This is a genomic window from Sphingobacterium sp. UBA2480 (assembly GCF_002341965.1).
Classification (GTDB): Bacteria; Bacteroidota; Bacteroidia; order Sphingobacteriales; family Sphingobacteriaceae; genus Sphingobacterium; species Sphingobacterium multivorum.
Genome location: NZ_DDPA01000008.1, coordinates 288,358 through 346,028, shown reverse-complemented (window position 1 = coordinate 346,028; position 57,671 = coordinate 288,358). Strand labels below are relative to the sequence as shown.

The 57,671-nt window shown below is 38.2% G+C and carries 58 protein-coding genes (1 of these 58 running past the window's edge); 34 read left to right on the top strand and 24 right to left on the bottom strand.

Annotation, left to right across the window (positions count from 1 at the left end):
• Positions 1 to 684 carry the 3' portion of an Ig-like domain-containing protein gene (locus B3600_RS20260; protein ID WP_286754210.1) on the top strand. It extends 996 nt beyond the left edge of the window, so only the last 684 of its 1,680 coding nucleotides appear in the window; the start codon falls outside the window, past its left edge; the stop codon is at positions 682 to 684.
• A 48-nt stretch (positions 685 to 732) separates the two neighbouring features.
• Here B3600_RS20260 and B3600_RS20255 read toward each other — a convergent pair whose 3' ends face one another.
• On the bottom strand, positions 733 to 1,239 hold the full coding sequence (locus tag B3600_RS20255) for a gamma carbonic anhydrase family protein (protein ID WP_070562667.1): 507 nt from the start codon (positions 1,237 to 1,239) through the stop codon (positions 733 to 735).
• 5 nt (positions 1,240 to 1,244) lie between these two features.
• A complete protein-coding gene (nadB, locus tag B3600_RS20250; protein ID WP_286754209.1) occupies positions 1,245 to 2,837 on the bottom strand; it encodes an L-aspartate oxidase in 1,593 nt (530 codons plus the stop codon).
• Positions 2,838 to 5,982: 3,145 nt separating this feature from the next.
• Here nadB and nadA point away from each other — a divergent pair.
• Together nadA and thiL are read left to right on the top strand one after the other, a co-directional pair.
• Complete coding sequence (gene nadA / locus B3600_RS20245) at positions 5,983 to 6,978, top strand: quinolinate synthase NadA (protein ID WP_286754208.1); 996 nt, start codon at positions 5,983 to 5,985, stop codon at positions 6,976 to 6,978.
• A gap of 226 nt (positions 6,979 to 7,204) precedes the next feature.
• A complete protein-coding gene (gene thiL, locus B3600_RS20240; RefSeq protein WP_070562660.1) occupies positions 7,205 to 8,257 on the top strand; it encodes a thiamine-phosphate kinase in 1,053 nt (350 codons plus the stop codon).
• A 33-nt stretch (positions 8,258 to 8,290) separates the two neighbouring features.
• Here thiL and B3600_RS20235 read toward each other — a convergent pair whose 3' ends face one another.
• A complete protein-coding gene (locus tag B3600_RS20235; protein WP_286754207.1) occupies positions 8,291 to 9,079 on the bottom strand; it encodes a segregation and condensation protein A in 789 nt (262 codons plus the stop codon).
• 159 nt (positions 9,080 to 9,238) lie between these two features.
• Here B3600_RS20235 and dxs point away from each other — a divergent pair, with 159 nt between their 5' ends.
• Both dxs and dnaA read left to right on the top strand, forming a co-directional pair.
• Complete coding sequence (dxs, locus tag B3600_RS20230; RefSeq protein WP_286709791.1) at positions 9,239 to 11,167, top strand: 1-deoxy-D-xylulose-5-phosphate synthase; 1,929 nt, start codon at positions 9,239 to 9,241, stop codon at positions 11,165 to 11,167.
• 543 nt (positions 11,168 to 11,710) lie between these two features.
• Positions 11,711 to 13,135, top strand: a complete 1,425-nt coding sequence (dnaA, locus tag B3600_RS20225) for a chromosomal replication initiator protein DnaA (protein WP_046672557.1) — start codon at positions 11,711 to 11,713, stop codon at positions 13,133 to 13,135.
• Between the two features lie 150 nt (positions 13,136 to 13,285).
• On the opposite strand, the gene B3600_RS20220 is transcribed toward dnaA, so the two are convergent.
• The 7 genes from B3600_RS20220 to B3600_RS20190 all read right to left on the bottom strand — a co-directional run bounded on the left by B3600_RS20220 (position 13,286) and on the right by B3600_RS20190 (position 19,099).
• Positions 13,286 to 13,687 (bottom strand): hypothetical protein, encoded by a 402-nt coding sequence (locus B3600_RS20220; protein WP_070562646.1) that lies wholly within the window; start codon positions 13,685 to 13,687, stop codon positions 13,286 to 13,288.
• A 54-nt stretch (positions 13,688 to 13,741) separates the two neighbouring features.
• On the bottom strand, positions 13,742 to 14,125 hold the full coding sequence (locus B3600_RS20215; RefSeq protein WP_286754206.1) for a hypothetical protein: 384 nt from the start codon (positions 14,123 to 14,125) through the stop codon (positions 13,742 to 13,744).
• A gap of 347 nt (positions 14,126 to 14,472) precedes the next feature.
• Complete coding sequence (locus B3600_RS20210) at positions 14,473 to 14,841, bottom strand: hypothetical protein (protein ID WP_286754205.1); 369 nt, start codon at positions 14,839 to 14,841, stop codon at positions 14,473 to 14,475.
• A gap of 161 nt (positions 14,842 to 15,002) precedes the next feature.
• On the bottom strand, positions 15,003 to 16,052 hold the full coding sequence (gene lpxK / locus B3600_RS20205) for a tetraacyldisaccharide 4'-kinase (protein WP_286754204.1): 1,050 nt from the start codon (positions 16,050 to 16,052) through the stop codon (positions 15,003 to 15,005).
• The gene (locus tag B3600_RS20200; protein ID WP_286709788.1) at positions 16,049 to 16,519 is read right to left on the bottom strand and encodes a gliding motility lipoprotein GldH; all 471 of its coding nucleotides are present in this window, start codon (positions 16,517 to 16,519) and stop codon (positions 16,049 to 16,051) included. The genes lpxK and B3600_RS20200 overlap by 4 nt, the downstream gene beginning before the upstream one ends.
• A gap of 53 nt (positions 16,520 to 16,572) precedes the next feature.
• The gene (locus tag B3600_RS20195; RefSeq protein WP_286754203.1) at positions 16,573 to 17,946 is read right to left on the bottom strand and encodes a PSP1 domain-containing protein; all 1,374 of its coding nucleotides are present in this window, start codon (positions 17,944 to 17,946) and stop codon (positions 16,573 to 16,575) included.
• Between the two features lie 10 nt (positions 17,947 to 17,956).
• Positions 17,957 to 19,099 (bottom strand): ATP-binding protein, encoded by a 1,143-nt coding sequence (locus B3600_RS20190; protein WP_070562628.1) that lies wholly within the window; start codon positions 19,097 to 19,099, stop codon positions 17,957 to 17,959.
• A 209-nt stretch (positions 19,100 to 19,308) separates the two neighbouring features.
• Here B3600_RS20190 and dnaN point away from each other — a divergent pair, with 209 nt between their 5' ends.
• The 9 genes from dnaN to B3600_RS20145 all read left to right on the top strand — a co-directional run bounded on the left by dnaN (position 19,309) and on the right by B3600_RS20145 (position 26,589).
• The gene (gene dnaN, locus B3600_RS20185; RefSeq protein ID WP_046672565.1) at positions 19,309 to 20,430 is read left to right on the top strand and encodes a DNA polymerase III subunit beta; all 1,122 of its coding nucleotides are present in this window, start codon (positions 19,309 to 19,311) and stop codon (positions 20,428 to 20,430) included.
• 13 nt (positions 20,431 to 20,443) lie between these two features.
• The gene (locus B3600_RS20180; protein ID WP_083295820.1) at positions 20,444 to 21,106 is read left to right on the top strand and encodes a DedA family protein; all 663 of its coding nucleotides are present in this window, start codon (positions 20,444 to 20,446) and stop codon (positions 21,104 to 21,106) included.
• Positions 21,107 to 21,133: 27 nt separating this feature from the next.
• Positions 21,134 to 21,781: a DedA family protein gene (locus B3600_RS20175; protein WP_070562625.1), complete on the top strand. Its 648-nt coding sequence runs from the start codon at positions 21,134 to 21,136 to the stop codon at positions 21,779 to 21,781.
• A 167-nt stretch (positions 21,782 to 21,948) separates the two neighbouring features.
• Complete coding sequence (locus tag B3600_RS20170) at positions 21,949 to 22,521, top strand: CAP domain-containing protein (protein WP_286754202.1); 573 nt, start codon at positions 21,949 to 21,951, stop codon at positions 22,519 to 22,521.
• Positions 22,522 to 22,604: 83 nt separating this feature from the next.
• Positions 22,605 to 23,480 carry a YicC/YloC family endoribonuclease gene (locus tag B3600_RS20165; protein WP_112375171.1) on the top strand — a complete coding sequence of 292 codons (876 nt, stop codon included), beginning with the start codon at positions 22,605 to 22,607 and terminating at the stop codon, positions 23,478 to 23,480.
• 2 nt (positions 23,481 to 23,482) lie between these two features.
• Positions 23,483 to 24,052, top strand: a complete 570-nt coding sequence (gene gmk / locus B3600_RS20160) for a guanylate kinase (RefSeq protein ID WP_070562620.1) — start codon at positions 23,483 to 23,485, stop codon at positions 24,050 to 24,052.
• Positions 24,053 to 24,056: 4 nt separating this feature from the next.
• Positions 24,057 to 24,632, top strand: a complete 576-nt coding sequence (gene nadD / locus B3600_RS20155) for a nicotinate (nicotinamide) nucleotide adenylyltransferase (protein WP_070562618.1) — start codon at positions 24,057 to 24,059, stop codon at positions 24,630 to 24,632.
• Between the two features lie 301 nt (positions 24,633 to 24,933).
• The gene (locus B3600_RS20150; RefSeq protein ID WP_286754201.1) at positions 24,934 to 25,689 is read left to right on the top strand and encodes a hypothetical protein; all 756 of its coding nucleotides are present in this window, start codon (positions 24,934 to 24,936) and stop codon (positions 25,687 to 25,689) included.
• Between the two features lie 60 nt (positions 25,690 to 25,749).
• Positions 25,750 to 26,589, top strand: coding sequence for an SUMF1/EgtB/PvdO family nonheme iron enzyme (locus B3600_RS20145; protein WP_286754200.1), 840 nt, complete (start codon positions 25,750 to 25,752; stop codon positions 26,587 to 26,589).
• Positions 26,590 to 26,615: 26 nt separating this feature from the next.
• On the opposite strand, the gene B3600_RS20140 is transcribed toward B3600_RS20145, so the two are convergent.
• From B3600_RS20140 to kduI, 3 genes are read right to left on the bottom strand one after another with little or no spacing between them, the layout of a single operon-like run.
• Positions 26,616 to 27,380 (bottom strand): SDR family oxidoreductase, encoded by a 765-nt coding sequence (locus B3600_RS20140; RefSeq protein WP_172462444.1) that lies wholly within the window; start codon positions 27,378 to 27,380, stop codon positions 26,616 to 26,618.
• Positions 27,381 to 27,385: 5 nt separating this feature from the next.
• Positions 27,386 to 28,507, bottom strand: a complete 1,122-nt coding sequence (locus tag B3600_RS20135; protein WP_286754199.1) for a DUF4861 family protein — start codon at positions 28,505 to 28,507, stop codon at positions 27,386 to 27,388.
• A 1-nt stretch (position 28,508) separates the two neighbouring features.
• A complete protein-coding gene (kduI, locus tag B3600_RS20130; protein ID WP_070562607.1) occupies positions 28,509 to 29,354 on the bottom strand; it encodes a 5-dehydro-4-deoxy-D-glucuronate isomerase in 846 nt (281 codons plus the stop codon).
• 574 nt (positions 29,355 to 29,928) lie between these two features.
• Between kduI and surE the strand changes: the two genes are divergently transcribed.
• From surE to B3600_RS20090, 8 genes are all read left to right on the top strand, one after another.
• Complete coding sequence (gene surE / locus B3600_RS20125) at positions 29,929 to 30,729, top strand: 5'/3'-nucleotidase SurE (RefSeq protein ID WP_286754198.1); 801 nt, start codon at positions 29,929 to 29,931, stop codon at positions 30,727 to 30,729.
• On the top strand, positions 30,719 to 30,979 hold the full coding sequence (locus B3600_RS20120) for a hypothetical protein (RefSeq protein WP_286754197.1): 261 nt from the start codon (positions 30,719 to 30,721) through the stop codon (positions 30,977 to 30,979). The genes surE and B3600_RS20120 overlap by 11 nt, the downstream gene beginning before the upstream one ends.
• Before the next feature lie 48 nt (positions 30,980 to 31,027).
• Entirely contained in the window at positions 31,028 to 31,897 is an 870-nt protein-coding gene (locus tag B3600_RS20115; RefSeq protein ID WP_070562601.1) for a menaquinone biosynthesis family protein, read from the top strand.
• A 257-nt stretch (positions 31,898 to 32,154) separates the two neighbouring features.
• The gene (gene secA, locus B3600_RS20110) at positions 32,155 to 35,442 is read left to right on the top strand and encodes a preprotein translocase subunit SecA (protein WP_112375175.1); all 3,288 of its coding nucleotides are present in this window, start codon (positions 32,155 to 32,157) and stop codon (positions 35,440 to 35,442) included.
• Between the two features lie 20 nt (positions 35,443 to 35,462).
• Positions 35,463 to 35,921: an SPOR domain-containing protein gene (locus B3600_RS20105; RefSeq protein ID WP_088159759.1), complete on the top strand. Its 459-nt coding sequence runs from the start codon at positions 35,463 to 35,465 to the stop codon at positions 35,919 to 35,921.
• A gap of 13 nt (positions 35,922 to 35,934) precedes the next feature.
• The gene (locus tag B3600_RS20100) at positions 35,935 to 37,125 is read left to right on the top strand and encodes a M20 metallopeptidase family protein (RefSeq protein WP_112375450.1); all 1,191 of its coding nucleotides are present in this window, start codon (positions 35,935 to 35,937) and stop codon (positions 37,123 to 37,125) included.
• 7 nt (positions 37,126 to 37,132) lie between these two features.
• Positions 37,133 to 37,711, top strand: a complete 579-nt coding sequence (locus B3600_RS20095) for a hypothetical protein (protein WP_070562597.1) — start codon at positions 37,133 to 37,135, stop codon at positions 37,709 to 37,711.
• Entirely contained in the window at positions 37,708 to 38,196 is a 489-nt protein-coding gene (locus B3600_RS20090) for a GNAT family N-acetyltransferase (protein WP_286754196.1), read from the top strand. The genes B3600_RS20095 and B3600_RS20090 overlap by 4 nt, the downstream gene beginning before the upstream one ends.
• A 9-nt stretch (positions 38,197 to 38,205) precedes the next feature.
• Here the strand turns inward: B3600_RS20090 and B3600_RS20085 are convergent, their stop codons facing one another.
• Positions 38,206 to 39,510: a M20/M25/M40 family metallo-hydrolase gene (locus tag B3600_RS20085; protein ID WP_286754195.1), complete on the bottom strand. Its 1,305-nt coding sequence runs from the start codon at positions 39,508 to 39,510 to the stop codon at positions 38,206 to 38,208.
• A 247-nt stretch (positions 39,511 to 39,757) separates the two neighbouring features.
• Between B3600_RS20085 and B3600_RS20080 the strand changes: the two genes are divergently transcribed.
• From B3600_RS20080 to B3600_RS20070, 3 genes are read left to right on the top strand one after another with little or no spacing between them, the layout of a single operon-like run.
• Positions 39,758 to 40,072: a rhodanese-like domain-containing protein gene (locus B3600_RS20080; RefSeq protein WP_070562591.1), complete on the top strand. Its 315-nt coding sequence runs from the start codon at positions 39,758 to 39,760 to the stop codon at positions 40,070 to 40,072.
• 1 nt (position 40,073) lies between these two features.
• On the top strand, positions 40,074 to 40,373 hold the full coding sequence (locus B3600_RS20075) for a hypothetical protein (RefSeq protein ID WP_046672585.1): 300 nt from the start codon (positions 40,074 to 40,076) through the stop codon (positions 40,371 to 40,373).
• A 1-nt stretch (position 40,374) separates the two neighbouring features.
• Entirely contained in the window at positions 40,375 to 40,605 is a 231-nt protein-coding gene (locus B3600_RS20070; RefSeq protein ID WP_046672586.1) for a DUF6358 family protein, read from the top strand.
• Between the two features lie 33 nt (positions 40,606 to 40,638).
• Here B3600_RS20070 and gcvT read toward each other — a convergent pair whose 3' ends face one another.
• From gcvT to B3600_RS20040, 6 genes are all read right to left on the bottom strand, one after another.
• Complete coding sequence (gcvT, locus tag B3600_RS20065) at positions 40,639 to 41,721, bottom strand: glycine cleavage system aminomethyltransferase GcvT (protein WP_070562585.1); 1,083 nt, start codon at positions 41,719 to 41,721, stop codon at positions 40,639 to 40,641.
• A gap of 80 nt (positions 41,722 to 41,801) precedes the next feature.
• A complete protein-coding gene (locus tag B3600_RS20060; protein ID WP_286754194.1) occupies positions 41,802 to 42,620 on the bottom strand; it encodes a DUF6929 family protein in 819 nt (272 codons plus the stop codon).
• Positions 42,614 to 43,306 (bottom strand): pseudouridine synthase, encoded by a 693-nt coding sequence (locus B3600_RS20055; RefSeq protein WP_070562582.1) that lies wholly within the window; start codon positions 43,304 to 43,306, stop codon positions 42,614 to 42,616. Before B3600_RS20055 ends, B3600_RS20060 begins: the two co-directional genes overlap by 7 nt.
• Position 43,307: 1 nt before the next feature.
• On the bottom strand, positions 43,308 to 43,676 hold the full coding sequence (locus B3600_RS20050; protein WP_070562579.1) for a DUF4359 domain-containing protein: 369 nt from the start codon (positions 43,674 to 43,676) through the stop codon (positions 43,308 to 43,310).
• Positions 43,677 to 43,816: 140 nt separating this feature from the next.
• Positions 43,817 to 44,314, bottom strand: a complete 498-nt coding sequence (locus tag B3600_RS20045) for a DUF4112 domain-containing protein (protein ID WP_070562577.1) — start codon at positions 44,312 to 44,314, stop codon at positions 43,817 to 43,819.
• A gap of 2 nt (positions 44,315 to 44,316) precedes the next feature.
• The gene (locus B3600_RS20040) at positions 44,317 to 45,033 is read right to left on the bottom strand and encodes an SIMPL domain-containing protein (RefSeq protein WP_046672592.1); all 717 of its coding nucleotides are present in this window, start codon (positions 45,031 to 45,033) and stop codon (positions 44,317 to 44,319) included.
• 162 nt (positions 45,034 to 45,195) lie between these two features.
• On the opposite strand from B3600_RS20040, the gene B3600_RS20035 reads away from it, so the two are divergent.
• Positions 45,196 to 45,387: a cold-shock protein gene (locus B3600_RS20035; RefSeq protein WP_046672593.1), complete on the top strand. Its 192-nt coding sequence runs from the start codon at positions 45,196 to 45,198 to the stop codon at positions 45,385 to 45,387.
• Positions 45,388 to 45,561: 174 nt separating this feature from the next.
• Positions 45,562 to 45,756, top strand: a complete 195-nt coding sequence (locus B3600_RS20030) for a hypothetical protein (RefSeq protein WP_046672594.1) — start codon at positions 45,562 to 45,564, stop codon at positions 45,754 to 45,756.
• A gap of 151 nt (positions 45,757 to 45,907) precedes the next feature.
• Here B3600_RS20030 and B3600_RS20025 read toward each other — a convergent pair whose 3' ends face one another.
• From B3600_RS20025 to B3600_RS20015, 3 genes are all read right to left on the bottom strand, one after another.
• The gene (locus B3600_RS20025) at positions 45,908 to 46,396 is read right to left on the bottom strand and encodes a DUF805 domain-containing protein (RefSeq protein ID WP_115046082.1); all 489 of its coding nucleotides are present in this window, start codon (positions 46,394 to 46,396) and stop codon (positions 45,908 to 45,910) included.
• Between the two features lie 232 nt (positions 46,397 to 46,628).
• Entirely contained in the window at positions 46,629 to 47,351 is a 723-nt protein-coding gene (recO, locus tag B3600_RS20020; protein WP_112375182.1) for a DNA repair protein RecO, read from the bottom strand.
• Complete coding sequence (locus B3600_RS20015; protein ID WP_112375183.1) at positions 47,335 to 47,586, bottom strand: signal peptidase; 252 nt, start codon at positions 47,584 to 47,586, stop codon at positions 47,335 to 47,337. Before B3600_RS20015 ends, recO begins: the two co-directional genes overlap by 17 nt.
• 217 nt (positions 47,587 to 47,803) lie before the next feature.
• On the opposite strand from B3600_RS20015, the gene rpmB reads away from it, so the two are divergent.
• The 7 genes from rpmB to B3600_RS19980 all read left to right on the top strand — a co-directional run bounded on the left by rpmB (position 47,804) and on the right by B3600_RS19980 (position 56,386).
• Positions 47,804 to 48,037 (top strand): 50S ribosomal protein L28, encoded by a 234-nt coding sequence (rpmB, locus tag B3600_RS20010; RefSeq protein WP_046672597.1) that lies wholly within the window; start codon positions 47,804 to 47,806, stop codon positions 48,035 to 48,037.
• A gap of 76 nt (positions 48,038 to 48,113) precedes the next feature.
• The gene (rpmG, locus tag B3600_RS20005) at positions 48,114 to 48,296 is read left to right on the top strand and encodes a 50S ribosomal protein L33 (RefSeq protein ID WP_002998409.1); all 183 of its coding nucleotides are present in this window, start codon (positions 48,114 to 48,116) and stop codon (positions 48,294 to 48,296) included.
• A 51-nt stretch (positions 48,297 to 48,347) separates the two neighbouring features.
• Positions 48,348 to 48,509, top strand: coding sequence for a DUF4295 domain-containing protein (locus B3600_RS20000; protein ID WP_070562566.1), 162 nt, complete (start codon positions 48,348 to 48,350; stop codon positions 48,507 to 48,509).
• Positions 48,510 to 48,648: 139 nt separating this feature from the next.
• On the top strand, positions 48,649 to 49,611 hold the full coding sequence (gene ftsY, locus B3600_RS19995; protein ID WP_046672598.1) for a signal recognition particle-docking protein FtsY: 963 nt from the start codon (positions 48,649 to 48,651) through the stop codon (positions 49,609 to 49,611).
• A gap of 18 nt (positions 49,612 to 49,629) precedes the next feature.
• On the top strand, positions 49,630 to 50,967 hold the full coding sequence (rimO, locus tag B3600_RS19990; RefSeq protein ID WP_070562563.1) for a 30S ribosomal protein S12 methylthiotransferase RimO: 1,338 nt from the start codon (positions 49,630 to 49,632) through the stop codon (positions 50,965 to 50,967).
• Positions 50,968 to 51,325: 358 nt separating this feature from the next.
• Entirely contained in the window at positions 51,326 to 52,915 is a 1,590-nt protein-coding gene (gene bshC / locus B3600_RS19985; protein WP_286754193.1) for a bacillithiol biosynthesis cysteine-adding enzyme BshC, read from the top strand.
• A gap of 291 nt (positions 52,916 to 53,206) precedes the next feature.
• Positions 53,207 to 56,386 (top strand): TonB-dependent receptor, encoded by a 3,180-nt coding sequence (locus B3600_RS19980; RefSeq protein WP_112375185.1) that lies wholly within the window; start codon positions 53,207 to 53,209, stop codon positions 56,384 to 56,386.
• 141 nt (positions 56,387 to 56,527) lie between these two features.
• Here the strand turns inward: B3600_RS19980 and ctlX are convergent, their stop codons facing one another.
• Complete coding sequence (gene ctlX / locus B3600_RS19975; protein ID WP_112375186.1) at positions 56,528 to 57,478, bottom strand: citrulline utilization hydrolase CtlX; 951 nt, start codon at positions 57,476 to 57,478, stop codon at positions 56,528 to 56,530.
• Between the last annotated feature and the right edge of the window lie 193 nt (positions 57,479 to 57,671).

Genomic DNA, 57,671 nt, shown 5'->3' with positions numbered 1-57,671 from the left:
GAAAGACCATTGGATACCATTCTCATTAGAAAAGGGAATGTAAAAATAGAGCAGACAATTGAGCCTATTTTTACGCCAAATAATGGACGGGTCGATCGAATTACACACCTTCAGGTATCTGCTTTCACACCGATCAAAAATATCGATAAAACCAAGTTAAAATTCAAAGAAGACTCATTGGTCCGGACCAATTACCAACTAGCTGTAGATACAGCAAATACCAATATCTACCATATTCGCTATAATTGGAGAAAAGAGAAAAAGTACCAAATTGAGTTTACAGAAGGCGCTATAACAGGCTATTTTGGCGAACAAAACAAAGAGAAAAAGCTCGATTTGACCTATGACGATAGTGAAAACTATGGGGATCTGACATTTGATTTTACAGATCTAGATAGCAATACAACCTATTTGGTTGAGTTAATCAATGAGAAAAAAGATAAGGTCTATCGCGTCGACAAAATAAACATGAACAATCCGGCTGTTGTATACAAACAGTATCCTGGAGGAAAGTATAGTATACGTGTGATACGCGACGACAATGATAATGGAATCTGGGACACTGGAGATGTCGAAAAGAAAACTTTTCCTGAACCTGTTGTATATCTGAATAAAGTATTTACGATACGTGCTAATTGGGAACAGAAAGATAGTTTTTCATTGAGTGGCCTCAAAAAAAATTAATTGAGGCCATTCTAAAATAACTTATTTAATATTGCTAATTCGATTAAGCTAAAACCAGGAACTGTACAGAACATAATTATGTGGTAGCTTCTGCAATAGATCTTTCTGCTCTTCAGTAAGTGCTTTTATCTTTTTGGCAGGTACTCCAGCATATAGAAATCCCGATTCACAACGAGTATTTTCCAAAACTACTGCACCAGCTGCTACAATAACATTCGATTCAACAATCGCATTATCCATAACGATAGCTCCCATACCAATGAGTACATGATCTTCCAAAATACATCCATGTACCATAGCCTGATGCCCTATACTTACATAATTTCCGATCGTAGTACCGCATTTCTTATAGGTACAATGTATAACCGCTCCATCTTGAATATTAGTATAATTACCGATACGAATATAATTGACATCTCCGCGTATGACAGCATTAAACCATACCGAACAGTGATGTCCAATCTCCACATCGCCTACAATCGTTGAATTGGGTGCTAAGAAGCATTCTTCGGCTATCACCGGAGATTTATCCAAAACAGATAAAATAAGTGCCATATTCCTTAAAAAATTGTATCCTGTAATACTTCCGAATGTTTCGGATAGTCCGTTGTATAATGCAATCCCCTACTTTCTTTCCGTAACATAGCTGATTTTGTCACGATATAAGCTACTTGAATAACATTACGTAATTCACACAGTTTAACAGAAAGCCTTGTATTTCGATAAAATTCTTCGGTCTCCTCATACAAGAGATGTAGCCGTTTAAGAGCTCTTTCAAGCCTAAAATCGGAACGGACAATGCCAACATAGTCACTCATAATCTTTTGGCACTCGCGTAAATTATGACTTACTAAAATATCCTCATTTGAAAGAGAGGTTTTAGAGTCATCCCATTCGGGGACATCAACAATATGGTTAATCAATCCTATCGACTTTGTGGCGTCCAGGAAAATACGATGTGCATAAACAAGTGCTTCAAGAAGTGAATTAGAAGCTAATCGGTTTGCCCCATGCAGGCCAGTAGAAGAACACTCTCCGCAAGCATATAAGTTAACGAGGCTACTGCGTCCAAAATCATCCACATAAATTCCTCCACAGAGGTAATGCGCAGCCGGTGTAACTGGTATAAAATCCTTCGCCATATCCAGTCCGATCGAAAGACACTTTTCATAAATATTTGGAAAATGCTTGATAATATCTTCCTTATTCCGATGCGTGATATCAAGGTACACATAATCTATACCAGATTTCTTCATCTCGGCATCAATAGCTCTAGCAACGATGTCTCTTGGTGCCAAAGAAGCACGTTCATCGTACTCCTCCATGAAAGATTCACCATTGATCCTTCTTAAAATACCCCCAAATCCACGTACGGCTTCAGATACCAAAAATGCAGGAGAGTCCTTTGGATTGTATAAAGAAGTAGGGTGAAATTGCATAAACTCCATATTACGTACCTTACCTTTTGCCCGATACACCATAGCAATACCATCTCCAGTCGCAATAGTTGGATTTGTTGTACTTGAATAAACATGCCCTGCTCCTCCAGAAGCCATCACAGTAACCTTACTCAAAATCTTATCTACTAAATGTGATGAGGTATTAAAAGCATAAATTCCATAACAGGTAATGTCTTCCCTGTTCTTATCCACGTATTCCCCCAAATGATGCTGTGTAATCAAATCAATGGCAAAGTAATGCGTTACGATTTCAATGTTGGGATCACTATGTGCTTGCGCCAATAATGCACGCTCAATTTCATAGCCAGTTATATCTTTATAATGTAAAATACGATGAGCGGAATGTCCCCCCTCTTTTGCCAGATCATATAACCCCGATTCCTCCTTGTCAAATGATGTTCCGTATGAAATAAGTTCTGCAATCCGTTCCGGTGCTTCTCTCACTACGTTTTCCACAATTTCAACATCGCATAAACCATCCCCAGCAATCTGAGTATCAATGATATGCTTCTCAAAGCTATCTGACTTATCCACAACGGCAGCCACTCCCCCTTGCGCATATTTTGTATTAGACTCATCCTCATTGGACTTAGTGACTATCAATACTTTACCGAATTTCGATGCTTTTAAAGCAAAGCTTAATCCAGCAATACCTGATCCAATGATCAAAAAATCTACCTTTCTATCTGCCATATAAATTAAAATTCACAAACTATCCCCAAAAGTGACGATTCAAATTAACGAAAAATGTGGAAAACGTGTAAATAAAAGGTTAAATAAAAATGAAAAGTATTTAACAATTCACAAATCCCCTATTTGCAAGCCTTATTTCTAAAATTTTTCCGCACAAAAATCTAGAGATTTCCACATTTTCTAAACAAAAACTATTCAACAAAAATATATGGAAAATAAAAAATAAGATAATTTAGAATTTTAAAAATCAGGTCTTTAATGAATAAATTCTGTTGAAAAATTGTTGAAAACTCTATAAAAACCTAAAATCAAAATCGAAATAACCTAATTTATACCACTTTTCCACACCATAATAAACAATAAGAGATTTTCTATTTTAAATAATTAGTATTTATTGAAAAAAAAGATTGTGGAATACGTTCGAAAATCTTTGTTTAGTTTTGTCAAGTTCGATTAGAAGCGGTTAGATTTCGATATTCGGGAATTATAAAGTCCCCTATTGAAATATTTAATTCTAATTGAGTTTATTTTATTTTTTAAATTTCCTATTGACTTTTAAAGCGCTTTAGGATTGACTATTTATTTTATTTTTTTTTGTGTATGGATTTAATCTAGTTTCAGCGCGTTATTTATAATTTTTTTAAAAAAAATATAGGTTTAAGTCGTTTTATACTTGGATATTTTCCCGTGTGGGATCTTATTTCAATTTTATCGCTTTGTAACCGATAGAAATCGGATCAGAAAAGTTTTAATTCAAATTTGGATGCTATGAGATTTTAATATTTCTGTCTTTAGAGCAGATAAATTCTTTTATTGAATTCTAATAGTTGCTAATCTTTGCTTTTAAAATTGATATGAAAAAGGCAATTTAATTGATTTTGATATTTGGATTTTAAACTGTTTGAGGTTTGCTTATTTGCGTATTTTTTTCAAAAATATGTGAATTTTGCTTTCTCAACGAGGTAAAATTGGCGTCAAAAATTTCTGTACTTTATCAGCAAAGTTTTCAAAAATGGAAATTGAGAGGTATTTGGTTATTGGAATTTTTTATTCCTGGATCTGCCTGTTTATATTCAGATTTGGCTACGATATTTGTTTGGTTTTCGCGGGATTGAATTTTAAACAGAATCTCAAGGCGATTGTTTAAAAATATACCTGTTTAGAATTGGATATTTTTTAAAAATTTGTTTTCAGGGCTTTTTAATACATTCTATGGCCTTAAATAGTAAATTTTTTAAGATCTAAGTGAAATTCGAAGATTGACTTGTTAATAATTTTGGAATGCAGATAATTTCTTCAAATAATTTATTGCAGAACAAACAATCTTACTATATTTGCAGCCCAACATCGGCTAAATGGAGGAAATATCTAAATTTAGATCAGTGACATTAGAATATTTTGGATTATTGCTATCTGGCAATTTTTTAGATCATTCTCAGGGTTTATTTTTCTAAAATAAAGCTCTTATAGATTGAATATATTTTGTTGATTCGTTATTTGTATGGGATATTTAATTCTAAGCGAGTTTGTCGTTTTTAAAGCGCTTTATCAGTTGCATATTTAGTATTTTTTTTAATATTATCTATGTATTTGAATGTCAAGTACTATAATCCGCAAATTTTATAATTTCCTAAATTTTGAATAATTTATTTTTATTTTATATGAATTAATATCTTTTAAGTTATACATTTTGAGTTTATTGTAATTTATGCGATAGTTATTGCCAGATGATTATTCTAGCGGTATATACGCTCCGATTGTGTTATATTGAGTTTAGAATAGAGCTATTTAAAGGATTTCTATCCAGATACAAGGTATTATTAACTTTATTTTGTGTTATTTCGACTGAATTTGTGATTGCTATAAAATTTCCTGTAATTAGATAGCAAAAAAAGTTATATTAAGCTTCTTAGAATTAAATAAAGGCACTATTCTAGATCAAAGCGGTCAATTTTTAATTCTCATCCAGTTTATTTTGGATACTATACACATTATTTTAGTCGAATTTCAATTTGCGGGAATTAGTGCCTTTTAAAGTCGCTTCTACTCGACTCATTTGATTTTTTTATAAATATCTAATTCTTATCGTGTTTATTCTGAATTATTTTATTCAACCCTATTAGGCCTGATCCGATAAATTTATCCCTGTTATATTCCTATATTCATTTTTACAGGCTAATAATACTTATATATGCTATTCTCGACGGGTTTATTTTGGAAATAATGCCTTCTATTGGTTATTTGCGGCGTATTATGATTTAGGAAAATTGATTTTGGCCCTACGCTGGTCATCGTTGCTGTATGAGTTGGCAAGTGAGAATATATAAACTTCAGCTACTCGCGATTAGAATGCCATATATTGGTTAGGCAGTGATAAAATATGCTATAGACGATTCTAAGAGCCTTTATTTAATTTTCGGTGCTATTTTTATGCTTTCAGTGCTGCACGTATACACAATTCTGTCAAAATTTGCCAAAATAAACCCGCTGAGAATTTGATATAAAATTATACATCAATCCAAGATTTATTAATCTATCCTATACGGCCTCAAAAACGTTTTCTTATCTGAAATGTTAATAAATAAAGCTTCCTTTTGTGCCATATTTTTCATTGTTTTGTAATATGCCTAAAAACGTTTCTTAGGCTACGAAAGTAAGTTATGGATGAAACTGATTTTCGAAGATCGAAATAATGTGAAATAAACCCTTTCAGTTTTTGTTATAAACGAAGAGCTTGAATAGTTTTCCAAATATCCAAGTCTAAAAGAGTTTATATGGACATAATACTGTGAGATTAAACTGAATGTAAATTAATTTAACTATTAATACTTGTAAATGTTTATTTTGCATGATCAATACATATTTTGCTGTCAGTTCTACAAGATCATGGAATGGGACAAAAGTTACCATTGTTCGATCAAATTTACAAACTGACATTATCCAATGAGCTCGACGTAGCAAACACGTTGTAATCTGTTACTAATTAATAATAGGTTTTATATCAGTGTTTTATTCACTATAATCTACTATGGATCAAATGGAAGCGAGAGCTGTATTACCACGACTTGATTAATTTGCTTTTAATTGACTTTTATATATATAACAATGCTTATTTTTGCTGTTCATAAAAGTTGAAACTACTCGCATGGAAATTGTAAATTATGAGCTTCAAGCAAAAGGTTATATCGATGCTCCGATTGATCCCTCACTGGATTTGATTAAAGAGATCCAACGCTTAAAGAAAGAAAAGAAGGCTGTCATCTTGGCTCACTATTATCAAGAGTCTGAAATACAAGATATAGCAGATTATATAGGAGATAGTCTTGGCTTATCGCAGGAAGCTGCGAAAACCGATGCAGATGTAATTGTTTTTGCTGGAGTACATTTCATGGCTGAGACGGCTAAAATACTTTCACCGACGAAGAAGGTTCTTTTGCCAGATGCTAAAGCCGGTTGTTCATTGTCAGATTCATGCCCACCACATCTTTTTGCTAAATTTAAAGAGCAATATCCTGATCATTTGGTGATTACCTATGTAAATTGTACGGCTGAATTGAAAGCTCTTTCAGATATTGTATGCACATCAAGCAACGCTGTTCAGATTGTTGAGAGTCTTCCGGAGGATCAGAAAATCATTTTCGGTCCAGATCGCAACCTGGGTGCATATGTTAAGAAGAAAACAGGACGTGACCTGGTACTTTGGAATGGAGCTTGTATGGTGCATGAAATTTTTTCTCAAGATAAAATTGACCGTTTGAAAAACGAGCACCCCGAGGCTAAGTTTATTGCCCATCCAGAGTGTGAAGATCATATACTCGCGATAGCTGATTATGTGGGATCGACTGCTGGAATGCTTAAATTTACCCAAACAGATAAAGCCCAGGCTTATATTGTTGCTACAGAATCAGGCATTCTTTACCAAATGCAAAAAGCAAGTCCACATAAGACTTTTATTCCTGCTCCTCCTAATAATGCCTGTGCATGTAATGATTGTCCGCATATGAAGCTTAATACGCTTGAAAAGCTATACAACTGTCTAAAGTATGAGTCCCCTGAAATTCTTCTTCCTGAGGATGTGATTCTTCGTGCACAACGTCCTATTGAACGTATGTTGGAAATATCAGCGCGCTTAGGACTATAGATTTGTTGTATTTTTGCTACGATTAGCTATCGTAGATTATTGATTTTTAACGTAATACAAACAATTTTTATGAATGTTTGTCCTAGCTTGTAATTAAGACGCTTAGCTGGATAAGCATATAAATTCATTGGACTTATAGCTATACTTGTTTTGTAATGCCATCTTAATGCATCAGTCAAAGATGATTATCCGGCATTACCTATATTAAACTTTTAAACTTTTTAGCATGTTTGATTTTGATAATACCGAGCGGACCAATCTAGAGGAAATGGGCGAGTTTGGACTGATTGATTATATAAGTAAGGCTGTTGAATTGACAGAGAAATCCACTGTGAAGGGGATTGGGGATGATGCGGCTGTTTTAGATTTCGAAGGTAAGAAGACTTTGGTATCGACTGATCTATTGTTGGAAGGGATTCATTTTGATCTTAGGTATGTACCATTAAAACATTTAGGTTATAAAGCTGTTCAAGTCAATTTGAGCGATATTTATGCGATGAATGGAATAGCTTCTCAAATTACCTTTTCAATCGGTATGTCCTCTAAATTTCCATTAGAAGCCGTAGAGGAAATTTATCAAGGAGCTTTGATTGCCTGTAAGAAGTATAATGTCGATTTAATCGGGGGTGACACTTCGGCTTCAGCACAGGGGCTGGTTATTTCTGTGACAAGTATAGGCTATGCTGATGCAGATCAGATCGTTTATCGTAGTGGAGCACAGGAAGGAGATCTATTGTGTGTGTCCGGTGACCTCGGTGCAGCTTATATGGGCTTACAACTCTTGGAACGTGAGAAAGAGATTTATTTAGAAAATCCGAATGTACAACCTGATTTGGAAGGAAAGGATTATATCGTTGAACGCCAATTGAAACCTGAAGCCCGGAAAGACATTGTTGAATTATTTGCCAAGCTAGGGATCAAGCCCACAGCGATGATGGATATTTCGGACGGGCTTGCATCTGAAATTCTTCATATTTGCCGACAATCAGATAAAGGATGCCGATTATATGAGGAAAAAATTCCATTGGATCAGATGACTTATGATACGGGACGGGAATTTGGCATTGATCCAACCGTAGCTGCACTTAATGGTGGTGAGGACTATGAGTTATTGTTTACAATAGCGCAATCGGATCACGATAAAATTAAGAATTTACCTGATATTAGTATTATTGGTTATATGACGCCAAGATCGGAAGGTTGTGAGATGATTTCCAAATCTGGGAATCTTTATCCGATAACGGCACAAGGCTGGAATGCATTTAAGAAAAAAGATTAATACGAAAAAGACCTGTTCAAAACAGGTCTTTTTTTATGCTTCTTCCTCCTCAAACAGGAGTTCCTCCGTCTCATTTGGATCTCTTTCACCTACATTGAAATTGTTATAGCCTAAGCCCACTTCGATCTGTAATAATCGCTGCTGGAGCATTTCGAGAATCGCTAAAAAGTTATAGACGAACTGTATTTTATTTTCTGAGTTTTTAAGAATTTCTTGAAAATCTAATTTTTTATTGATTTCAATCAGTTCGGCAATTGCTTTCTTCTGTTGTTCAATGGTGTATGGATATTTGACAACTGTATGGGTTACTTCAGGGGGACGATTACGGAATTGATACATCATTTGCTCGTAAATCATCATTAGACCATAGAGGTCGAAGCTATCCAAATTTTCTCCGGTAGAATCTAATTTTAGTCTTTGTTGGATATCATAGCGTATGTTGCCTCGGCTGTATAGTTTGAGACGATTTTCTTCCAAGACTCTCAATTCTTCACAGGTCTCTTTAAATTGCTTATAGAGAATAAGTTTTTGAACAAGATCTTCTCTAAGATCGATTTCATTTTCATTGTCGTCCAGATCCAGACGAGGTAATAGCATTTTAGCTTTGATACGCATCAGTGTAGAAGCAACAAAGATAAACTCGCTTGCCATTTCCATATTGAGCGCTTGCATTTGGCTCACATACGATAAAAAATCATCTGTAATCTTTGAAATCGGTATATCGTGGATATTTAGTTCATCCCGTTCGATAAAAAATAATAATAAATCAAAAGGTCCCTCAAATTGAGGAAGCTTGATTTCGTAGCCTTCTTCTACTTGCATATCTTATACAAATTTACATATAAAATCTTTTGGAATAACTTCGATACAAACTATTCATTATTTTATTTGTTGTTCATCAATATGTAAATGCGATTTATTTTAAAGATTAAATAAAATTGTCGTTACTTTGTACGAACATATCATGTAAATAGCAGTACTATGCAGTTTGAGGCTGGAGAACTATTAAGTAAAATAAACGATCCCTCTGATCTTAAAAAGCTAAAGGAAGACCAATTAGAACAGTTAAGTCAGGAATTACGTCAATTTATTATTGATCAGGTTTCGGTTAATGGTGGTCACTTTGCAGCAAGTTTGGGAGTCGTCGAGTTAACGGTGGCGTTACATTACGTAATGAATACCCCATACGATCAATTGATTTGGGATGTAGGTCATCAGGCTTATGGGCATAAAATCCTAACGGGGCGTCGCGATATATTTCATACAAATCGAATTGAGAACGGAATTTCGGGTTTTCCTAACCGTTTTGAATCTCAATACGATGCATTTGGTGTTGGACACTCGTCAACATCTATTTCTGCAGCATTAGGCATGGCAGTCGCTTCCCAAATAAAGGGTGAAAAGGATCGTCAGCATATCGCGGTTATCGGTGATGGTGCCTTGACTGGTGGAATGGCATTTGAGGCACTGAATCATGCCGGTATTTCGAAATCAAACCTTTTGGTTATTCTGAATGACAACTGCATGTCCATTGACCCTAATGTAGGCGCATTGAAGGAGTATTTGACAAGTATAACAACCTCCAAGCGCTATAATCGTTTTAGAGACGATATCGCAGCTGTATTGACCAAGATTTCGGAAGTTGGTCCAAATGCACTTGGTATTGCCAAAAAATTGGAAAAAAGCATAAAGGGAACTTTATTAAAAAATGCCAATCTCTTTGAATCTTTAAATTTTAGATATTTTGGACCGGTTGATGGGCATGATGTCAAGAAATTGGCTAAGACCCTTGAAGACCTTAAGCATATACCGGGGCCTAAATTATTGCATGCCGTCACCATCAAAGGAAAAGGTTTTGCGCTAGCTGAAAAAGATCAGACGAAATGGCATGCTCCAGGTCTATTCGATAAAATTACGGGTGAGATCAAGAAGTCTTTGAATGATAAACCGGTAGCACCTAAATTTCAAGATGTTTTTGGACATACTTTAGTTGAGCTTGCGGAAGAAAATGATAAGATTGTGGGGATCACGCCTGCAATGCCTTCTGGTTCTTCCATGAACATTATGATGAAAGCTATGCCTGACCGTGCATTTGACGTTGGTATTGCTGAGCAGCATGCAGTTACATTCAGTGCGGGACTCGCAACACAGGGATTATTACCATTCTGTAATATCTATTCGTCGTTTATGCAACGCGCTTATGATCAAGTCATCCATGATGTTGCATTACAAAATCTGAATGTTGTTTTCTGTTTGGATCGTGCGGGAGTGGTCGGTGCGGATGGTGCGACACATCATGGCGCTTATGATATCGCTTTTATGCGCTGTGTTCCAAATATGACGGTTTCTGCGCCGATGAATGAGGAAGAGTTACGAAATTTAATGTATACAGCGCAGTTACCCAATAAAGGTCCGTTTGTTATTAGATATCCTAGAGGAAATGGTGTTATGCCAGACTGGCGTCGCCCATTTACAGAAATAGAAATAGGAAAGGGGCGTCTTATATCAGCAGGTGAGGAGCTTGCTATCTTAAGTTTTGGAGCGATAGGAAATGAAGCTGTTAAAGCGGTACAGCAGTTAAATGAACTGGGAATACATCCAGCGCATTATGATCTTCGATTTGCTAAACCATTGGATGAAGCTTTGCTTCATCAGGTCTTTCAGAAATTTGATAAAATTATCACGGTTGAAGATGGAAGTTTACAGGGGGGCATAGGTTCGGCTGTATTGGAGTTTATGGCCGATCACGGATATCATAGCCAGGTTGTTCGTTTGGGTATTCCGGATAAGATCATTGAGCATGCTGAACAAAATGCACAGTGGAAGCATGCACACTACGATGCTGATGCTATCGTATCAGAAGCCAAAAAACTTTGCAATGGAAAATTGACCAGCTCAATGGTCGGATAAGAGCTATACATTTGAAAAATGAAAAAGGAGATNNATCTCCTTTTTCATTTTTCAAGGGTAGGGATGTTTGAATTTAGAACTCATCTCATCTGTTACAATTTGTTTTTTTCTGTCCTATAATCCGCATTGATTTTTGTTTTAAGGTTGTGCGTAAATAACTTTAATAGTCCTCTGACAATGATGTTAAGTTGGCTTTAAATTCTTATAAATTTAATATTAAAAATATATGAACTAAAGATTGTAATTAGCTATTATTTTGGTTAATTTAGATTTAGACCTTAAGGACTGATAGGTAGTAAGTTTGCTACTTTTTTTGTTCTTTTTTTTGAAATAAATTTGGAATGTTAATAATTATTTTTAGAGATCAATTTTAGCGCTAGTTTTCCACAATTTTACATGGTAAAATACTGATATATAATGTATTATCAATTATTTTATATTTTAGTTTTTTAGCTGATTTTTTTTTGTCATCTTCGTTCTCAGAGAAAGTTATCAACATATTTTTTGTCGCGTATTGTAAATCAACTTATTAACAATTTTAGAATGGAAAAAACGTATTCAAGTGTCTGGAATAATTGTCTTTCGATTATCAAAGATAATATACCAGCACAAAGTTTCAAGACCTGGTTTGAACCTGTGAAAGCAGTCCGTTTGGAGGGTGACGTTTTGACTATTCAAGTGCCTAGCTTATTTTTTTATGAGTGGTTGGAAGAACACTATGTAGGAATTCTTCGCAAGACCGTAAAGAAATTCCTAGGAGAGCAAGGTAGATTGGAATACAATATTGTAGTGGAGAAGTCTTCAGCTTCTCATCCTTATACGACTAATCTTCCATCGAATGGCAATGGAGCAGAAGGGAAAAGGCAATCTATCCCTGTGCCGGTATCTTTAAATAGGGATATCAAAAATCCGTTTGTTATTCCTGGATTGAAAAAATTGCAGGTTGATCCGCAATTGAATCAAAACTATACATTCGAAAATTTTATCGAAGGGGAGTGTAACCGTCTTGCTCGTTCTGCAGGATATGCTGTGGCGAATAAACCGGGCGGTACTTCATTCAACCCTTTGATGATTTATGGTGATGTTGGTTTAGGAAAGACACACCTTGCCCAAGCAATCGGAAATGAAATCAAAAGAAATCTTCCCGATAAACTGGTCATTTATGTGTCTTGTGAAAAATTCTGTCAACAGTTTGTGGATTCATTGAAAAATAACACAATCAATGACTTCGTTAACTTTTATCAAGCAATGGATGTCATCATTATGGATGATGTGCATAATTTTGCTGGTAAAGAAAAAACACAGGATATTTTCTTCCATATTTTTAATCATTTGCATCAATCTGGAAAGCAGATTATTTTAACTTCAGACAAGGCACCTAAGGATTTAGCTGGTTTGGAGGAACGTTTGCTTAGTCGTTTTAAATGGGGATTATCTGCAGATATTCAGATTCCTGATCTTGAGACGAGAATGGCAATTTTGAAGAAGAAGATGTATTCTGACGGTATTGATTTACCTGAAAATGTAGTGGAATATGTCGCAACACAAATCGATAACAGTGTTCGTGAATTGGAAGGAGCTATGGTTTCATTATTGGCTCAATCTACATTGAACAAGAAGGAGATCGATTTGGGTTTAGCAAAATCGATGTTGAAGAACTTTGTGAAGAATACCCATAAGGAAATTTCAATGGACTTTATTCAGAAATTAGTTTGTGAATATTTTGAAGTTCCTGTAGATATGGTAAAGTCGAAAGTTAGGAAGCGTGAAATCGTGCAGGCCAGGCAAATTTCGATGTATTTAGCAAAAGCTCATACCAAATCTTCACTAAAATCGATCGGAGCTTTCTTCGGAGGAAGAGACCACTCGACAGTCATTTATGCATGTCAAACCGTAGAGGATTTAATTGAAACTGACAAGAAATTTAAGACTTATGTAAGTGACATTATGAAAAAATTGAAATCTTAATGTCAATTACCGTAAGCAGTAAACAAAAGGGGCTGTCCAAGATGATTGGATAGCCCTTTTTTAATGCATTTAAGCTCTTGTAAGGTATTAAAAAACCTCTGGACATAATCTATATCCAGAGGTTTTTCATTCTTAATAGAACGATTGTTGTTATTGATTGCTCTGTCCGTTGCCGGATTCGTTTTGTTCAGTTTTTTCTTGAGTCGCAGGAATACTTACTGGGGGTCTCTCTGTGACATATTTCTGATAAGCTGTCTTTTGTTCATCGGTGAGCAGTTGTGCTATCTTAGTATCGGATTCACCTTGAATTTTGGTTATGCTTTCCTTTTTGGCATCAGCTGTAGCTGTCGCGTCCTGGATAACGGCTGCAATAGCCTTTTCTTGGTTTAATACGATGGTTGACACGGCTGTTTTTTGCTCTTCGTTTAATGTTAGCTTTGTCACTAATTCGGTCACCACTTTGGTTGCATTCTCTTCTGGTGTTGTTTGTTGTGCAAATGTTAGGCTCATTGCTAGAAAGAAACCTATACCTGTTAAAAATAGCTTTTTCATGATGTTTAATTTTAGATGAAGTTATTCAATGTTTATTCTCTATTTTTTTCACTATTAACGCATGGGGTCAGTTGTTACTGGTTGTTTTGTCCCAGGGGCTGATTTCGCCGGTCTCTCAGCAATTATTTTTTGGTAAAGTGCTTTTTGATCCTCGGTTAGCAGCTGGCTGACTTTGGTGTCTACCTCGCTTTGAAGCTTATTTAGTGCTTCATTTTTTACTTCAGCAGAGGAGCTACTGTCTTTTGTTATCGTTTGCTCGGTTTTTGCCTGATCCAATAATATCGTTGATACTGCAGTCTTTTGCTCATCATTCAGATTCAGTTTCTGAACAAGTTCAGTTGTTGCTTTTGCCGCAGTTTCCTCCGGAGTACCCTGTTGGGCAAATGTTAGGCTGAGGGCCAAAAAGAATCCGATTCCTGTTAAAATTAGCTTTTTCATATCTATTGTATTTAAAAAGTTACAATTAAACTGTTTTACTATAAAACTTGGAATTGGTATTTATATTGTATTAAAGTTGTTACTTTAACAAATTTTTAACACAGGATAATGTGTTAATAGATTGTAAAACAATATGTTGGTTTTGTTTTAGAATAAACAAAACAAGGTAACGATGATTTATCCGATGCCGGATATCTTGTTCGGCGCGATCACCTCGTGATGATTAAAATATACTGCATTGACTAAGACTTGTATGGGTAAATAATGATATACACAAAATAGATACAAGCAATAAAAAAGGCCCCTGTACATAAAACAAGAGCCTTTCTTTAAAAGTATTTTAATCATTAATTATCGGAACGTCTAGACATTCTTTCCTTCATTTTTTCTTGTTGTTCGTCAAATAACTTACCTTGTTCTGGACTAAGCCAAGATTTGATCTTAGCTGTTTGTATTTCCTGAAGCTGTTTATATTTTTCCATATTGGCCTTACGATCTCCCCCATCGTTTCGAAGAGCAGCCCGTTTTTGCGCTTGAGTCAATGTAAGGTTATAAATCGAATCTTTTTGTGTTTGATTGAGGCTAAGTAATTTGTCAAGATGCTCTACACGCATTTTAGCTTGTTCCTCAGGACTGCGTTGTTGACGTTGTTGCGCAAAAACTCCTGTAGCGCTTAATAATAAACAGGCTACTGCCATTAAAATTTTCTTTTTCATCTTTGTATAGTTTATATCATGAATGCCAATCATTGTAATTGAGCACTCTATTTGTTTATTGTCCATCCCTATGGACCGAAAAGACTTTTAAGTAGTTTCGTTTACCTATTGAATATAAATTTGAGGAAAAAGTTTAGTATAGCAATTTATCTTAACAAAATTTAAGGTTGATTAACACTTTGAGCTACTGCATTATGGATTGTTTTAAGGAATAGTTCTTTATGGATAGGATCATGAAATTGTAGGCCTATTGGAAGATAGACCAAATCAATAGCCGCCAATTGTTGTTGAAATGGTTTTAACCGCTGAAAGTCTTTTTCGGTAGTCAACAGCATTTTGTTACTACTAGCTAGGCTTCGGTAGGATTTTGTAATTTGTTCAATATCTGATTCACTAAAAGTATGATGATCCCCAAAAGATAGGTGTTTGACCAAATTTGCCTTCTTTTTGATATAATCCACGAGCGGTTGCGGTTTGGCAATGCCTGTAACCAAAATAACATCGCTGTCGTTGAAATCGATCGTATTTCCGACGCTGTCAATGGCTTGAAAGTAATTTATATGGCTAAAAGTAATTAATGCGTTCTTATTATAGCGTCTGATTTTACGTTCTATACGCTTTTTATCAGGGTTCGAGAGATCTATTGGACATTTGGTAATTGTTATAATCTGCGCCCGTTTGGCTTCAATCAGTAAGTCCCTAAAGTTTCCTGTAGGAAAAACAAACATGGGACTACCAAATGATAAAAAATCAAACAATAGAATATTAAAAAGCGGCGATAATTTTCGATGCTGATAGGCATCATCCAGAATAATCAGTTGATGATCTGATTGAAGTTTTTCTATTCCCGTACAGCGGTCTTCACAAACCGCAACGGTAACCGATGGAAATTTATTTTTGAATTGTAAGGGTTCATCGCCAACATTGTTTGCTAGCGAATCGGTCTTTACCAAATGAAATCCGCTAGTCACCCGCCCATAGCCTCGACTAAGTATTGCTGTTTTATACTGATCTTTGAGGCTTGAAACAACAAATTCAGTCATTGGGCTTTTTCCTGTACCTCCGACAGAAAGGTTACCGATTACAATCGTGGGAATTTCAAATGACTTTGAGCTGAGCAGCTTGAAATCGTATAGTCTATTTCTTAGCCATACGATTAAGCCGTATAGGATCGAAAAGGGGAATAATAGATAACGTAAAAAAGCAATCATTTTGGAATAACCGTTAGTCCGACGTCGGTGATTTCTTTCAACGGATTTTCCTTCATATTCTGCATGATGGAAATAGTATACATACCTGTATCCGGAAATAGGTAATCTTTATGGATTATGGATTGGTTATTATATAAGCTCCCTGAGGATTTTCCGAGCCATTTTCCATCGGATCGAGCCATTTTTATTTCTTTGCGGAAAATAGATTGCTTCTTATCTGGACCACGTTGGTAAATCAGGATAAAAAGGTTCGAAAAGGCATATTCCGGTGTATGACGAACATCCATTAATACATCATATCGTTTGGTTTTATCACTAATATGAAATTGAAAGCTAGGCGGTGATGTATTCAACCAAGCTTTATTATCAATGGGTTTGTTATCATTTATAATGGAAGTCTGTTCACAAGAACCCCCTATGCAAATACATAATATACCAATAAGAAATGGTGTGCGTTTGAGTCTCATGTTTATTTATAAAAAGAATATGCCTAATGGGTTAAAATTAGGCATATTTTTTTTTATTCTGCTTTTGGAGCAGCATTGTTGTTATTACCTTTGTTTTTATTCCGATTGCGGTTAAAACGTTTCTTTGGTCTATTCCCACCTTCTTTATTGTCTTTATTCACCGTAGGTGCTGTAGAATCGTTCGCTACCTGAGGTTTTCCTCCTTGTTTGGGTGGATTTGGGTCCGACTTTTCAGTCTTTTGTCCAGCCTTATTTTCCGGTTTGACTGTGTTGCTTTTTGATTTTCTTTTTTTCTTTCTTTTATTCCGATCATCAAGTCGCGTTAAGCTATCTTGGCCGACCACATTTTCATAATCGTAGTTGATATTTTTCTCTTCTCTGACTTCATCGTTATCTACTGCACTCGAAATAGCTTCCGGTTTGATTCCCTGCTTATTCATTTCGACAAGCTCTTTGACTTGTTGAACGGGGATGGCAATCCAATTTTCAGCTCCAGGAAAAGAGAACCACATCATTTTCTTGAAGATATCGGTCTTTTGAAGATAAGCAACTCCTTTTTGTGTTTCGATGCGGTCGATATTATTGGGGATGTCTTTTAAAGCATCCATGTAGCTATCCAATTCATAATTGAGACAGCATTTTAATTTTCCGCATTGGCCCGCTAATTTTAACGTATTCAACGAAAGATTTTGATAACGTGCTGCCGATGTAGAAACCGTTTTGAAATCCGTTAACCAGGTTGAACAGCAAAGTTCGCGACCACAGGAGCCGATGCCACCGAGGCGGCTAGCTTCTTGTCGCATACCTATCTGGCGCATTTCTATGCGTATCCTGAAAGATTCGGCCATTTTTTTGATAAGCTCACGGAAATCCACGCGGCCCTCAGCTGTGTAGTAGAAGGTAGCCTTGGTTTTATCACCCTGGTAGTCAACATCAGAAATCTTCATGGACAAACCCAGGTCCAAAGCCAGTTTACGGGCTTTGTGCATCGTTTCCCATTCGAGATCTTTTGCTGCGTTATACTTCTCTACATCCATTTCATTGGGCTTCCGATAGATTTTTTTAGTTACCATTTCTGGGGTAACATTGTTCTTTTTTAATTGTAGTCTGACCAATTCACCTGTTAAGGAGACATGTCCGACATCATAGCCACCGGTAGAAGGTTCTACGACCACCATTTCCCCCATTTCTAGGTAGGTATTGTCTACATTAATAAAGAAATCTTTTCGTGATCCCTTGAATCGTACTTCGACGATATTAAATGGTTTATAGTTTGAAGGCATATCCATATCGGAAAGCCAGTCATATACATCTAATTTATTACATCCGCTAGTCATGCAAGAGCCATTGTTCTGACATCCTGCCGGTGTACCATTTGTCGTGGTAGTACCGCAACCTCCGCCGGATGAGCAACTGCCACATCCCATAGTTTTCTATTTATATATATTGAGTTCCTTTCGGAAACGTTTTGTACTTGTATATTAATGTTAACTGCAAAGATAAATCTAAAAATAATATTTTGGGATTTGCATTTCTTTCTACAAAATAATGTGTTTCCTCAAATAGATTTATTGTTGCTTCAATTTGTTCAACGGTATAGTGTACTGCAAATTTCTGAACAAAATCCAATTCTTTGGCCGGTAAGAACACTAAACTGGAAAGCCCTTCTTTGATTAATATAATTTGACGCATCATATTAATTGCATAAAAAAGAAAGCTTTTTTGGTTTTCTCGCCCCATTTTTGAGAGTTCTTCTTCCACTAACGAGATCATATTGGTTCCAGCATCTGAAACAATGAAACGCAACCAATTGACTAAAATGCCAAAATGATTATTTGTTTGCGATTGAATTTGATTCATGGCTTCTTGCAGGTTTCCATCCGCTATAAACGCAATTTCAGCTGATTCCTGATCCGAAAGATGATATACGCTCTTGAGATGTTGTGCGACCTCCATGTGATCCAACTTCTTTATTTTGACCAATTGCGTACGTGATATGATCGTATTTAATATTTTGTCCTGATTTTCTGCAACTAGAATAAAGAGCGTTTTTTCAGGTGGTTCTTCGATTAACTTTAACAGCGCATTGCCTTGTGTGTCCAAGTATTCGGGCAACCACATAATTAAAACTTTATATTCCGCTTCAAAGGACTTTAGGCTTAATTTTTTGATGATACCATGCGCCTCTGCAATATTGATATTCACCTGTTTATTGTCCGCATCCAACTGATTGCGCCAATATTCCAGTCCCATGTAGGGATTGGATAGAAAAGATTTTCGCCAGCTGTCCGCATAATCTGTTGCTGTATCTTCCTTATGCTTGGCTATAAAAGGATACGACATGTGAAGATCAGGGTGGATCAGTTTGCTATATTTTCGACACGATGGACATTCGCCACAACTGTCTGTCAATTGCCGGTTTTCGCAATTCAAAAACTGCGCATAAGCATAAGCAAGAGCAAGGCTGCCTGAACCCTCAGGACCAAGAAATAATTGCGCGTGACTCACACGGTTTTCTTGAACTGTGCGAACTAAATGTTCCTTGATGTCTTTGTGCCCAATGATCTCTTTAAACTGCATACAATACTGCTATTATACAAATGTAATAAATATTGTGATTTATTGGGCCCAATTTGCTTTCTATACTTTTGGCGCTGTGCTTATTAATTGAAATACAATTGCTTATTTGAACGATTGAAATCGCCTGATGTGGAAAGAAAGGCGCCCATAAAACTGAAAAATATTGATTAATTTGTGTATTATTGCACATAATAATTAGTATTCAGGAAATGAGATTCATTGTATCAACATCAATTTTATTAAAGCAGTTACAAGCTATCAATGGTGCATCCAGTACAAGTACTGTTTTGCCAATCTTGGAAAACTTTCTTTTTGAAATAAAAGACAATAATTTGACTATTTCTGCTACGGATCTGCAAACAAGTATGGTTACTTCTTTACAGATCGAAGCAAAGGAAGAGGGAAGAGTAGCCATGCCGTCGAAGATTTTGATCGAGACATTAAAAACTTTGCCAGATCAACCAGTAGCATTTTCAGTAGACATGAATACCTTGGCTATTGAGATCAGTGCCGGTGATGGGAAATATAAATTGAGTGGAGAGAATGCTGACGATTTTCCTAAAATTCCTTCAATAGATAATGGTTCAGTCATTCAGATGCCAGCGCCTATTCTGTCTGAAGCAATCAGTAAGACGATCTTTGCCGTCAGTAATGATGAGTTGAGGCCTGCTATGTCTGGTGTTTTGGTCCAATTAGCTGAAAAGAATGTGACTTTTGTCTCTACTGATGCGCACAAGTTAGTGCGTTATTCAAGAACGGATATCGGAGCGGAGAAACCCGCATCCCTTATTTTACCGAAAAAAGCACTTTCTTTACTTAAATCTTCATTGCCATCCGATGATATTACAGTATCTATTGAATATAATCAAACCAATGCATTCTTTAGCTTTGGTAATATCAATTTGATCTGTCGGTTGATTGATGAGCGTTACCCCGATTATGCTGCTGTAATTCCTCAAGTCAATCCAAATAAGTTGACTGTCGATAGACTATTGTTTTTAAATACATTGAGACGGGTGGTGATTTTCGCTAATAAAACCACACATCAGGTTCGCCTAAAGATCTCGGGTAGTGAATTGCATATCTCTGCAGAAGATCTTGATTTCTCGAATGAAGCGCATGAACGTTTATCCTGTCAATTTGAAGGCGATGATATGGAAATTGGTTTCAACGCTAAATTCTTGGTCGAGATGTTAAATAACTTGGAAAGTGAAGAAGTTGTTTTGGAGATGAGTACGCCAAATCGTGCTGGTTTATTGATTCCGGCTGTATCTGAAGATCATGAAGATATTTTGATGTTGGTGATGCCGGTTATGTTAAACAACGCTTAATCGTCTTTTCGCTTTGGAAATAGTTACGCATCTTATTGACTTTATTCTCCATATCGATAAACATTTGGTTGAAATAGTCAATGATTATCAGACTTGGACATACCTTATTCTGTTTCTCATCATTTTTGTAGAAACTGGAGTGGTTGTAATGCCTTTTTTACCGGGAGATTCGTTGTTGTTTGCTGCAGGTATGCTTGCCGCACAACCGAATGATCTTAACGTATGGTTGATGATTCTCATTTTATTGATCGCCGCAGTTTCTGGGGATTCCTTAAATTATGCTATCGGTAAACATTTTGGTATGCGCCTTACAAGATTTAAGCTCTTTGGTAAACAGGTTGTCAAAGACGAGCAAATTGCCAAAACACATTCTTTTTATGAGAAATATGGCAGTAAAACAATTGTTATCGCTCGCTTTGTACCAATCGTACGGACCTTGGCGCCTTTTGTTGGTGGTATTGGAAGGATGAATTATGGTACTTTCATTACCTATAATGTCGTAGGTGCCGTCTTGTGGGTGGGAGGTATAACCCTAGCAGGATACTTTTTAGGAAATATCCCTATTATAAGAGATAACTTCTCGAAGGTCGTATTGATTATTATTTTTATATCCATATTGCCAATAATCTTCGAGCTTGTAAAAGAAAAGATAAAAACTAAAAAGGGAATCCAATAAGATTCCCTTTTTTTATAGATCAAAAAAATGGAATTCATTTCACAGCTTATTGATTTTATCCTGCATATCGATCAGCATCTATTGCAACTGATCAATAGTTATGAAAATTGGACTTATCTGATTTTGTTTTTAATCATTTTTGCGGAGACAGGATTTGTTGTTACCCCATTCCTCCCTGGTGACTCCGTTTTATTTGCCTTGGGAGCAATCATTGCCCGTCCGGATTGTCAGCTTTCCTTACCATTATTTATAGTCATTCTTATTTTTGCCGCTATCTTCGGTGATTTTGTGAATTATGAAATTGGCAAATATTTTGGAGTTCGGGTTTTTAAGCCTGGATCAAGGTTATTTAAACCGGCTTATCTGCAAAAAACGCAAGATTTCTATGCTAAGCATGGAACAAGGACTATTGTATATGCCCGATTCGTACCGATTATAAGGACTTTTGCACCATTTGTGGCAGGCATTGGCCGTATGCCCTATACAACCTTCGGGAAATATAATATACTTGGGGGCATATTATGGGTTTCGTTATTTATTTTGGCTGGCTATTATTTTGGACAAATACCATTTTTTAAGCATAATTTTTCCCTTGTTATTTTGGCGGTTATCTTTATTAGCTTAATACCCATGCTTATACAGTTTTTTTCGCAGACAAAAACAAAAAAAGATTAAACGTTACATACTAAATGCAGTCTTTTAAGGTTAAAGGATTGGTACGAAATATCCCTATTAAAAAGTACAAACATTGCCTATAAACAAGAGGTTAGACTCTATAAAAGCGAAGGGGAGACGATAGTTTGGATATCTCGTCAGCTCACTCAAGAAGATATTATTTACGTATGAACTATTTGGTTTTAGCATTTATCCTGCTTTTTACACAGTCTATTTTTGCCCAACGTATCGTTGTCGATCATCATCAGGCGACCGAGGCCTATGAATTACTGAACAAAATCCGTACGAATCCAGAACGGTATAAGAAAGAGCTGAAGCTCTTCAACTTGCAGAAGATTAAACGGACCAAACTCAATTGGAATAAGGAGTTGGCGGAGGTTGCAGTTTATCGGGCAAAAGATATGGCCAAGCGCTCCTATTTTGACAATGTTTCACCTGAGGGGTATGGACCAAATTATTTCATTGACGAAGCCGGATATCAACTTAACCCAACATGGCTGTCCAAACGAAATGCAAACAATTTTGAGTCTATTGCGGCCAACCGATCTAGTGCTACCGCTGGCATTAAGGCTCTAATTATTGGAAAGGAAGCTCCGGGTTATCATCATCGCACACATTTACTGGGCATGGATCAGTGGAATGCTTCGCTATACGATGTCGGAATTGGTTACGTCGAGTGTAAAGGTGCCAAACCTTATGAAAGTTATTTAGTTGTTATCATAGCCAAGCACGACTGGTAGATAAATGAAAGGTAATTTGGGGAGTATCAGCAATTAATCGACGCAGGGTATTCAATTTTTACTGAAAAGTCATACCTTTGCATATGATAAAATCCATGACAGGATATGGCACGGCTTCCGCTGATAACGGTAAAGTTAAATATAGTGTCGAAATAAAGTCCTTAAATTCAAAATTCCTTGAATTAAATCTTCGCTTGCCCAAAGTTGTTTCGGACAAAGAATTGACCCTGCGCACTGAGAGCAGTAAACTTATTGAGCGTGGTAAAGTGAACATGAATGTAACTGTTGAATACACGGATCAAACGGCGAAGGCATCTTCTATTAATGCTGATTTACTCAAAAAATATTACAGTCAATTGCAGCAGATCGCTTTGGAACTTAACGATACCAATGTCAATCTGTTTGAACTGGCGTTAAATATGCCTGAGGTAATTACCAATAATGATGATTCCGTTGATGACGAAGAATCCAAAGTGTTGATGGATGCTTTCTATGATGCGGTCAAACGTTTTACTACATTTCGTGAAGACGAGGGTAATGTGCTTGCTGGAGATTTAAAGAAGCGCGCGGAGCTTATTTTAACTTACCTTGGAGAAGTAGAGGCCTTAGAAGTAGAACGTATTCCTTTGATCAGACAGCGTATTGAACAATTTTTAAATGATACGGTGGGTAAAGATAATGTGGATCAGAACCGATTTGAACAGGAGTTGGTTTACTACATTGACAAATTGGATGTGACCGAAGAAAAAGTCCGATTGCGCGCCCATTGCAATTACTTTTTAAAGGCATTTGATTCTGCGGATTCAAACGGGAAAAAATTGGGATTTATTTCACAAGAAATGGGGCGGGAGATCAATACCTTAGGTTCCAAAGCTAACCATGCCGGCATTCAACAGATCGTGGTCAGAATGAAAGAAGAATTGGAAAAAATAAAAGAGCAATTGCTCAACGTATTATAAGAATGAGCGGTAAATTAATTATATTCTCGGCACCATCGGGAGCTGGAAAAACGACAATAGTAAGAGATCTTTTAAGTAAACACGGTGATAAGATTGAATTTTCCATTTCAGCAAGTACACGTGATCCAAGAGGGCAGGAGGTAAATGGAAAGGACTACTATTTTATGTCGAAAGAAGAATTTTTGCATAAGGTAGCAAAACAGGAGTTTATCGAATTTGAGGAAGTATATTCAGGGACTTTCTATGGTACTTTGCGTTCAGAAATTGAGCGTATTTGGAAAGAAGGTAAACATGTTATTTTTGATATCGACGTTGTCGGTGGATTACGTTTGAAATCAAAATTCCCAGAACAGGCAATTTCTATTTTCGTACAACCGCCATCATTGGAGGTGCTTAAGGAGCGTTTGACAGGACGTGGAACGGATTCGGAAGAAAAGCTGAAAGAGCGTTTTGCGAAAGCAGAATTGGAACTTACCTATGCCAATAAATTTGATGTCATATTGAACAATTTTGATTTAGCTACAGCATGTGCCGATGCGGAAGAAATTGTCATGGGATTTATCAATAAATAAGTTCATGCGAAAGATTGGTTTGTTTTTTGGTTCTTTTAATCCGGTGCATATAGGGCATTTGATTATAGCTAACTATATGGCCAATTTTACTGGACTTGACGAAGTTTGGTTTGTGGTCTCTCCACAGAATCCATTTAAAAAGAAGTCCACCTTAGCAGACCCTTATGACCGTTTGGAAATGCTAAATCTGGCTTTGGAAGACTGTGATCATTTGAAAGTAAGTGACATTGAATTCCATTTGCCAATACCATCGTATACCATCGATACCTTAACGCATCTTAGCGAGAAATATCCAAACCGGGAATTTGTGCTACTTATGGGACAAGACAATTTGGAATCGCTGGAAAAGTGGAAGAATGCGGATATTATCTTGCGTGATTACCAGATTTATGTTTATCCTAGACCAGGGTTCGATAATGAAAAATTTAAAGACCATCCCGCTATCACGATGACCGACACCCCACTAATGGAATTATCCTCTACCTTTTTGCGAAATGCAATCAAGGAAAACAAGAATATTCAATTCTTTACACCTAAAAAGGTGATTGAATTTATTGATAAGAAAGGTTTATATTCTTGATATAAATGGAAGTAAATGAAGCATGATATCCCCGGGTTTTATTAAATCCGGGGATTTTTGTTTGTAGGTATCTCAAGAAAATATTAAGGAATAATTTTTGCAGGAATAATATTTCACTTTTAAGCTCAGATAAGACGATCTTTAATGAATAATTAAAATAGCCTGGAAATAAAAGCAATCATTCGTGAGAACCTGTTTTTTTACCTATCAGGCTTGTTTAGTTAGCGGTATGAGTCTCAAGTTTAATTCTGGGCTTTTTGGGGAGGTTTATGATAGAGAAAAATATATTAATTCGTATGCTATGAGAAAAATCGTTTTATTGTTTATGTGTTTCGTGTATTGGGGGACCGGTTTGGCACAGACGGATAGTGCGGATGACAATAGTCTTTTTATGGATCCCGCTGCTATTGAGCTGCGGAGCAAAATGACCATACCGCCTTACGGTTTGGACAAAGTAAAAGCATTAATTTCAACAATAATCCCCGAAGAAGATAAGGAAACAACAGATGCGGGAATAAATGCGATTTCAGCCGTTGATTTTAAAAAGCTAACGCTGCGTGAAAAGTTCACCTATACCATGATTCATGCCGAGCTATATGCGCAAAATTGTGCTATACCCGAGTATCAGACACAGATCGACAAAAAAATATTTGCTACATTATTGGACGGCTTTAATGAATCCTCTTGGTCGCAAAGACAGACTGATTTTTTGCAGGAAAATAGGGATTCGGTGATGAAGCTTATTCAGGAATCTGTTGTCCGGAGCAAACGGATGGGGGTAAATTATAAGCATGCCATAGTGGAGATTAATGGCTGGCGGATGATCCCTTTTATTGTTGATTATGCCAAGAAAACACCAAAGGATAAAGATGCATTGACGTTGCTGTTATTACTGATGAAACGTGGTGAATACAGTGAATTTATAAAATCCAGTTCATTTAAAAAGTTGTATGGAGAGGACAGTAATTATTATTCGTATATAAATTACAACAAAGAAAATGAGGCGCTGATCTTTAGTCGGGCGCTTAAATATTACGATAAGAAAAAAAGCAAGTAGTGCAGTTGGATTTTTAGTATTCGAAACGTCAAATTTGTATTATAACAAACGGCAAGGAGGATGAGCAAATTACTCTATTTGATAGGATTGATTGTTTTACATCTCCAATGTGAAGCCCAAGCTGGAAACTATATCCAAATTCCAGCCGGAGACTATCATTTGGGCGATACAGCAAGCTTAGATAATCCCAAAAGAACAGTGCATATCGAATCGTTCTGGATCTCGAAATTTGAGCTGACGAATGCCGAATTTGAAAAATTCGTTCAGGCAACGGGTTACAAGACATTAGCAGAACGCTACCATAATGCCATGGTCTTTGAGCCTGGCCTGGCGGAGTTTCGCTGGTTGCAGGATAGTACGGCCTATTGGCGCTTTCCGAATGGTGTAATTCGTGGCGGAATTGCGGCCAAGATGGATCACCCAGTTACCTGTATCTCTTATAAAGATGTGCTGGCCTATTGTACATGGGCAAATTGTAGATTGCCATCTTTTGATGAGTGGGAGGTGGCAGCTAGAGCCGGAAGCGAAGGCTATTATTTTGAAGGTTTCAGTAAAGAGAATATGGGCGATTATGCAAATGTATGGCATGGTAGAGATCATTTGAAAGCTGATTATTCCGATGGTTATCTCTATACTTCTCCGGTCGGAAAATTCAAACCCAATCCATGGGGACTTTATGATATCTTTGGTAATGTATTTGAATTTTGCACCGGAAAGCTCGAAAGAGATGGCGACCGCTCTATTGCACATGCCCGTGGAGGGTCCTGGTGGTGTAGTAAAAATAGCTGTGCCGCTTTTAATACCGTATATATAGGTTCAGTTAGTCCCAATGCATCTTTTAGTAATCTGGGATTTAGAATTGTAAAAAAAGCCTTTACTCCTGAGAATAAAGACTTTTAAAACAAACTCATCGTAAAGATTGACTTTTATCTTCCCATCCAGCCACCATCGACTGTTAGGATGGTTCCATGAACATAATCGGAAGCTTTTGAAGCGAGGAATACAGCTGGCCCCTTAAAATCTTCTGGAGTTCCCCAACGTCCTGCAGGTATACGGTCCAAAATGGACTTTGAGCGTTCGGGATCGTCTCTCAGAGCCTCGGTATTATCCGTGGCGATATACCCCGGAGCAAACCCGTTTACGTTGACACCTTTGGAAGCCCACTCATTTGCAAAAGCCTTTACCATGGATCCTACGGCACCTTTTGAAGCGGCATATCCTGGAACATTGATGCCACCTTGGAAAGTTAATAAAGAGGCTGTAAATACGATTTTTCCAGTTCCACGTGAAATCATGTCCTTTCCAATCTCGCGCGTCAATATAAACTGTGCATTTTGATTGATTTCGATGATTTCATCCCAGTATTCATCAGGATGCTCAGCGGCAGGTTTTCGAAGTATATTTCCGGCATTATTAAAAAGGATATCAATCGCAGGATGCGCTGATTTTACCTTTTCAATAAACGCGTAAAGCGCTGTCCGTTTGGCGAAATCACACTGGTAGGCATAGAAATTTCTGCCTAATGCTTTTACGGATTTTTCTACTGCGGAGCCTTCAATTTCCAATGACGCCGAAACGCCTATAATATCTGCTCCAGCTTCAGCCAATGCTTCGGCAATTGCCTTGCCAATTCCTCTTTTGCAGCCTGTTACCAAGGCTACTTTCCCACTTAAGTCAAAAGATTGCAGTATGGACATTATTTTGAATATTTTATTGTTAATGGTTGATCTAAATTGTTTTTGAATGTTTTTACATAAGACTGCCATTGCTCAAAATTCCCTATTTTGCCAGCTTTATTGAACGCAGCACCCGCAAAATAAACTAAGGGTTTATCATTTTTGACGGTGGTTGCCAGTAAAAATTGTTTTGGGCTATCTTTGAACACATACTTTACTTTTGGTAAAATAACGGCTGTTCCTGTAATTTTATCTCCTTCTGCAGGCTCCCAATAGGCTAAAATGCCATTCTTTACATCATTTAGAATTTGAGGTTTTTCCTCTTTTCTTTTAGCGATCCCCACAACAATTGGCGTAGCGGCAGCGGTTGTGTTTTTGATGGAATAGCTTATCTTGTTCAATTGACTCCCAGCGTCTAAAGAAACTGTTTTTTCGACTTGTAGCTGTTGACCCTTTACATTTTCCGGTTCATAAATAAGTTTGAATGTGGATCGTAGCGGACCATTGTCCAAGACCTCGTATTGACGATAATGCTTATGGTAAACGACCTGTTCGTCAATAAATGGCGTTGCATCGCCGACACCTAAGGTTTGTCCGACGGAATAATAATCTAATCCTTTGCCATGATCGGCATGATAGTCCCCAGTTTTATACCATTCGTCAACAATAAGATCATTGCTACGTTTTGCCCAGAAGTCAAAACCTTGTGCATCCTCAGAGCTGCCTTCTAAAGCTTTTCCATAGGCTCTAAACGCTGCAATATCGTTTTCCCATGCAAAGTCATCTTTGCGTTCAGGGACGTATCTTGCATAAGTCTTTGGGGTGACAGTTGCGGGTTTATTTCCATTAACCCCAAAGGTTGTTGAGCTTCTAGGAGCAACGGTTATTTGAATCAAAATATTTTGTGCCGTCGGTTTTCCTAGTTTTTCAAGCTGATAGGCCAGTTCCTTTTTATCCTTGTCCACAATAGTAAATACACTGTTTTTTAATGCGAAGTGTTTTTCAAATGTGGTATAAGGGATACTGATCAACTCTGTTCTTGCGCTAGCGGAAGAGTTGTTTACAGTAATGGTTTTGTTGTTCTGTGCAAAAGCAAGTGTTGAAAGCCCTAGCGCTAAACTCAATACGAGTGTTTTTTTCATATTACTTCAATTCTGTGATGGCACATTTGTCCATATCATCATAATCTAAATTTTCACCTGCCATTCCCCATATAAATGTATAATTGGACGTTCCAGCTCCTGAGTGAATTGACCATGGCGGTGAAATTACAGCCTGATCGTTGTGTATCCAAATATGGCGGGTTTCATCGATAGGTCCCATAAAATGTGATACAGCCTGACCTTCAGGTAATTCAAAGTAGAAATAGACTTCCATACGACGATCGTGGGTGTGGGATGGCATTGTATTCCATACAGATCCGGGTTTTAACTCAGTCATGCCCATCTGTAATTGGCAGGTTTGTACCACTTTGTTCAATAACATCTGGTTGATCGTACGGTGGTTGGCAGTTTCCAATGAACCCAATTCTAGTTTATTCGCATCTTCTTTCGTTACCTTTTTAGTTGGATAGCTGCAATGTGCAGGTGTAGAGTTTAAATAGAATTTTGCTGGTTTTGCAGCATCCTGGCTTGAAAAATAAACTTCCTGAGCACCTTGACCGATATAAAGGGCTTCTTTGGTATTGAGATCATAAATAATGCCGTCAACTTCGACTTGACCGTTCCCACCGACATTGATAATACCCAACTCTCTTCTAGAAAGGAAGTAAGGTTCTTTTAATAATGCGGGAATGGTGTCTAATTTGATTTTTGAGCTTACAGGCATTGCTCCACCGGCCATATAGCGATCGTAGTGGGTATAGACAAAATTAATTTTGTCTGCTTCAAAAACTGTTTCAATTAGAAAATTCTCCCTTAATCCTTGTGTATCTAAAGTTTTGTATTCCTTTGGCCCTATTGCATAGCGGGATTCAAAATTAATGCTCATAACTGAATTATTATTTTTGTTTGAATGCTAAATTTAGGGCTAATATTTGTCAATTGCGATACAATCTTACGCAAACGATGTCGTAGTGATCGGTTGGTTTTCCGAAAGCGGTAGCAACTTTAAGATAATCGACATGGCTATTATCACTGCAATATACTTTGACCAAATTCTACCTAATAACAGTTTTTAACCAATTTTTAAACAGTAATCAGTCAGTATTCCTTCAGTGTTCACTGAACAAGCACTGAACAAGCACTGAACAAACACTGTCAAAATATCGAATTTGGTCACCATCTGATCCTCATTTGATGCGCCCAAATCTCATCGCTCTTTTCCAACTTCCATGTGTTCGTTTGAACCGCTGTTTTCCACAGTTGCTTTTACTGTTTGGCGTCCTAATGTGCGGCCTTTGCAGATAATAATTACCTGTTGTGTCAATATTATTTACATCTCGGTTTCAGATTTACTAACTTCGTGTATGGTAAAGAAGAAATTCCCATATTCTAAACGCATAAACACGGACCGAGAGGACTGGGGGTCCCTTATGACCATCTAAAAAGCAAATTATTTACATATGAAACCCAATATTTTAGTTGTTAACGATGACGGTATTACAGCGCCAGGTATTAAGGTGCTGTTGGAAGAGATGCAGAAAATCGGAAATGTAGTTGTCGTTGCTCCTGATTCGGCACAATCTGGAATGGGGCATGCCATTACACTTGGTAGGCCACTACGTTTGGATAAAATCAATTTATATGAAGGGGTTGAAATGTACCAGTGTTCAGGAACGCCAGTAGATTGTGTAAAACTTGCTGTAAATAAAGTTTTTAAAGGGCAAAAGCCCGATATATGTGTATCGGGGATCAATCATGGGCTCAACAATTCAATCAATGTTTTATATTCCGGTACGATGTCTGCTGCGGTAGAGGGGGCCATTGAAGGGATTCCTTCTGTGGGGTTTTCGCTTGATAATTTTTCTCACGATGCGGATTTTAGCTATTGCAGACCCTACGTGATTTCTATTGCCGAGCAGGTGCTGGCTAACGGTCTCCCTAAAAATACATTGCTGAATGTTAATTTTCCCCAAACAGCAGGTTTTAAAGGTATTAAAATTTGCCGACAGGCAGGAGGACATTGGGTAGAAGAATTTGATGAACGTATTGATCCACACAATCGTGATTATTATTGGACAACGGGTAAATTTGTCTTGCAGGACAGAGGAGAAGATACCGATAGTTTTGCATTGGCCAATGGTTATGTATCTGTCGTTCCGACACAGTTCGATATGACGGCACATCACGCCATTCCAGAATTGAATTCATGGAGCTTTGATCATTTGGGAAATACAAAGGGAGGCGATAAACGTGAAAAATAATAGCTGGATCGGATTGGGTGTCGGTACTGTATCTCCAGTATTGGCTTATATTTTAGTACGTTTTACGGATCTTGAACTTCATTTTTTACCCGAGAAGCCTATGGCCATATACACTATAGCTGTATTGGTTAATTTAGTGCTGTTACGTTTTGCGTATCGATCGGGGAAAGATCACCTGGGAAAAGGAATTATTGCAAGTACTTTTTTGGCTATGATACTATACCTGATCACGCATAGAATTACAGTTTGATTAAAATTCATAAACCCCATCTGACCGACGGGAAAAATTTTGTACAACATGAAATTAACATTAGGATTTTCTCCATGTCCAAACGATACATTTATTTTTGATGCATTGATTCATCATAAGATAGATACCAAAGGACTGGATTTTGAGGTGGAATATCAAGATGTGGAGACCTTGAACCTGAAAGCTTTTCAAGGCGATCTTGACATTACCAAGCTGAGCTATCATGCCTTTGCCTACGCTGTTGAAGATTATGAGTTGCTCGATGCAGGGAGTGCTTTAGGATTTGGTGTAGGGCCTATGCTGATTACGAAGGATCCGAAATTAGCAAAATTGCTGCAGCAAAAATTAGATCGGGCCGAAAGTTTAGATGGGTTTGATCAATTGAAAGTAGGGTATCCAGGGAAATATACCACGGCTAATTTTTTGTTAAGCCTGGCATTCCCCGAATTAAAAAATAAAGTAGAACTTGTTTTTTCGGATATTGAAGGAGCTTTACTGGATGGATCCATCGACTTAGGGTTGATTATTCATGAAAATAGGTTCACCTATGCCGAAAAAGGACTGCATAAGGTGGTGGATCTGGGTGAGTATTGGGAGAAGACGACAAAATTTCCGATTCCTCTTGGAGGAATTGTCGTAAAACGTAGTCTGCCACAAGAAGTGAAGGAGACGTTGAATACGATTTTGAAAGAAAGTGTAGAATTTGCATTTGCCAATCCGAAATCTGGGCTTGAATTCATTCGTGCACATGCACAGGAAATGAGTGAAGAGGTGATGTACAAGCATATTGAACTTTATGTCAATAAATATTCAGTAGCATTGGGGCTTGAAGGACGTGATGCAATTACGAAGATGTTTGAAAAGGCACAGGAACTGGGATTCATTCCGCATTCAGACCGTAAGTTGTTTTTATCATAAATTGACTGTCGGTTTAAAGCTCATATTGCTCAGAAAAACTTCACGTCAAGATAGCGTAAAAGGGGATAAATAGGTAGAGGATTCTTGCAGGCTGTAAGGAACTGACATTTTCAATAAAAATAACGTAAAAAAAATGGATGTAAGCTGTTAGATATCATATCTAATAACTAAATTTGCCCGATTAGTGTCAAATTGTCTGCAATTTTACTTTGGAGTCATTATTGTACAAAATCTTAAGTTGAGATAGAAAAAAAATTATGTTAAAGTTTTTAAGTAAATTATTTGGAAGTAAATCCGAGAGAGATATCAAGGGAATTCAGCCTGTGGTAGACCAAATCAAAGCTGAATATGAGAAGCTTTCAAATCTAACCAATGACGAGTTACGTGCCAAGACCGTTGATTTCAAAGAAAGAATTAAAAATTACCTAGCCGATATTGACCAAGAAATTGACACGCTTAAAAAAGAAGCGGATCAAGACGAGGACGATATGGCAAAGAAAACTTCTATTTACGAGCAAGTGGACAAATTGTCCAAAGACCGTGACAAGAAGTTGGAAGAGGTATTGAAGGATATTTTGCCGGAGGCATTTGCCGTGGTAAAAGAAACTTCAAGACGTTTGACAGAAAACGAAGAATTAGAAGTTACTGCCAACGATTTTGACAGAGAATTGGCTGTTTACAAATCAAACGTTATCATCAATGGTGATAAGGCGATTTGGAAAAACAAATGGATGGCTGCAGGTACTGAGGTCACTTGGAACATGGTACACTATGATGTCCAATTAATCGGTGGTATTGTATTGCACAGTGGTAAAATTGCCGAGATGGCAACCGGTGAGGGTAAAACGTTGGTAGGAACATTACCGACCTATCTAAATGCTCTTTCTGGTCAAGGCGTACACATTGTAACGGTGAATGATTACCTTGCTCGTCGTGACTCGGAGTGGAATGCTCCGTTATTTGAGTTCCATGGGCTATCTGTTGACTGTATTGATAAACATCAGCCGAATTCCCCGCAACGTCGTAAAGCTTATCAATCGGATATCGTATATGGTACGAATAACGAGTTTGGTTTCGATTATCTACGTGATAATATGGTTCAGACTCCGGACGCATTGGTGCAAGGAAAATTACACTTTGCCATGGTCGATGAGGTTGACTCCGTATTGATTGATGATGCCCGTACACCATTGATTATCTCAGGTCCGATTCCTCGTGGCGATCAACACGAATTCTACCAATTAAAACCACGTATCGAGCGTTTGGTGCATGTACAGAAAGCGTACATCAATACCGTCTTGAATGATGCTAAAAAAGCGCTGGCGGCAGGTGATTCTGACGTTGAAGGCGGCGGTTTAGCATTATTAAGAGCTTATAGAGGTTTGCCTAAAAATAAAGCATTAATCAAGTTCTTAAGCGAAGGCGCTAATCGTTCGATCTTACAAAAAGTAGAAAACTACTATATGCAAGAGCAAAATAAAAATATGCCTAAAGTAGATGCAGAACTTTATTTTGTGATTGATGAAAAGAACAACCAAGTAGAATTGACAGAAAAAGGTATCGAGTTGATTACAGCAACAGGCGAAGATCCTTCATTCTTTATTTTACCGGATGTTGGTACTGAGATTGCCGAAATTGAAAAGTCTTCGTTGACTTTGGAAGAAAAGGCAGCTCAGAAAGAAGATATGTTGCGCGATTATTCGATTAAAGCAGAGCGTATCCACTCGATCAACCAGTTGTTAAAAGCATATACCTTGTTTGAAAATGATGTTGAATATATCGTTGATGAAGGTAAAGTGAAAATTGTCGATGAGCAAACAGGTCGTATCATGGATGGCCGTCGTTACTCAGATGGTTTGCACCAGGCGATCGAAGCAAAGGAGAATGTGAAAGTAGAAGATGCGACACAAACCTATGCAACGATTACATTGCAAAACTACTTCCGCATGTACCACAAACTTTCGGGTATGACGGGTACAGCGTCGACAGAGGCCGGTGAGCTTTGGGAAATTTACAAATTGGATGTGGTAGAAATTCCGACAAATCGTGGAATCCAACGTGATGATCGTCAAGATTTGATCTATCGTACGGCCCGTGAAAAATACAATGCTGTAGCTGAAGAAATCCAACGATTGACAGAGCAGGGACGGCCAGTATTGGTCGGTACCACATCGGTTGAAATTTCGGAGTTATTGAGCCGTATGCTTCAATTACGTAAGATCAAGCATAACGTATTAAATGCGAAGTTACACCAAAAAGAAGCTGATATCGTCGCTGAAGCTGGACGCCCAGGACAAGTAACCATCGCGACGAATATGGCTGGTCGTGGTACGGATATTAAATTGACCGAAGAAGTTAAAAAAGCTGGTGGTCTTGCCATTATCGGTACCGAAAGACACGAATCTCGTCGTGTTGACCGTCAGTTACGTGGTCGTGCCGGTCGTCAGGGAGACCCAGGTTCTTCGCAATTCTTCGTTTCTTTGGAAGATAACTTAATGCGCTTATTCGCTTCAGAGAGAATCTCTAACATCATGGTGAAAATGGGTGTTGAAGAGGGCGAGGTGATGCAACATAGTATGTTGACTAAATCCATCGAACGCGCACAGCGTAAAGTGGAGGAGAATAACTTCGGTATCCGTAAACGTCTATTGGAATACGATGATGTAATGAACTCCCAACGTACCGTAATTTATTCGAAACGTAAAAATGCTTTGTTTGGAGAACGTTTAGACGTGGATTTGAACAACATGATTTTTGATGTTGCAGAAGAAATTGTCGTTGAAGCAAAAGAGCAAGGTAATTACGAAGATTTCCAAATCGAAGTAATCCGTATTTTTGCGATCACACCAGAAATTACAGCAGAAGAATTTGCACAGGGTAAAATTGAAGGCTTGACTGATCGTCTTTTTGAGCATGCAATTAACGCTTACCACCATAAAATTGAGGCCGTTGGTGCTTTGACAGTTCCTGTATTGAATAATGTGTATGCGGAAAGAGGTCAGATCGTCGAAAATGTCGTTATTCCATTTACGGATGGTATCCGTGGCATTCAAGTTTCGGCGAATTTGAAAAAAGCCATCGAAAGCAACGGTAAAGAAGTTTTCAAATCTTTTGAAAAAGGAATCGTATTGGCATTAATCGATGAGGCTTGGAAAGAGCACCTGCGTGAAATGGATGATTTGAAACAATCGGTTCAAAATGCTGTTTATGAACAAAAGGATCCGATTATCATTTATAAAATGGAGGCATTTGATTTGTTTAAATCGATGTTGGCTTCAATGAATAAGGATGTCGTTAGCTTTATTTTCAAAGGAGAGATCCCTGGTCAAGAACCGACTTCTATGCAAGCGAGACAAGTACAGCAGGCTCCAGTAAAAACGATTGAAACGAAAGCTGAATTGGCTTCGCCTACAGGTGTGAGTGAGGAGGATGTGAATGAAGGTCCAAAAGAACCTGTTCGTAACGAGAATACTGTTGGACGCAATGACGAATGTCCTTGTGGTTCAGGAAAAAAATATAAAAATTGCCACGGCGCAAATAACTAATCGATAAGAAAGGTTAAACTATGCTGAAGAGAGGATTGATTTTCATACATGCACTTGTGTTGTTTGCGCTAGTTCAGGTAAACGCACAAGAAAAAGGTGGAGTAATTGTAACCAAAGATTCATTGATTACACAGCTTCAAAATTTCAGGGCAGCTATGGGGATCAATCCTGTCGAAAGCAAAGCGACAGTAGTTCCTGCTAAACCCGTTGTCCGCTCAGCGGCGACGCGGGTCAAAGTAAGGGGATTCCGTGTACAGATCTTTGCTGGATCGAATCGGAATCAGGCATTTTCGGAGCAGACACGTTTCCGAAGCATGTATAAAGATATTGATACCTATATCACCTATGATGAACCCAATTATCGCGTCAAGGTAGGTGATTTTAGAAGTCGCTCTGAAGCAAATGCCTTCATGCGCGAGTTACGTCAATATTTTAGCAACGTCTTTGTTTTTTCAGAGAACGTTTTTGTATATCAATAAATCAATCAACCTTATGGCAAGTACGAAAGAAAAAGTCCTGGCCTTAGCTCATCAATATTTTGAAGATACGGTTTCCAACCGTAGACATCTTCATCAGAATCCTGAACTTTCCTTCGAAGAATACAATACCTCGGCATTTGTAAAAAAGCAATTGGATGAATTGGGAATTCCTTATGAGGCTAAAGCTGATACGGGGATTGTCGCTTTAATCAAAGGTGACCTACCCTCAGATGAAGTTATCGCGTTGCGCGCAGATATGGATGCTTTACCAATTCAAGAAGTGGAGGGGCGTTCATATGGTTCCAACACCCCAGGAGTGATGCATGCCTGTGGCCATGATGTACATACCTCCTCACTTTTGGGGACAGCTAAAATATTGAATAGCCTAAAAGCCGAATTTGGAGGAACGATCAAATTGATCTTCCAGCCTGGCGAAGAGCGCTTGCCAGGAGGAGCTTCCTTAATGATCAAAGAGGGCGCTTTGCAGAATCCTGCCCCCTCAGCCATAATAGGTCAGCATGTGATGCCCTTTATTGAGGTAGGCAAGGTTGGTTTCCGTGAGGGAAAATATATGGCTTCCTGCGATGAACTGTTTATGACAGTCAAAGGCAGGGGCGGGCATGGTGCGCACCCGCATCAAAATATTGATCCAATTGTTATTACAGCACAGATCATTACCGCTTTGCAGCAGATTGCTAGTCGTTTTGCAGATCCACGTACACCGACTGTGCTATCTTTCGGAAAGATTATGGCCAACGGAGCTACAAATATTATTCCCGATCAGGTTTATCTGGAAGGTACGTTTCGCACATTTGATGAGGAGTGGCGTGCTGAAGCACATGCGCGCATGGTAAAGATTGCTGTGAGCATTGCTGAAAGTATGGGAGCGACTTGTGAATTTGAAGTCCGTAAGGGCTATCCTTTTCTAATCAATGAGCCCCAATTGACTAAAAGTGCACGGACATTTGCAGAAGAGTATCTCGGCAAGGAAAATGTGGTAGACTTAGATCTATGGCCTGCCGCGGAGGATTTTTCCTATTATTCACAAGAAATTAATGCTTGTTTCTATCGTTTGGGTACAGGTAATGCAGCACGTGGTATCTCTTCAGCTGTCCATACGCCGACCTTTGACGTGGATGAGACTTCTTTGGAGATTAGTACGGGGTTGATGGCATACATTACCTTGCGTAGGCTCGGTTATTAAATTATATATGTCATCTCATCACATTGTTCGAGAGAATCAGGAACCTGCATTACTGATTGAAGACCTTTTCCTCATCGACGAAGAGGGCTTGGGGCAGCTGCTGGAATGGAGCCCCACAATTGTCATTGAGGCGGAAACCATCGATTTATTGGATGCGCGTGGTTATAAGTTCGATATCGTTTTTACAAAAAAATCCATTAACGATTCACAGGAAAATTTAAAGATCATTTCCTATGATAATGATTTTCTAAAGACGGCTATAGAATACCTGATAGCACATCAATACAAAGCGGTGAATATCCTGACTGATCAGCTTGATGTGGCTTATTACCAGCCCTATCTGGAGCAGATTAATATTGTGCTTATCTCTAAAGGAGTTCGCTATTGTTTTGTGACAACAGGCTTCACCAAATGGAAGCCTACAGGGGAAAGAATCCGAATTGAGGGGCTTGATGCTGATGAAAAAAACACGCACGAAGGCTTGATTAAGATCAATGACAACGAATACGAAATGGAAAAAGACGGCTTATTTGTCCTTAAATTTTCCCATATAAAATACATTTTAATAGGAGAAAAGATTGCATGATAACAATAGAATTGGCAGAACAAAGCGATATCAGAAGCATTTCAAATATGGCGCATAGTATTTGGCCTGTTACTTATGGAGAGATACTTTCACAAGATCAAATTGACTTTATGCTCGAAAAAAGCTATACCGTTGAGGGACTTGCAGAAAGTATGGTTAATGGCCAATTTTTTTATGTCTTGAAAGAAGATGGTATCGGTCAGGGATTTATTGCCTTGCGAACTCTTGAGGATCGTATACGTATTGAAAAGCTCTATTTGATGCCCAATGTGCAAGGAAAAGGCTTCGGAAAGGCGCTGATAGACTTCGCTTCAGAAAAAAGCATCTTAAAGGGTAAAGGGATTCTTGAATTGAACGTAAATAGAAATAACCCTGCTTACCATTTCTATTTGAAGCAGGGCTTTGAGGTCATTGAAACGATTGATATTCCTTATTATGATTATGTTCTAAACGATTATGTCATGCAAAAAGAAGTAAAAGCTTAGGCCTGTCGCCTAATCTTTTAGTTTTTCGACCCGTGAAGGTGTTTGTTTGCCTGTTACAATTCCGGAGGTGCCTATGGCGATCGCTTCTATACTGGAAATGATATTCTGAACATTCAATGTAGACACTTCATCTTTTACGGTATGGTAATATTCATCCTTATCCATTTGGGATGTTGAAAATGAATGCGCAGGCACACCTTTGGCTGCCAATACCGCATTATCGCTTCGATAAAAGAGATTTTGTTTGGTATATGGATCAGGATAGAATCGGAAATTTGTGTTTTTTAAATTTTCCTGCATTAATTCACCAAGATTCGACTGATCGTATCCTGTAATATACACTGTATTGGGACCGAATTTGGAATCTTTTCCGATCATTTCCATATTGATCATAGCGACTACCTGGTCAGCATTGATGTGGTTGGAAAAATATTTTGAGCCATACATGCCCAGTTCTTCTGCCGTAAAAGCGACGAAAATAAGGGTCCTTTCATTATTATTTTGTTTTTTGTAGTAATCTGCCAGGGTTAACATTGCGGTCACACCTGAGGCATCGTCATCGGCGCCATTGGCAATAGAATCTTGGCCTACTGCCTGAAGGATGCCAATATGATCGTAATGTCCCGAAAAGATAACGTATTCGTTCGGTTTACTTTTCCCGGGGATTATTCCTGCCACGTTAAACAAGGGGAAATTTTGAAGCTTCCGTTCAATATGAATTTGAAAAGTTTGGGGTTTCTCCGCTGTTAAAAGGTAGACAATTGATGGTTTTTGTTTGGAGGGGTCCTCTATAAATTTAGGGGAGTTGAGCATTTGACCAAAACGCACAAAATAGCTTTCAAAGGAGGGGTCTACCAATACAAGTGTATTTTCTTTGGCTAGAGAATGTTCTCTAAATACTTTCGCAAAATCATCGCCCGATTTTATTTCGACGATGTTAAGGCTACTTCGATTATCCCACTGTAAATCAACGTGGTTTCCAAGTGAAATAACATGGTCAGCTGGGATCAGCTGCTTATTGATGGTTGCGGATTTGCTTACCGGAGAGATTTTATCCAATTGGAATGTTTGCCTGTAATCTTGTTCTGCGTAGGGGCTAAGGCCTATTCTCTTCATTTCGGTAGCGATAAAATCTGCAGCTGGTTCGATGTCTTTTGTCAAAGCCGATCTCCCACGCATATCGTCAGCGGCTAGGGTATTGAGTATGCGGCTCACATCTTGGCGTTCCTGCTCGGAAATAACTTGCTGTCCATAGCTTACTGCCGAGAGTGCAAGTAAAGATATAGACAGTATAAATTTAGGTATTGAATTCATATAAAGCTTAGTAAAGTCTGGGTGAAGATAAGGAAAATTCTACAAGCGAATTGTGCAGACAATAAACTTCCTAAAATGATCCATTTCAAATGATCCGATGACAGGCAAAACCCATCTAAGATTTCTAATGCCGTTAATACACTAAAAATTGAGGCTACTCTTAGCAACATCGACTGATTTTGAGCATCCAGGAAAGCGAACACTTTCGGAAAAAATGTAGTATATTTGACTATTAAATTGTTTGAAAATGAAAGAAGTATCTGTACAAGAATTAAAGAATAAAATCGATAACAACGAAGATTTTCAGTTGATAGACGTTCGTGAATCCTTTGAGTATGAAGTATCCAATTTAAATGGATTGAATATTCCACTTTCAGGTATACTGATCGAAGCTGATAAGATTGCGAAAGATAAACCTGTTATCGTACAATGCCGTTCTGGAAAACGTTCTGCACAGGCGATTATGTTATTGGAACAACAGGGTTTTGACAATCTTGCAAATTTAAAAGGCGGAATTTTAGCTTGGAAAGAGGAAATCGATCCAGAGTTAGACGTTTATTAAGATGAAAAATTTGGAGCATCAGACTAAGCAAGCTTTCTTGTTTAGTCTTGCTTTTTATAGCGTAGCTATTTTAGCGCGATTATTTAACCTTGGTATATTCCCCATATTAGGTAGCCTTTCCATTCTATTGTCTCTCCTATGGGTAATATTGGTTCTACGGGAAATCATGCTTTCGAGGACAATTTCTAACACAGAAAGGATGCTGATGGCTTTGACGATTGTTTTATTAAACATTGTTGGTGGAGCATTCTATTTCTTTGGCGGATGGAGACAGCGGGTATTGGGATTAATAAAAAAGTGATATGTTAAAGTATTTTTTTCTAAATATAGTGTTGAGTTTGGCTATTGTATTTTTAGTTTACAGTGGTTTTGAAGGGTATAAGGCCGGCAACATGCTGGTAACGGGATTATCCATCGCCTTTTTGGTGGTTTTGATCTATCTCCGTGTTGTTTTAAGCAAACGGGTTCGATCACTTATTCAGCAAAAAGAAAGCGGTAAACAACAACCTACTACAAAACAAAAGAAGAAGTAATAAAAAAAGCCTGCTTTAAGCCGGCTTTTTTTATTACTTCACAAATGGTGGTTTTGTTACTTTTGCTTTTATTTTTTGATTACGGATCAGAATGAAGATCTCGGTGCCGTCTTTTGAAAAGGCTGTGTCCACATAACCTAAACCGATTGATTTTTTCAATGTTGGTGATTGTGTACCTGAAGTCACACGTCCAATTACATTTCCATCAGCATCAACAATTTCGTAATCATGACGAGGAATGCCTCTGTCAATCATTTCGAAACCAACGAGCTTTTTCTTTAGACCAGCTTCTTTTTCCGCTTTAAGCGCCGCAGAATTCACAAAGTCTTTTGTAAACTTCGTTACCCAGCCTAAACCGCCTTCTAAAGGAGAGGTATTATCGTCGATGTCATTTCCGTATAGGCAGAAACCCATTTCTAGACGTAAAGTATCACGGGCACCTAAACCAATTGGTTTGATTCCATAAGCTTTACCGGCTTCGAAAATAGCATCCCATACTTTTTGGGCATCTTCATTGGCCACATAGATTTCAAAACCTCCAGCTCCCGTATATCCTGTTGCAGAAACCAACACATTCTCTACGCCCGCAAATGTACCTTTTGCAAAGGTATAGTATTCCATTGGAGCTAATTCGATGTCGGTAAGCGACTGAAGTGCATCTGCAGCCTTAGGACCTTGTACCGCGAATAAGGAGGTTTGATCAGAGATATTCTTCATCTCCACACCAGCTGTATTGTATTTGGAGATCCAGTTCCAGTCTTTCTCAATATTTGACGCATTCACAACCAAAAAATATGTCTTATCGTCTATACGGTATGTTAGGAAGTCATCAACTACACCGCCAGTTTCATTGGGGATATAAGCATATTGAACTTTGCCATCGTATAATTTTGACACATCATTGGAAGAGATTTTTTGAAGTAGATCCAGGGCTTTTTCCCCTTTTAGGATGAATTCACCCATGTGGCTTACATCAAAAACTCCTACACCTGTGCGAACTGTTTCGTGCTCATCATTGATGCCTGTGTATTGTACGGGCATGTTGAAGCCTGCAAAGGGAACCATTTTTGCTCCTAAAGCAATGTGCGTCTCCGAAAGGGCAGTATTTTTTAACATAAAAATTAAGTTTTAATCAGCTACAAATTTAATAAAATATACGTGATTCCTCACTGTGAATCCATTTTAGAACAATCGATTTAATTGCTTACCCGGAGCGAATAGATGGTCATATGATCATCTTCGCTATCGGTATCTTCACATAGTAGGAAAATTAGGCCATGGGCAGTCTCCTCTTTCAATGTGATTCCTTCAAATTTATGCTTTTCGGGAATTTCGAATGTCTCGGGTTTGCCGGAAAGATCGGAAGGTATTTTTCCAAGGAGGGAACCACTGATCTCTCCATCCAGATAAGTCGATTTTGCATTTTCGGCGGTAGCAATAAAATAGATTTCATTTCCAACCAGGGTCGCATCTGAGAAACCTGTCGATATGCCATTGAGCTTGGGTAGTTCAATCGGGATACAGCGGGATTGTTCGGCAGCAAGCGGATGATACTCTAAAATGGCATTTATGCCTTTAGGGCCATTTCCCCGGTTAAAAAATAAGATCTTATCTTTTAAATGAACTACGCCTTCAATATTGAAGTCTTCTTTGGAAATATTGAATTTTTCCATTAAGGAAGAATAGATGTTACTGTAGTCTTCCTGAAGGACTGTTTTGCCGTCCCAAATAAAACGAGTGTTTCTGTTTGGGGTAGAACCAGAGCCATAAAGATAATAGCGGCTTCCATCGAAAGTGATCGATTCCAAATCCATTTTAGCTGCTTTAGCCCTATTTTCCATCGGATCAGACTGCCGTAGTGCCGTTTTAGACAACTTTTGGTCTGTGATACTATAGCTGTAGATATAATTGCTATTGTCAGAAACGATATGGATTTGCCTATCCTGATAGACAATACCAGAAGCTGCGGTAATACCGGATATGCTGATAAAGGCTTCGAGAATCAATTTTAACATATCGCGTTGAGGTTTAATATTTCCAATACCCGGATGAAATCGGGTTGTAGGGGCGCTTTGATATGAACGTCTTCGCCCGATAAAGGATGTTTAAAGGTCAGCTCCGAGGCATGCAATAGCATGGTATCCATTTGGTAGGCTTCTTTCCAGAACTTGTTTTGTTTATTGCATCCATGCGGGCGATCGCCGATAATGGGATGAAAGATATGTGCAAAATGGCGACGTAACTGATGCATACGACCCGTAATTGGGTTGGCTTCGACGAGACTGTATCGTGCTGTCGGAAATTTTCCGAAGGGAACGGCCAACTCGCCTTGAGCAAGTAAGCGAAAAGATGTTTGTGCTTCCTGAACGGTGCCATCGTCCCTTTTTAAGGGATAGTCAATCAGGCCTTCTGCTGGCGCGAAGCCCCTCAGAACAGCGAGGTATTTTTTGTCGATCTTACGCTCCTGAAAACTTTTTTGTAAGTATTGGTCCGTCTCCTTATTTAATGAAAATAACAGAATGCCTCCGGTCTTCCGGTCCAAACGATGTGCGGGATAAACGGTTTTTCCTAATTGGTCCCGAAGGAGCTGTAGGGCAAACGCTGAAGCATCGCGCGCAATAGCAGATCGGTGCACCAATAGTCCATGTGGTTTATTGATTGCAACGATGGATTCGTCTTGATAAAGTATTTCTAAAGGCATGTTAAATCTTTTTCAATGCAGCAATAATTTCGTCGGCCTTTTCATCAATTTTTGGGCTCAGCCAGATGTATTTAAAAGCTCCGCCACCGATAATCTGTTCTGTACCCTGCCATTTTATTTTGGTTAGCGAAAACAAATAGTAGTTGTCGACCACAACGGAACTTTGGATAAATTTATCGACGATGTCATTTCCGAAGAGCTGCATCCCCAATCCGAAAAACTCTTGATCTTTCGCATGAAGCTGGCTTTTCAATAGCTGTTCAGCTTTCGCGCGTACAACCTTTTCGTGTTCCTCTTTGCTTGGGTTAGTCAAAATTGCGGCCAGCATGATGACGATCAAAATCAGTGCAAATATTCTTTTTTTGCTCATTTTAAATTTGAGATTAAGTTCTGGATGTCATAACACGATGACTATCGCGATCAAAATTATTAAATAGATATTAGATATGGGCAACTGTTTTAAGAGAAATGCGAAGGATTCTGCCCTATAGGTGAAGCAAGGAGGTTTATTTAGGATCCGAGGGTATTCAATAGCGAGAATGCCCAAGAGAATAACGTCCAGATAAGATAAAATGTAACACCGATGAATAAGAAGAAGACCGTTAGAATACTGATGATTATACCGATACCCGAGCCTGAATGCTTGCCTTCGTAGTAATGTTGTCGTAATAATTTGATGTTCTTTTCATTGGCCTTGCTAAAAAAATCAAAAAAGTTTCCGAGGAAAGGAATGCTACCCAAAACGGCATCAATCGAGATATTGAGTAACATGCGTATGACTAATTTTGGACTGGCGCCGTTACGCCACATGGCTATGACAAGAACCAGAGAAGTTCCGAAGCCCGCTATCGCGCCACCTAAGGGGATGAGATTCAAGACTGGATCAAGTCCGAAGCGAAAGTTTCCAATCTTGAATTGATTATCCATTAACCAAGATATTCGGTCAATCCAACCGAAATCTTGGTCAATTTGTTTTAATTTATCTGCTGGAGTTTTTTCCCTATGCATGATTACAATAACTCAAATGAAGCGCTGATTTCACTCGTAACTTTCATCGGTCTAATATTTAAATCTAACCCACTGTCACCAGCGCTGTCTGCTGCTTCGGCCATAGCACCTTTATACATGGCATTACGCATCATCGGTTGTACGCCAAATATAATTTGTTGTGGTGTTTCAGATAATACGATCGCTTTACCAATTTTTTGGCCTGCGGCTTCTGCCAAAATTTGAGCATTGACTTTCGCATCCAATACCGCCTTGGTTTTTAAACTCTTTTCCAACTCCTTTTTCTTTGAATAATCATATTCGCTAATATAGGTGCTTTGGATACCGGCTTTGTCAACACCGTCTAATAGTTGGCCCAAATTGTTCAAGTTGGTTACCTTAATACGGTATTGTCTGGAGAGCAAGATATCGGTGTCTTTTTTCTTTTTATCCGGAACATTATAGCTCCAGATATTCTGGATGGTAAAATCTTCTTTTTTTACACCCGCTTTTGTCGCCGAATCGAACAGATCTTTTTCTAGCTTTTCTATTGCGGCCTTTTTCTTCGTGTTACCGTTCTCATAAAACTCTTTTAGGGTAACATCAATATAGATAATATCTGGTGTTACTTCTTCTTCTGCACGGCCTACCGTAGATACAAATTCTTTATTAACCATTTGTTGCGCGTTTACTTGGGTCATCAAACCTAAAAAGGCTAGTCCTAATAGTATTTTTTTCATATTTTTCGTCTTTAACTTTTTATAATAATACGATTGCCATTATCGCATTGCTACAAGATTGGAGCCAAAGTTTATGAAAAAGTTTAACGGATAAAAAAAATAAAAAGGTTAAGATTTTTGATTTTATTTCTCTACCTTTAGGGAAATTAATAATATAGTGCCATGCAAGAAGGTAAAGTAAAATTCTTTAATGAGACCAAAGGTTTCGGTTTCATCATCCCTAACTCAGGCGAGAGCGAAATTTTTGTTCACGTTTCTGGATTAGTAGACAAAGTTCGTGAGAATGACAATGTATCTTACGAAGTTGAACAAGGCCGTAAAGGTCTTAATGCGGTAAATGTAAGAGTTATCTAATTAGATTCAAGATATATTTATTGTGAAAAGGCCTATGCGAACAGCATGGGCTTTTTTATTTTGGAAATCTGCGCTCTTAGAAACAGGATATTTTAGGACAGGGCGTGTTTACTTGCTTGAGTAAATAATTTGGACTGATAATTGTAATAGGGTATTTAAAAATAGTTAGTGAAGATGAAACGTATTCTAGTATTGGGGCTGTCTGTTGTTATTGCGCTATCCATGTCGGCCTGTTATTCTGCCCATCATCACCATGGTCATGGCCGTGGTCCGAAAAGAATGCCTCCTGGGCATGCTAAAAAATACTATGGTGAGCAGTCGGCACGTGATTTTGCTCCAGGACAACAAAAGAAAAAGCATAGACATTAATTTTTTATTGGATTGCATTCGACGAGCGTATACATGTTTGTAGGCTATCGAATATTTTCTTTTGACGACCATTGATGTGGTATAGAGAAGAAGCAAAATAATATAAAAAAAGCTTTCACAATTGTGAAAGCTTTTTTTATGCTGTTAGCATCTAAGCAAAAGGATCTTTATCAGGTGCTGGTGGCGTAGGATTTGATGGTTGTGAACTTCCAAATGGGTCCTGTGGCCGAGAAGAACCGAAGGGATCTTGGCTTTGAGTAAAAGGATGATTTGTTACGTTTTCCAGCGCTTTGGGATCTGGACCATATTGATTTGAAGCCTTGTCGCCTTCCAGTACCAATAAGTAAAGCAGGTAGATCCAACCAATAAATGGAATCAATGCAACTAATATAAACCAGCCTGATTTATTGGTGTCATGTAATCTTCGGACCGTAACGGCTATTCCAGGAATTAGTAAAGCTAAACTTACTAAACCTGAGACATACGTAAATAAGCTTGCAATTTGTCCAAGTATTGCAAATATTGCGCTAATGATGAGATTTGCAAGGAAAAACATCCAATATTCCTTACGGCGAGCCCTTCCTTCAAAGTTGGCATAGTTGTCTCGAACAACCTTTAAAAAGTTTTCTTTAAGTTCCATATTTTAAGACTTTTTTAGGTGAAAATGATGCTAGTAAATCAAAATGTTATTTCAATTTTGTTACAATAAATGTACCAAGAATTTATCCGAGAGATCAATTATTATAAAAGGGTAAGTGTTTGGAAGAGCTACAGTTGCTGCGCTTGCGCAAAAGAATAGCCGCGTTCATCCGCCTGTTTTGGATCTAAAGGCAGCATAGAATTCGCTTTCAAAGGAGAAAGCTGTGCGTAGCTTATCTAAATATTTCTTCGAGTATATAGAGCGATTTTATTTCTTTAAAATTTGTGCGGTGGAGACGATAGAAGTCGAGCACTTTTTCCAGCAGGAATTGTCGATCAGAAGCGGTCATTTTTATGCGGTCACAATTCGAATATTCGGATTCGATTAAATTTCTGAAAATTGACGTATGTGGTTCCTGTAATACAAGCGGGTGTTCAGGAAGGCTATCGGAGAAGGTAGCTTCATGAAGATTAAAATAAGGGTGGGCCTGTTTTGATTCAGCGGGATAAAACCCGAGAAAGCGGGTTAGCTTGATTAAAAAAACAAGATGGAAATTGGCCAGATTTAAATGCGTTTCATCTAGCCAACGTACAGACTGATGGATGAATTCAAAAAGATAATCGTCATTTTCTTGTTCCTTCAGAATTTTATAGAGTATTTCATTCAGAAAAAGTGCGAGCGAGCTTTTAACAATATCATAAGGTATTTCTTGCAAGACAGGGACTTGACGCGCTTCGGAGATCCGCTGTAAAGAACCATTATCTTTATGTGTAGCGACAATTTCCAGTAAATGTAAGGGTTGAAGAATATTGGCCTTGATCTTTGCTTTGGGCTTCCTTGCGCCCGTAATGAGATAGGATTGCATACCAAACTGTTCGGTGTATATCTGCGCCACAAGGCTACTCTCCGAATAGTTGGTTGTTTTTAAGACTATACCCCTAGTTTTGTTCAGCATCTCCTTCTTTATCTTTTTTATGCGATTCTTCACGCATCTCCATAATGGCATTTCGGTCTACCTTACGAATCATGCGATAGATTAAAGTCAGGACACCGATACTAAATGCAATAACTCCGACAAGCATAGCAAGTTTATACCAGTTGGAACGCTGTTCCATGAGATAATATCCCAAGATCACAAGTACGACACCAATGATTATTTCCCTTAAGCCCTTGCGAAGATATTTGTTCATAAATGTGAATTGTTGAAAACTATTTTTCTTTACAGAGCAAATATAATACAATAAAATCCTTTATTTTTGCCCTTACCATTCCTATGTAGAACTATTTTTAAAAATAATTCCAATTATCTTGTTGCTTATCCAAAAAAAAATATAGATATTTGCAAACTCTTTGCAGAGAGTGCAAAGGATTAACATATTGTAATAAAGACAACAAAAAAATAATATCATGTCAAGAATTTGTGATTTAACAGGCAAAGCGGCGTTAACAGGAAATAACGTTTCTCACTCAAACGTTAAAACTAAACGTAAATTCTATCCAAATTTACAAACGAAACGTTTTTACATTCCAGAAGAAGATCGTTGGATTACGTTGAAAGTATCTACTTCTGCTATCAAGACTATCAATAAGAACGGGATTACAGCAGCGATCAATAAATTTATCGTTAAAGGGTCAATCTAATTGATTGTCGCGCCTGTTACATTAAGATTATTCATGAATTTCAATCCTATAATAGGATTCAAAATAAAGTAAAACAATGGCTAAAAAAGGAAATAGAGTACAAGTTATCTTAGAATGTACTGAACACAAAGAAAGTGGTCTTCCGGGAATGTCTCGTTACATCACTACTAAAAACAAAAAGAACACAACTGAGCGTTTGGAATTGAAAAAATTCAACCCAGTATTGAGAAAAGTTACTGTTCATAAAGAAATTAAGTAAGTCACACATCTTAGCACTTGAAAGAGAGGCTAAGTAAAATATTAATATACCATGGCAAAGAAAGCAGTTGCATCGTTACAAAAAGGTGGCGGTAAAGAATTTACAAAGGTTATTATTACTACTAAATCTGCAAAAACTGGCGCGTATACTTTCAAAGAAGGTATGGTTCACAACGATAAAGTGAAAGACGTCGTTGCTGCAGCTCAAAAATAACGAGTAGCATTTTCCTTTTTTAAAGTTTTTCTTTAAAAAGAATTCGATAAAAATAGCCGTTTTGGTATCCTACCGAAAGGGCTTTTTTTGTTGAGGACATTTGTTTATATTTGAACATCAATTTTCACTACTACACTCCATGGGATTATTTGATTTTTTTAAGAAAAAACCACAAACACAAGAAGAAGAACAGGCCTTAGACAAAGGTTTGGAAAAAACAAAAGAAGGCTTTCTTTCCAAGATTACAAAAGCTGTCGTTGGTAAATCAACAGTAGATGACGATGTGCTGGATAATCTGGAAGAGGTTTTGGTTACTTCTGATGTTGGGGTTACGACTACCTTAAAAATCATTGATCGCATACAGGCCCGTGTTGCCCGAGATAAGTACGTTTCTACTTCTGAGCTCAACAATCTCCTGAAAGAAGAAATTCAAACGCTACTGGCAGAGAACAATAGTGCTGATTTCGAGAATTTCAATTATGGCGATCATAAACCATACGTTATTATGGTTGTAGGTGTCAATGGGGTTGGCAAGACAACGACTATTGGCAAACTGGCTCATCAGCTGAAACAAGCTGGAAGCAAAGTTGTATTGGGGGCAGCGGATACCTTTCGGGCGGCTGCTGTTGATCAACTTAAATTATGGGGTGAGCGTGTTGGCGTGCGTGTTGTCGCTCAGGCCATGGGCTCGGATCCTGCTTCAGTGGCTTATGATACCGTGAAATCGGCAGTAGCAAATGGCGAAGATGTGTGTATCATTGATACCGCAGGCCGTTTGCACAATAAGGTTGGGCTAATGAATGAGCTCACGAAGATTAAGAATGTTATGCAAAAGGTTGTTCCAGGTGCACCACATGAAATCTTGTTGGTCTTGGACGCATCAACAGGGCAAAACGCCATTGAGCAATGTACGCAATTTACACAGGCAACCGATGTGAACGCTTTAGCATTGACGAAACTCGATGGAACGGCGAAGGGCGGGGTGGTTATTGGTATATCTGATCAATTTAAGATCCCGGTGAAATATATTGGTGTAGGAGAGAAAATTGGTGATCTTCAGTTGTTTAACAAAAAGGAATTTGTCGACTCCCTTTTCAAATAGAGTCTACCGTCTAATCATATGAAGACAAAATACGCGAAACCAGCCCCTTTGATAAATAAACCACGTGTCAATGTGGTAACCTTGGGCTGTTCGAAAAATATTCACGATAGTGAAGTCCTGATGGGCCAGTTAAAGGGCAATCAGATGGAAGTCGTGCATGAAGCATCCAATATACAAGCGAATGATATTGTCGTAATCAATACCTGCGGTTTTATTGATAATGCCAAACAAGAATCAATTGATGCGATCTTACAATATTCGGATCTAAAAGATCAGGGTAAAATCAACAAAGTGATCGTTACAGGTTGTCTTTCTGAGCGATATAAGCCGGAGTTACAGGCTGAAATCCCCAATGTTGATGCCTTTTTCGGTACGAACGATTTACCGGAGCTATTGTCATCCATTGGTGCTGATTATCGACACGAGTTATTGGGTGAGCGCTTATTGACAACACCTTCGCATTTTTCTTACTTTAAGATCGCTGAAGGTTGTAACCGACCATGTTCTTTTTGTGCAATTCCCCTGATGCGTGGTAAACACGTTTCTAAATCCATTGACGATCTTGTCAAAGAGGCAAAATTTCTTGCGTCGAACGGCACGAAAGAATTGATTCTGATTGCACAAGACCTGACCTATTATGGCTTAGATATTTATGGAAAGCGCAATCTTTCTGATTTAATGCGCCATTTGTCAGATGTTGATGGTATCGAATGGATCAGACTGCAGTATGCCTATCCTTCGGGTTTCCCAATGGATATTTTGGACGCAATGAATGAACGTTCGAATATCTGTAATTACTTGGATATGCCACTACAACATATATCTGATCCGATGTTGAAGTCTATGCGAAGAGGTACAACAAAACAGAAACAGATTGATCTCGTCAACGCAATACGTGACAAAGTTCCAGATATCGCTTTGCGTACAACATTAATTTGTGGTTATCCAGGTGAAACTGAACAGGATTTTCAGGAGATGTTGGATTGGGTTGAAGAAACCCGTTTTGACAGATTAGGGTGTTTTACCTATTCTCACGAAGAAAAGACGCACGCACATTCTCTGGAGGACGATGTGCCACAGGAAGTAAAAGAAGGACGGGTGGAAGCCATCATGGAAATACAGCAAGGTATTTCGTACGATATCAATCAGTCTAAAGTCGGTAATACCTATAAAGTACTGGTTGATCGGGTAGACGGCGATTACTTTATTGGCCGGACAGAATACGATTCTCCGGAGGTCGACAATGAGGTCTTGATTCCCGCGGTAGATTCTTATGCACGCATTGGTGATTTTGTTCAGGTAAAAATCGACCGAGCTGAAGATTTCGATCTATATGGTGAGATTGTAAGGAAATAAGTATAAAAGCTTATAGATGATAATATAAACAAACGGGCCTCCCTNNAGGGAGGCCCGTTTGTTTATAGGCAATTGTCAGTAAAATGATATAATTTAAAAGCGGGACAAGCTTTTTGTGAAAATTCACTATTTTGTCGGGACAAACTAGATACATTTGTAAACGTACAATCCCCATTTTAAACAATCTATAGCCGTTTAAAATCAGATTCAAGAAAGCCTGTAGTTTCAGGATGAATCAGCCTTCTGATTAAAATTGAAAATAGGTTCTATTAACGAAAAAGATTCACTGCCATGTCAGGTTGCTTTGGGGGATTTTCGTTATCAATTAAGAATAGAGAATAATTAATAAAATTTGCAGATGAAGGCAACTTATATTGAATATAGTGAAACAAATAGCTTCTCCAAGACTTTATTAGCCTATTTGGCACATGATGAAGCCTTAAAACCTTTTGTTGGGAATTGGCCTACCTGGGCCGGTTTTGAAAAGCAATTGAACGAAAAGAAGAAATTTGAACACAGGGAAATTCTTGTTGAGCGTCTTAAAAAACAATATGGCGAACTATTAAAGGATTCTCCTGCTGTAGCGGCCAATATAGAACTGTTGCTCGACCAAAATTCCTATACCATTACAACTGGGCATCAGCTCAATATTTTTACGGGGCCTTTATATTTTATTTTTAAAATCATGACGGCAATACGTTTGTCTGAAGATTTACATGCCAAGCATCCTGATAAAACGTTTATTCCAGTATATTGGATGGCAACCGAAGATCATGATTTTGAAGAGATCAACCACACCAAAGTCTTCGGTAAGAAAATTGCTTGGGATACTCCTGCTGTTTCTGCTACGGGGCGAATGGATACCGCAACAATCGTTGATGCTGTGAAGCAGTATACCAATATTTTAGGGCTTTCCGAAAATTCGACCAGGCTGACACGCATTGTAGAAGAAGCCTATTTGAACCATGATCGATTAGCAGATGCAACACGGTATATGGTCAATGAGTTGTTTAAGTCTTACGGTCTTTTGATCGTCGATGCGGATGACCGGGAATTGAAGGAACTGTTCAAGCCAATTATTAAGGAAGATATCTTCTCTGAAAAAAGCTTTAGGGCAATAACAGCGCGATCGGAAGAGTTGGAATCAAAAGGGTTCTCTACCCAAGTGCATGCCCGTGAGATTAATTTCTTTTATTTGACGGACGAATTTAGAGAGCGTTTAGTACTGACTGCTGACGGCCGATACGAAGTATTGCACCAGCATATTTATTTTACCAAAGCAGAGCTGGAGCAGGAGATCGAGTGTTATCCAGAGCGTTTCAGTCCAAATGTGGTCATGCGGCCGATGTATCAGGAAATTATACTTCCCAACCTTGCTTATATTGGCGGTGGCGCCGAAATGGTCTATTGGATGCAGTTAAAATCCAACTTTGACCAATATCAGGTAGATTTTCCAATTTTGATCCCTCGTAACTCAGCAATGATTACCGAGGACAACGTTGCAGCTAAGTTGTTTCGTGTTGATCTTACATTTAAGAGTATCTTCCGGCCGGCAGAAGTGCTGAAAAAAGAGTATGTTCGACGTCATACCAAAGAACGACTGAATCTCAATGACGAATGGATGGAGCTGAACGCCATTTTTGGTAAGATAAGGTTAAGAACTCATAAAATAGATCCAAGTTTGGGTCCTAGCACTGAAGCCGTAAAAGCACGGTTAAAGAAAGCGATCAATAATTTGGAGAAAAAGCTGATGAAAGCTGAGAAGCGGAACCATCAGCATGCTTTAACGGATATTGATAACGTGAAGGAAAAGCTTTTTCCGGGTGGAGGACTGCAGGAGCGCTCTGAAAATTTCGCTTTGCTTTATGTCAAATATGGTGATAGCCTCTTTAGGGACCTTTACAAGTACTTTAATCCATTGGATTTTAAGTTTACAATTTTATATTAGAAAGTCAGCTTCGGCTGACTTTTTTGTGATATTATTGGCCAGAAAGAATTTTCAGTTCGCGTTCTTTTTGTTACTGTCTGCTAAATCATGATGTTTGCAGTATCGGATATTTCTATCCCTATATTAAAATACTTTTGTTGCCTTTTCCGATATTGTCTTTTTTTCCTAAAGAAGTTTCATTTTGTTTATATACACGTTGAAATGCTTTGTTTATAATTTCATAATATTTCGTTTAGCTCCTGTTAACAGTTTCGATGTAGTTTTGCTTTCATTATCACAACCAACAACTAAATGAAAGAATTTCTACTTACAACGTGTGCCATCGCACTTGGAACAGGGTTGTACGCACAAACGACCCAAGCCGGGTTTTCCGGAAAGATTACGGACGAGAATAACAAAGGGGTTCATGGTGCTTCCATCGAAGTGCGGAATGAATCGACCGGTTTCACAACGAAGACCTCAACCAATGCAAATGGTGATTTCAACTTTAAGGAGTTGCCTTTAGGTGGTCCCTATACCGTCAAAGTAACTTATATAGGTTATGGCGAACAAGTTCGTTCGGGATTTAATTTAAATCAGGGTGATATTGTACGCTTGACCATTCCTATTCAAAACACGTCGAATGTATTGGAAACTGTTGAATTAACAGGAATAAGTACGCTGAAGAATAAAATAGAAAATCTAGGTGCCGCTACCGCGGTTACAGCCAGGGATATCGCGAAGTTGCCTGTCAACGGCCGGAATTTTACGTCGCTAATGGATTTGTCTCCTTTGAGTAAGGGAGATAATATCGGTGGCCAGTTGGGCTCTTCTACCAATTTTACCATCGATGGTATGAATGCCAAAAATCCGACTTCTGCAGGTTCGACAACCAGCCGTAGCGGCGCACCTTTCTCCATTTCGATAGAAGCAGTCCGGGAATTTAAAGTGGTCACCAACCAGTATGACGTAACCTACGGAAGAGCGGGCGGTGGAACCGTTAGTGCGGTGACCAAACAGGGAACAAATCAAACGCACGGAAGCGCTTGGCTTTATTCAAGGGCCGATTGGTTGTCCAGTCCCTACGATATCAGAGGAAACAAACGAAGCAATGATTTTTCTACCTATCAATATGGATTTACATTGGGCGGTCCGATCATTAAAGACAAATTGCATTATTTTGTTGCATGGGATCATCAACGGGATGCCCGCCCACTGATTATTGCGGATATCAATTCTGAGGCCGACGAGAAGAGATTTAATGTTACTAATGCCACCTTGGATGAGTTTGTTAATATTGGACGTAACAAGTATGGATTGGGCAATGAACGTCAATATGGCGCTTTTGATAAAAAGCGAGGGTCTGACGCGATTTTTGGAAGAATTGACTGGCAAATTAATGAGAAAAACTTATTGACGATCCGAAATAACTTTACAAGTGATAATAATAAGTTGGGATTACAGGATAATAAGCCAATTACCTTGTATGAATCTTATGGAAATGATAAAAACATTGATAACAGTCTATTGGCAACTTTGCGTACGACTATTTCACCTAAGGTAACAAATGAATTGAAAGTACAACATCTCTATACCTATCAAAAAAGTAGTCCAGGAGATCTTTTACCTAGTCAAAATATTCCCCGTGCAATTGTAGAGGATGCAGTATCTAAGGTCGCTGGAGAAGATAAAAAGACCACATTGCAATTGGGCGGACATCGTTTTGCACAGGAATCTTTTAAAAATAATGTATTTCAGCTTGTTAATAATATCTATTACAGTACCGATAATATCAATTATACCTTTGGGGTCGACTTGATGTATACCCATGCAAACTCGATTTATGGAAGTGAGGTCAATGGACGCTTTCACTTTAGGCCGAGTGATGGAAAGACAGCCATGCAAAACTTTGACGACATGAAGCCATATGCTTATTATCGTGAAGTTCCTTTGGTAAGTGATCCAGCTGTGGTCGGTAAGATATTCAATGCCGGTGCATATGGTCAGTTACAGACCAAGTTGGCACAGGGGTTGGATCTAGTTGCGGGATTACGATTGGATTATGGTCATTATCCAACCTCTCCTTTGAATGAAGAATTGCTGAAAGAAGTTGGGGTACGTACAGATCATAAATTGAAATCTTTTGTTGTACAGCCGCGTTTCCAGATGACTTGGGATGTGAATGAAGAACGAAAGGACTTTTTCCGGATAGGAGCAGGTGTTTTCGCTTCAGATATTAACAATTATATGACCATCAATAACTTGACTTTTGACGGTAAGCATTTTGCGACGGTTGATGTCCGAGGTAATGATGTACCTACACCTAATTTTGTGGGCTATAGAAAGGACCCGTTAACAACACCAACATTGGCGCAGTTTCAAGTACCTACGATCAATACCTATGGACCCGACGCTAAAATTCCAGTAGTCTACAAGGCAAATGTATCTTATACGCATTTCTTCACCGAAAAGTTAAAAGCGAGTCTTTCAGGGTATATGAATCTTGGGCGTAATAACTATATGTATGTGGATCGTAATATGGTGAAAGATCCGTTCTTCAGATTAGCGAATGAAGACAATAGGGGAGTTTTTGTTCCTGCGGCATCGATTGTTGATGGGGCTCCGGATTGGAAAAAAGGAAGGATTTCCAATAAATTCGGCCGCGTACTAGAATTGAACTCTGAAGGAAAAGTGAATCAGTTTGCAGTCGTATTGGATGCAAGTTATCAATATTACAAAGATGGATCTATATCGGTTAGCTATACCTGGAATGATGCGAAAGATAATACTTCTTTCAATGGAAACGTGGCGAATACAGCGACCTTATCTTTGGCAGTAAAAGATGATCCGCGCGATTTGAGCAAGATGAGTTATTCGAACAATCAATTCCGCAATAAGATTGTGATCTATGGCACTTTACCAACATTTTATGGTGTCAGCGTGGGAGTACGGTACTCCGGTATTGGCGGTACGCGATACAGTTTGTTGGCCGGCGGAAATATAAATGGAGACTTTGTTGCTGGGGACAATGATCTGGCCTTTATCTTTGATCCCAATAATCCCAATACGTCAAAACAGCTGATTACTGGATTGAATAATTTGTTGAATAATCCAGAAGCGAGTCAGAGCCTTAAAGATTTTATTAAAAAATATCAAGGTAAAATAGCTGAGCGTAATGGTGGAGTGAATGGTTTTTATGGCTTGATCGACCTTAGAATCGCTAAAAAATTCAATTTATATAAAAACCATGCATTGGAGGTATCGGGAGATCTTTTCAATGTTGCCAACTTATTTAAGAAGACTTGGGGCGTAAATGAGTCTTTGGGTAATCAAAATCTATATGCTTTAGGCGGAAAGGATGCCGCGGGAGAGAAATTGGTGCCTTTTGATGTTACGAAACAGCAGTTTAATTATAATGTAAACAACTCTGGTATTGTATCACCTTCGGGTAACCCTTATCAATTCCAATTGGGATTAAGGTATTCGTTCTAATCACATAAAACGATATAAAATACACTTTTCATGGCGAATCCCTCAAAAGCAATAGTTTTGAGGGATTCGTCTTTTATATTCATTAGATCTAAGCTTATCGAGGTCTACATGCAATAGGGTTTGTAGGCAGATCTTTAATCGCTATACAAGGACTTTTTCTTTCGGAAGAAAAACTTCGGCCATCATGTGGCGTACACTTCCACCACCACATGTTTCGATAACATGAAGATCCTGATGAATAATTTTGCCATGCTTTTCTAATTGCGCTGTTTGGTATAAAGTCAATGAGGATAAAGCCTGATTGCTCAGGACAATAAACCGATTCCCATATTTATTTCTTACCTGTAGGCAGTTTGCCGCAAAAGATTCGAGTTGGTTCTCGTTGATTTCAATGATCTCCTTGCCTGTATCTTTCAAACTCTTCAGTAGGGTTTTGAGCTCGGCGGGATCGTCAATTGCCTGCGGACATAAGATGGCAAAGTCTTCGCCTACGGCTAGCACCACATTGGTGTGATAGATAGGTCTCCGCTCTCCATGGACAGTTTGGAAGGCGTGAAATACAACAGGTGTATAGTTTTCAGTTCTGCAATATTCATCGAGCATACTTCTGTCCGCCCTTTCGGATAAGGCACAGTAGGCTATACGGTGAGCTCGGTCCAAAACGAGTGCGCCAGTGCCCTCCAGATATTGTTTATTGTTTTCGGCTTCACTGAGATCCTTAGTCAGTTTTACATAATAACCGTTTTGCTTCAATGGACCTTCGAAATCCAATAAATGTTCTTTTCGACGATTTGGAGCAAACATAGGATAGAAAATTATTTTTCCATCCTGATGAAAGGAGACAATATTATTGGGGAATATACTGTCGGGGCTTTCTGATTTTTCGTCGTCCTGAATGACAGTCACCAAAATTCCATGTGACTTCAATTCATTTACTAGCGCGTCAAATTCTCCTTGCGCTTCTTTGTTGACTTCTTCTGTACTGAGATTTTCGATATCCTTTTGGAAGAAGTTGTTGACCGCAGTCTGTTCATTTTTACGGAAGACAGAGGGTCTTACTAAAAGAACGCTGTCTGTTACCTGTTTTCTCATGGTTTATAATCGTTACTTCGCTGTTTTATATTCGTTAAAAAGAAATGATATTCGTTTTTTGTGATAATTTACATTTGTCAAAAGAGATGCTTCCCTAGCTGGATAATGTTTTCTTTGTTAAGATTTCTGATCGCAACATACCCTTGATATCAGTTGTTCTTAGCAAAAAAGTGTATATCGTTATTTCGAAGTC

Bases quoted from the DNA above. Each gene is read 5' to 3' on its own strand.
- B3600_RS20165 (WP_112375171.1), top strand. From the start codon at position 22,605: ATGATAAAATCCATGACAGGATATGGCACGGCTTCCGCTGATAACGGT.
- B3600_RS20015 (WP_112375183.1), bottom strand. From the start codon at position 47,586: ATGAACAAATATCTTCGCAAGGGCTTAAGGGAAATAATCATTGGTGTC.
- B3600_RS20105 (WP_088159759.1), top strand. From the start codon at position 35,463: ATGCTGAAGAGAGGATTGATTTTCATACATGCACTTGTGTTGTTTGCG.
- B3600_RS20045 (WP_070562577.1), bottom strand. From the start codon at position 44,314: ATGCATAGGGAAAAAACTCCAGCAGATAAATTAAAACAAATTGACCAA.
- B3600_RS20090 (WP_286754196.1), top strand. From the start codon at position 37,708: ATGATAACAATAGAATTGGCAGAACAAAGCGATATCAGAAGCATTTCA.
- B3600_RS20195 (WP_286754203.1), bottom strand. From the start codon at position 17,946: ATGGGATGTGGCAGTTGCTCATCCGGCGGAGGTTGCGGTACTACCACG.
- nadB (WP_286754209.1), bottom strand. From the start codon at position 2,837: ATGGCAGATAGAAAGGTAGATTTTTTGATCATTGGATCAGGTATTGCT.
- B3600_RS20210 (WP_286754205.1), bottom strand. From the start codon at position 14,841: ATGAAAAAGAAAATTTTAATGGCAGTAGCCTGTTTATTATTAAGCGCT.
- secA (WP_112375175.1), top strand. From the start codon at position 32,155: ATGTTAAAGTTTTTAAGTAAATTATTTGGAAGTAAATCCGAGAGAGAT.
- B3600_RS20080 (WP_070562591.1), top strand. From the start codon at position 39,758: ATGAAAGAAGTATCTGTACAAGAATTAAAGAATAAAATCGATAACAAC.
- B3600_RS20085 (WP_286754195.1), bottom strand. From the start codon at position 39,510: ATGAATTCAATACCTAAATTTATACTGTCTATATCTTTACTTGCACTC.
- B3600_RS20235 (WP_286754207.1), bottom strand. From the start codon at position 9,079: ATGCAAGTAGAAGAAGGCTACGAAATCAAGCTTCCTCAATTTGAGGGA.
- nadD (WP_070562618.1), top strand. From the start codon at position 24,057: ATGCGAAAGATTGGTTTGTTTTTTGGTTCTTTTAATCCGGTGCATATA.
- ftsY (WP_046672598.1), top strand. From the start codon at position 48,649: ATGGGATTATTTGATTTTTTTAAGAAAAAACCACAAACACAAGAAGAA.
- B3600_RS20095 (WP_070562597.1), top strand. From the start codon at position 37,133: ATGTCATCTCATCACATTGTTCGAGAGAATCAGGAACCTGCATTACTG.
- B3600_RS19980 (WP_112375185.1), top strand. From the start codon at position 53,207: ATGAAAGAATTTCTACTTACAACGTGTGCCATCGCACTTGGAACAGGG.
- B3600_RS20190 (WP_070562628.1), bottom strand. From the start codon at position 19,099: ATGCAGTTTAAAGAGATCATTGGGCACAAAGACATCAAGGAACATTTA.
- lpxK (WP_286754204.1), bottom strand. From the start codon at position 16,052: ATGATTGCTTTTTTACGTTATCTATTATTCCCCTTTTCGATCCTATAC.
- B3600_RS20145 (WP_286754200.1), top strand. From the start codon at position 25,750: ATGAGCAAATTACTCTATTTGATAGGATTGATTGTTTTACATCTCCAA.
- rimO (WP_070562563.1), top strand. From the start codon at position 49,630: ATGAAGACAAAATACGCGAAACCAGCCCCTTTGATAAATAAACCACGT.
- B3600_RS20060 (WP_286754194.1), bottom strand. From the start codon at position 42,620: ATGTTAAAATTGATTCTCGAAGCCTTTATCAGCATATCCGGTATTACC.
- surE (WP_286754198.1), top strand. From the start codon at position 29,929: ATGAAACCCAATATTTTAGTTGTTAACGATGACGGTATTACAGCGCCA.
- B3600_RS20115 (WP_070562601.1), top strand. From the start codon at position 31,028: ATGAAATTAACATTAGGATTTTCTCCATGTCCAAACGATACATTTATT.
- B3600_RS20035 (WP_046672593.1), top strand. From the start codon at position 45,196: ATGCAAGAAGGTAAAGTAAAATTCTTTAATGAGACCAAAGGTTTCGGT.
- ctlX (WP_112375186.1), bottom strand. From the start codon at position 57,478: ATGAGAAAACAGGTAACAGACAGCGTTCTTTTAGTAAGACCCTCTGTC.
- B3600_RS20175 (WP_070562625.1), top strand. From the start codon at position 21,134: ATGGAATTCATTTCACAGCTTATTGATTTTATCCTGCATATCGATCAG.
- B3600_RS20050 (WP_070562579.1), bottom strand. From the start codon at position 43,676: ATGAGCAAAAAAAGAATATTTGCACTGATTTTGATCGTCATCATGCTG.
- rpmG (WP_002998409.1), top strand. From the start codon at position 48,114: ATGGCTAAAAAAGGAAATAGAGTACAAGTTATCTTAGAATGTACTGAA.
- gcvT (WP_070562585.1), bottom strand. From the start codon at position 41,721: ATGTTAAAAAATACTGCCCTTTCGGAGACGCACATTGCTTTAGGAGCA.
- B3600_RS20030 (WP_046672594.1), top strand. From the start codon at position 45,562: ATGAAACGTATTCTAGTATTGGGGCTGTCTGTTGTTATTGCGCTATCC.
- B3600_RS20075 (WP_046672585.1), top strand. From the start codon at position 40,074: ATGAAAAATTTGGAGCATCAGACTAAGCAAGCTTTCTTGTTTAGTCTT.
- B3600_RS20215 (WP_286754206.1), bottom strand. From the start codon at position 14,125: ATGAAAAAGCTAATTTTAACAGGAATCGGATTCTTTTTGGCCCTCAGC.
- recO (WP_112375182.1), bottom strand. From the start codon at position 47,351: ATGCTGAACAAAACTAGGGGTATAGTCTTAAAAACAACCAACTATTCG.
- B3600_RS20170 (WP_286754202.1), top strand. From the start codon at position 21,949: ATGAACTATTTGGTTTTAGCATTTATCCTGCTTTTTACACAGTCTATT.
- B3600_RS20100 (WP_112375450.1), top strand. From the start codon at position 35,935: ATGGCAAGTACGAAAGAAAAAGTCCTGGCCTTAGCTCATCAATATTTT.
- B3600_RS20150 (WP_286754201.1), top strand. From the start codon at position 24,934: ATGAGAAAAATCGTTTTATTGTTTATGTGTTTCGTGTATTGGGGGACC.
- B3600_RS20135 (WP_286754199.1), bottom strand. From the start codon at position 28,507: ATGAAAAAAACACTCGTATTGAGTTTAGCGCTAGGGCTTTCAACACTT.
- rpmB (WP_046672597.1), top strand. From the start codon at position 47,804: ATGTCAAGAATTTGTGATTTAACAGGCAAAGCGGCGTTAACAGGAAAT.
- B3600_RS20220 (WP_070562646.1), bottom strand. From the start codon at position 13,687: ATGAAAAAGCTATTTTTAACAGGTATAGGTTTCTTTCTAGCAATGAGC.
- B3600_RS20040 (WP_046672592.1), bottom strand. From the start codon at position 45,033: ATGAAAAAAATACTATTAGGACTAGCCTTTTTAGGTTTGATGACCCAA.
- thiL (WP_070562660.1), top strand. From the start codon at position 7,205: ATGTTTGATTTTGATAATACCGAGCGGACCAATCTAGAGGAAATGGGC.
- B3600_RS20000 (WP_070562566.1), top strand. From the start codon at position 48,348: ATGGCAAAGAAAGCAGTTGCATCGTTACAAAAAGGTGGCGGTAAAGAA.
- dnaA (WP_046672557.1), top strand. From the start codon at position 11,711: ATGGAAAAAACGTATTCAAGTGTCTGGAATAATTGTCTTTCGATTATC.
- dxs (WP_286709791.1), top strand. From the start codon at position 9,239: ATGCAGTTTGAGGCTGGAGAACTATTAAGTAAAATAAACGATCCCTCT.
- B3600_RS20055 (WP_070562582.1), bottom strand. From the start codon at position 43,306: ATGCCTTTAGAAATACTTTATCAAGACGAATCCATCGTTGCAATCAAT.
- nadA (WP_286754208.1), top strand. From the start codon at position 5,983: ATGGAAATTGTAAATTATGAGCTTCAAGCAAAAGGTTATATCGATGCT.
- B3600_RS20070 (WP_046672586.1), top strand. From the start codon at position 40,375: ATGTTAAAGTATTTTTTTCTAAATATAGTGTTGAGTTTGGCTATTGTA.
- gmk (WP_070562620.1), top strand. From the start codon at position 23,483: ATGAGCGGTAAATTAATTATATTCTCGGCACCATCGGGAGCTGGAAAA.
- dnaN (WP_046672565.1), top strand. From the start codon at position 19,309: ATGAGATTCATTGTATCAACATCAATTTTATTAAAGCAGTTACAAGCT.
- kduI (WP_070562607.1), bottom strand. From the start codon at position 29,354: ATGAGCATTAATTTTGAATCCCGCTATGCAATAGGGCCAAAGGAATAC.
- bshC (WP_286754193.1), top strand. From the start codon at position 51,326: ATGAAGGCAACTTATATTGAATATAGTGAAACAAATAGCTTCTCCAAG.
- B3600_RS20025 (WP_115046082.1), bottom strand. From the start codon at position 46,396: ATGGAACTTAAAGAAAACTTTTTAAAGGTTGTTCGAGACAACTATGCC.
- B3600_RS20255 (WP_070562667.1), bottom strand. From the start codon at position 1,239: ATGGCACTTATTTTATCTGTTTTGGATAAATCTCCGGTGATAGCCGAA.
- B3600_RS20200 (WP_286709788.1), bottom strand. From the start codon at position 16,519: ATGAGACTCAAACGCACACCATTTCTTATTGGTATATTATGTATTTGC.